The organism is Gloeomargarita sp. SRBZ-1_bins_9, from assembly GCA_039794565.1.
Lineage (GTDB): Bacteria > Cyanobacteriota > Cyanobacteriia > Gloeomargaritales > Gloeomargaritaceae > Gloeomargarita.
Map to the genome: position 1 here is coordinate 1 of JAUQVX010000002.1, position 57347 is coordinate 57347.

Sequence of the window (57347 nt, forward strand, 5' to 3'; positions counted from 1 at the left end):
GCGGGAAGCGGCCAAGTTAAGCGGCATCACCGAGGTGCCTACCAGTCCGTCGCGGGGGGTGGAAACCTTCTTTGATGGGGTGACTTTTGACCCGGCCAACCCCCAGCAGTACCTGGCTCAACTGCAAATCAAGCGCGCGTAAAGGAGGTGCATCCACAATGGTTACGGCTCCCAGTCCTGGTTTTTCACCCCCCCGCTGGCACCAGTGGCGGCAGAAATATGCTCCGCAGGTGCTCCCACCCCTGGTGGGCATTGGGGGATTTTTGCTGCTGTGGCAGGTGCTTTCGATGGCGGGGGTGACCCGGCTGCCGGCCCCCAGCACCCTATTGACGGACGACAGCACGCGCCAATTGCTGCTCAATCCCTTTTTCGACCGGGGGGGCTTGGATAAGGGCCTGTTTTGGCAAACCCTGGCCAGTTTGACGCGGGTGGCCAAGGGTTACGGTGCGGCGGCGGTGGTGGGGGTGAGTTTGGGCATCTGGGTGGGGGTTAACCCCATCGTCAACCGGGCGTTGGACCCCCTGTTTCAGTTCCTGCGCATGATTGCCCCCTTGGCCTGGGTGCCCATTACCCTAATTGCCCTGCCCAATGTACAGACGGCGGCGATTTTCGTGATTTTTATTACGTCTGTGTGGCCCATTTTGCTCAATACGGCGGTGGGGGTGCGGCAGATTCCCCAGGACTACAAGAATGTGGCGATGGTGTTGCAGCTAAACCCCCGCGCCTATTTTTTCAAGATTCTGCTGCCGGCGGCCTTGCCCTATATCTTTACGGGGTTGCGGATTGCCATTGGTTTGGCCTGGCTGGCGATTATTGCGGCGGAGATTGTCATGTCGGGGGTGGTGGGCATCGGCTTTTTCATCTGGGACGCCTACCAGCAGAACTATGTGAGTGAGGTAATCCTGGCGGTGATTTACATCGGCGCGGTGGGCCTGATCCTAGACCGGCTGGTGGCCTGGGTGCAGCGACTGATTGTTCCGCAGCAGTAGGAGGGGTCTATGGCGGTTTTGGTGGCGGTCGAGCAGGTGGAAAAACGGTATCCCTTGGGGGGTGGTCAGTCCTACCTGGCGTTGCAGGGGATTGATTTGGAGATCCAGCAGGGGGAGTTTGTGTCCTTCATCGGCCACTCGGGGTGCGGTAAGTCCACGTTGCTGAATCTGATCGCGGGGCTGGACCAGCCGACCCAGGGGCAGGTGTGGGTAGGGGGTCAGCCGGTGCGCCAACCGGGGCCAGACCGGATGGTGGTGTTTCAGAACTATTCCCTGCTGCCCTGGCTGACGGTGTGGGAGAATGTGGCCCTGGCGGTACAGGAGGTGTTGGGGCATCTGTCGCCGGCGCAACAACGGCAACGGGTGCAACAGTACCTGGAGCTGGTGGGGCTGCTGGCGGCCAAGGACAAGTATCCGGCGCAATTGTCGGGGGGGATGCGGCAACGGGTGGCGATCGCCCGGGCGCTGGTGATCCAACCCCAGGTGCTGTTGTTGGATGAGCCTTTCGGGGCGTTGGATGCCCTGACGCGGGGGCATTTGCAGGAACAGTTGCTGCGTATCTGCGAGGAGCAGCGGGTGACCACCATCATGGTGACCCACGATGTGGATGAGGCGGTGTTACTCTCGGACCGGATCGTCATGCTCACCAACGGCCCTGGCGCCCAGATTGGCCAGATTCTGGCGGTGGACATTCCCCGACCCCGGCGGCGGATGGAGGTGGTGAAACACCCCAGCTACTACAGCCTGCGCAGCGAGGTGATTTATTTTCTCAACCAGCAAAAACGCATCAAACAAATGCGCGCCCGTTCGGCCAAGGCGGTGGCCCGGCACGGGCTGGAAAAGGTGAATTTGGCCCTCGGGTTTGTGCCCCTAACGGCCTGTGCACCCCTGGCGGTGGCCTACGAAAAGGGTCTATTTGCCAAGCACGGTCTGGAGGAGGTGCACCTGGTGCGGGAAAGCAGTTGGCGGGGGATCGTGGACGGGCTGGTGGGGGGCTATTTGGACGCGGCCCAGACGCCGGCGGGACTACCGGTGTGGTTGACCTTGGGGGGCTATCAGGAACGGCTCATCCCGGTGGTTAGCAGCTTAACCATGACCCGCAACGGCAACGGGATTACCTTGGCCCGGCGGTTCTACGAGCGGGGAATTCATACAGCGGCTCAGTTGCGGGCGTACCTCCAGGAGCAAACCACTCCCCCCATCTTTGGCATGGTGCATCCGGCGTCTATGCACAACCTGCTGTTGCGCTACTGGCTGGCGGCGGCGGGGATTGACCCGGACCGGGATGTGCGGTTGCGGACGATTCCCCCGGCCCAGATGGTGGCGGATTTGCGGGCGGGTACCATTGACGGCTACTGCGTGGGGGAACCTTGGAATCTGCGGGCGGCCCTGGAGGGCATCGGCTTTACGGTGGCCACGGACCAGGAATTGTGGCTGGACCACCCGGGGAAGGTGCTGGGGGTGCGGGAGGACTGGGCCATGCGCTATCCCAATACCCACATTGCCCTGGTGAAGGCCCTGCTGGAGGCCTGCTACTACTGTAGCCAACCGCAGCACCACGAGGAAATTCGCCATCTATTGGCCCGCCCGCTCTACCTGGGAACCGATGTGCGCTACATCCAGTTGGGGGAACCGGGCAAGCTCACCTGTGAATTAAACCAACCGGAGTACGCCCACCACCGGTTTTATGGGGAGGGGTTGAACCGGCCCAGCCGTACGGAACACCTGTGGATCATGACCCAGTTGGCCCGCTGGGGCGAGGTGCCCTTTCCCCGCAACTGGCTGGAAATCCTGGAGCGGGTGTGTCGGGTGGATGTGTTTACCATTGCCGCTCGGGAGGTAGGCTTACTGGGCACCGCCCAAACCAGCCGCAGCCCGATTCGCCTGTTCGATGGCAGCGCGTTCACCAGCCAGCAGGACCCCATTGACTACCTGAATCGCTTAGCCATCAAGCGGGATTTTGCCGTAGCCGAAATTGGACTGGAACGGCCCCAGGCGGTATCCCCCGGCTCAGTTATCTAATGCGTTTGGGAGGCAATCATGGCAACCACGACGGCGATGACCGGTGAGACAATGACGGCCCAGGCCCCGCTGTTACACTTTCACCAGGTCAGCAAACAATACGGCCACCTCCTGGTGCTCAACGGCATTGACCTAGAGATTTGCCGGGGGGAATTTATCTGCATCATCGGCCATTCCGGCTGTGGCAAGTCCACCCTACTGAATTTGGCCGCCGGTTTTACCCAGCCCACCAGCGGGGAGGTGTGTCTCCAGGGGCAACCGATTACCAAGCCGGGGCCGGACCGGATGGTGGTGTTTCAGAACTATTCCCTGCTGCCCTGGCTGACGGTGTTTGACAACGTGTTGTTGGCGGTGGAGGCTGTCTATCCCCACAAGCGTCTGCCGCAGAAGCGGGCCATGGTGCGGGAGTATCTCCAGCTAGTGGGGTTGGGGGAGGCCATGGACAAGTACCCGCCCCAGATTTCCGGCGGCATGAAGCAGCGGGTGGCCATTGCTCGGGCGCTGGCGGTGCAACCGGCGGTCTTGCTCCTGGATGAACCCTTTGGGGCGCTGGATGCCATTACCAAAGAAGAGTTACAGGAGGAACTGCTGGCCATCTGGAGCCGCAGCGGCTGCACTGTGTTGATGATCACCCACGACATTGACGAGGCCCTGTTTTTGGCCGACCGCCTGGTGATGATGACCAACGGTCCAGGGGCGACCATCGGGGAGATTTTGGCCATCCCCTTTGACCGGCCCCGCAGTCGCGAGCGCATGCTGGAGGACCCCCACTACTACGAACTGCGCAACCGGGCCTTGGCCTTTTTGTACGAGCGGTTGACGCCCCCGGAACCCTAGTAGGTCTCCACGTGCCAGCGGCCCTGCTTTTTGAGTTCCTTTTGGTACTCGCCCCAGTTCACCCCGTGCTTGGCGGCAGTGGCGGCAAAAGCGGCGTCAATCCCATCCTCCATCCCCCGGAGGCCACACAGGTACACGTGGGTCTTGGGCTGCTGGAGCAACTCCCAGAGTTCTTCGGCGTGTTCCGCCACCCGGTGCTGGATGTACATGCGGCCCCCTTCCGGGTTTTTCTGCTCGCGGCTGATGGCGTAGGTGAGCCGGAACTGGTCCGGGTACTGGGCCTGGAGGGCCTCCAGTTCCTCTTTGTAGAGGATGTTGGCGGTGGTGGGGATGCCGAAGATCAGCCAGGCAAAACCGGTGAACTGGTAGTCTGGGTTAAGTTGGCGCTCTTCGGGTTTGAACATCCGCCACAGGTAGGCTCGAAACGGCGCAATGCCTGTCCCCGTAGCCATCATGATGATATTGGCGTCCGGGTCATCCGGCAGGAGCATTTCCTTGCCCACCGGCCCGGTAATTTTCACCTCTTCGCCCGGCTGTAGGTGGCACAGGTAGGTGGAGCAGACCCCATAGACCTTTTCTTTGGTTTCTGGGTGTTCGTATTCCAACTGGCGCACGCACAGGGAAACGGTCTGGTCGTCCAGGTCGTCCCCATGCCGGGTGGAAGCAATGGAATACAGGCGCAGTTTGTGGGGTTTGCCGTTGGCGTCGGTTCCCGGGGGAATAATGCCGATGCTTTGCCCCTCCAGGTAGCGCAGGTGCCCCCCCCGCAGGTCCAGTTTGATGTGCTGGACGATACCAATGCCCCCGGGGCGCACCAGGGGTTCGTTACTCAAGCACCGGCCGATAAACGGGGCATTGGGGCGATAAATGTTGACCGGAATGTCGGCTTTTTCCTTGACGTGAGTCATGGGTTTGCTGCGTGAGACGGTCTCTTTAGTTGTAGTGCGTTGGGCCGGGGAGTGGCTGGTTTGTTCCGATTTATTTTCTTTATTGGCTAGGGGGGCGGGGAGGGAACCATTGACCGGACGCACCGCCACAATCCGTCCCCCTAGCCGTTGTAGCCGTTGCATTTCTTGATTGAGGCGGTTGTAGGGCACCTGGACATACAGGGCGCCACTGCGGCGAATGGGGTAGTTGAGGTTGGCAGTTGTGGCATTCTGGCGCAGGCCCACCACCTCCAGCACAAACACCCGGTTGTTATAGGACGTACTCGTGGCCAGAGAACTCAACATCACGCAGCTCACCTAGGAAACAGCCATTTTTTTTGTAATGTACCCCAAGACGGTCCCCCCCGGACGCTATGATGGGTTTGGGGTTTTGGGGCTGTAGCTCAGTTGGATAGAGCAAGCGCCTCCTAAGCGCTAGGCCGCCGGTTCAACTCCGGCCAGTCCCGTTGGCAACTCGGCCACTTCTGAACTACACCTGAACCATAAGCGATACTACCTATCCCCCGGCTGGCCGGACAACAAACAAAACCGTCACCGCAGCAAGGGGCTTATTGCCCACGGTGGAATCTAGAAATTTTGCACACTAACCCTTCCCATGGTCAGCCAGTCACCTACTTGGCCGCCAGGGGATATAGCCGCCATAGGCTGGTGATCATTGCCCACAGGGTTTGCCACTCCGGCACCTTGACTTCCGGCCATTGGTTGGGTTGGCAGTACAGGTAAGGAATCAACCGCCGCAGGGTAGGCAGGTCCATGTCCAAGAAAGTGACTTGCAGCACTGGTCCTTCGGGATGCACCTGGACCGGCAGCTCCAGATGGCCCAAGGGACTCCCTTGCCGAAACACCAAATACCCCCTTCCCGGTTGCCGAACCCCCTGACCCACGAGCACCACCAAGGCCCCCGCTTCCGACAGTGCTACCGTCGCCCCCGGCCATCTCCATCCCCTGAGCTTGAGTTCACAGGGCACCTGCCGGGCAAACCAGGGATAGGGCGACCGGTGTACATCTATTGCGGCCAGCAGACAAACCGCCAGCAGCATCCCGTTGTAGACTGCCCAAAAGAGATTGACGGCCAAGCTATCGGGATTCCGCACCACTACCCCCTGCAGCCACACCTGCCGCCCCACCCCCAGTACTGACAACCCCAGCAACACCAGCAAAGGATGCATCAAGGGCCAATGGCAGTGAATGCTTCTGGTATCAACACCTTTGGGGGTCACCTTAAACGGCTTGTTGTAGGGATTGAGCAAGGTACGCACCACCGTCAGGGCCATCGGCCAGCACAGCAGCGTCTCGTACACATCCGACCAAAAAGCCGAGCGCCGGTTTTCCGTCAACCAGGAAAAACACATCACCCCGCTGATGTAATAGGGCAGGTAGAAGAAAATTAATTCGTCCACCGTCGCCCGCAACGGCGCAATGTCCAGCAGGAGATAGACCAAGGGTGCTGTTAGAAACACCAACCGACACAGGGACAAAAACCAGTACAAAAACCCCAGGGCATGGGAAAAGCGCTGTCCCCAACTCAGCCCCGGCATCGTCAACACATTGGCCCCCAAAAACAGGAGTTGCAACGTCCCCTGTCCCCACCGCAATCGCTGATCCACAAATGCGCCGATGGTTTCCGGTGCCAGTCCCGCTGCCAGGGCCTCATTGAGATATTTGACCCGGTAACCCCGTCTTTGCAGCTGCAGGCTCAGGAAATAGTCCTCGGTGATGCTGCCGGTGGGAATGCCGCCAATTTCCTCCAGGGCACTGCGCCGCACCACAAAACAGGTGCCACAACAAACCACCGCATCCCAAAAATCCCGGCTCGGCTGGATGTAGCGGAAAAACAGGGTCTGTTCATTGTTGACAATTCCTTCCAGCCCCAAATTCACCGAAACCGGGTCTTCGTTGAAGAAGTTTTGGGGGGTTTGCACCAGCGCCGTCCGGGGGTCCTGGAAAAAGCCTACTGTGCGCTGCAGGAAATTCTGTGTCGGCACAAAGTCGGCATCGAAAATGGCCACCAGTTCCCCGTGCAATGTCGGCAGGGCGTGATTGATATTACCCGCTTTGGCATGGCGATTGTCCGGGCGGTCCCGGTAACCACACCCCAGCGCCTGGGCCAGTTTTTTCACCTCAGGCCGTCGCCCATCATCCAGCAGATACACCCGCTTGTGGGGATAGTCCATCGCCTGGCAGCCGATGACCGTGCGCCGCAGAATGGTCACGTCTTCGTTATAGGTGGGAATGAGCACATCCACCCAGGGCAGGTAGGTCCCCTCCAACACAGCCCGACTCCAGCGGTCCGCCTCCCGCGAGCGGTTTACCTGGAAGATGTGGTGAAGGTAAAACAACACCGCGTTCAGCAGCGTCAGTGCCTCCGCCCCAAACAAGGCCAAAGACACCGTCGCCGCCACCGGATTTTCCAGATTCAGGGTGGCCACCAGACGCCACAGCAGATAGCGCACCCCCCAAAACGCCGTCACGACACTGACCACCGCACGGCTAACCGGCTGGGGGCGGGGGAACACCTCCTTCAGCAGATACGTAAACGCCAGCCACACCAAAGCCGGTAAGGCCAGGGCCTGTAATGTTGTACTCCAGGGGCGAAATGTCGTCTGTCCCCAGGTCCACAGGTTCAACCCCAGCTCCCCCAGGATGTCCCCTGCCCCCTGCAGCAGACCCACTAATACCAGGGCCACCACCCCCAGCCACAGCAGCCACCAGTCCAGTGCCGCTCCCTTCCCCATCAGGGCCTGAGAAATTCCACCTCTACCCGCTGGCCCACACCACAAAAATCTCCCCGGCGGCTCCATACCTGCGGGGGTGCTTGCAGTTGCACTTGCACCTCCAGTTCATGGCGCACCAACTCCGGCGGCGGCACAGCCACATCCGTTCCTACGGTCACTTGTCCCGTTCCCCCGCGAATGGCCCGCACCCGTCCCGGTAACACCCGCTGCGTCCCATCCAAGAAACGCACCACCGCCCGTTGTCCCAGATGCAGCCGGTGATTGGTCCGCTCCGCCACCAAAGCACTCACCCACACCTGCTCGCAATTGAGCAGTTGCAGCAGCGGCGTACCGGCTCCCACATGGGTCCCCAGCTCCCCCGTGCGCAGGGGCACCGACCAGACCACCGTCTCCCCCGGACTGCGCAACACCGTCGCCTGCACCAACCGCAGTTGCTGTTCCGCTTTGCGAATGTCCTGTGCCAGGGTGACCAACGTCGTCTGGAGCTGTTGTTTTTCCTGCTCCAGGTCCGTAATTTCTTTGGTCAAATCCAGCAGTCGGATGGCCGGAAAGCTAAAGGTCCGCGCCGAATCCAGTTGCAATCCCGCCTGGGCCGCCTGCAGGTTCAGACGCTGCCGTTCTAGCTCGGCTTGGCGTTCCCTAACGGTCTCCTGGGCTAAGCGCGCCTGGGTTCTGGCCTGGTCCACCTGCTGCTGGGGAACTGCTCCTTCTTGAGCCAGGGCCATGGCCCGCTCCAACTCCTTCTGGGCCAAAGCCAATTGGGCCTGGGCCGCCCGCAACTCACTCCGACTGCGATCCAAAGCCGCCCGGAAAAATGCCACATCCAGCGCCGTCTGCTGCCGGGACTTTTGGCGTAGCAGTTCATAGGTCTGTCGTCGCTGGGCCAACTGCCGGTTCACACTCTGGAGCTGCTCTTGGGTTAGGCGCTGCCGTCCCCGCAGATGTTGCAGGTCAATTTCCAACTGAGCATTGCGCTCATTAGTGATCCGGCCCAACACTGCCCCTTGGGAAAGCATCTGCCCCGGCTGCAAAGGTTCCAGGCGCAACGTCCCCTCAATCGGCGCATAGATCGTGATGACCTCCCCATTGATATAAGCCACCCGGCTGAACACCCGCGTCAGACGTCGCCAGCCCCACCACACCGCCACACCCAGCAGCATCAGCCCCACCAGCGCTCGCCCCGCCCGCACCCATAACTGCCGGCCTGGCGCCTTGTCTTGGGGTTGCAGTGGGGGAGGTAACGGACCACTAATCGCTGCCCGATCCAGCCAAGACTTCAACCGTTGGGGATGGGTCACGGTGCCTATGGTAATGCCACAAAGCAATACTAAAGGGTTATAGCTGCTATAAGGTCAAGGGCCTAAGCTTATGTTTTCCTTAAAATGCTCCCCCCTCCGCAACTGGGCCAGATGGACCCTGCTACAGCCCCCCTAGGACATCAGGCGTTCCCGGTTTTGTTGAGCGTACATCTCCCGTAACACCACCGCCGGGTCAATCCAGCGCCCATCATGGCGCAACCCCCAGTGCAGGTGGGGTCCGGTTGTCCGTCCCGTCATCCCGACCCGCCCGATACGCATCCCTGCTGTCACCCACTGCCCCTGCCGGATGTTGAGACCACTGGAGGGGTCTAGCAAATACACCCCTTGGCTATCCCGGGCCGCCCGTCCCCGTAAGTGGCAATAAATGTGCTCCCAACGCCCAGAGCGGATAACGATACCCGTCCCGCAGGCGGGGTCATTAAAAATCTCCACAATGCGGCCATCCCACCAACTGCGCACATAACTGCCTTCGGGGGCGGCCAAATCCAGTCCATAGTGAAATCCCCGCCCACGTGGCCCAAAAGGCGAAGTATAGGCCTGGAAGTTCTCCACCGGAAAAGACCCCAACGCCCAGGACTGGGGTTGCATCTCGGGGCGAAGAATGGCCACCGGTTGCGGGTCCGCAGCAATACCCCAGTTATCGGGGGCGGTGACCTGGTGAGCGGGATGAGCTGCTACCGGCGGGTTTTCCCCCCCCCGCACCACCATGACGCCGCCTAGATAACCAACCTGTTGCACATGAACGCGCCACTGGGTCTGTCCCGGTTGTACCTGCAGGATCACCCGAGTTACCGGCGGCTGCTGAGCTATCTGCACCAAACGGATATTCTGCACCCCCAGTTGGGTCAGTTGGGGTAAAGGCTGGGGTTGATAGCTCGGCGACAGGGCCGTATTGCCCAAATCAATCCACACCTGCTGACCGTCAGCAGTGCGCTGCACCCGCGTTGAACCCGTTTGCCCCTGGGTTTGCAGAAAAATGCCGGCCTCCGTCACCCGTAGACCCCGGATAACGGCCCCCTTCCCAGCCGTGGAAGTCAGCCATTCCGGTTCCACCGACGCCGCAGGCATCCCCCCCGGTAGTTGCACCCGCCAATGGCCACCGCCGACAGCCTCCACCTGCACGTCCGTCGCCTGGACGTTCACACCCGGATGAAATTCCACCACAATCCGCGTGGTTGTCTCGTCAAACTGGGCCACCCGCACCTGGCGCACCTGTCCCCGCTGCCAATGGCGCACCTCTCGTCCAGCTGGCCAGAGGGTCTGCGGCAAATCAATCACCACCCGCGTCGGCTGGGATAACACCTGCACCCGGGGTTGAGCCACCCCATCGGTCGTAAATTCCAACACATGGACGTCCGGGTTAAAGTGCCACTGTTGCAAGCGGGCAGCATGGGCAGGCACGGCCAGCAACGATAAGCCTACCGAACCCGGTAGTATCCAGGCTGATTTCATCATCCTAATCTCCTTAGGGTGTCTGAGAAGCTTGTTGGCGTGTGAGAAGCCTTCTGGGAGCGTGTTTAATCACAATAATTTATTTCGCAGCTTACCACAGTCTATCGGTTCCCCCCATCAGTCATAAAAAATTCTTATAAATTACGGGGCCAGGGGGCAATGATTGAAAAAAAAAAAGGCCGGTTTTGGCAGCGCCACCCCGGCTTTCGCGTCTGTCCTCAATCCTCTCTTTGTTTAGACAGGAACCCTGGGCAGTCGGTTCAACCCACCGGGAAAATTTTTTAACCCAGGGTTTCCGTCAAATTCTCCCCGCCCACCAATTCCGGTTTGAGCTTTTCCGCCATTTCAATAATTGCCCGGATTACCGGCTTGTTGAAGGGATCATCCAGGGCGTCTAAGTCCTCATAGCGACAACGTTTAGCGCACAGGGCCACCTGGTGGGTGATTTCGTAGCGGTTCCGGGCGTCCCGCAGCAACTCCTCAGTCCGAAACAGAATCTCTACCGGGTCAATGCGATGACGGCGCTGTAGCATAGGGTTATCGCTCGGCCAGAAAGTCAACTAAGCGCTATCCTAACACCCGAATTCCCCCTGGGCCTCAGGATAGCACCGAAGGTGGTACCCCGTCTATGGTGTGGGTAGAACGACCAAAGGAGTTCCCGTGGCCAGTCGCCTTAGCCCTTTTGGCCGGTATTGTTGGCGTTCTGCTGTGGAGCGAGGGTGGGTTTACCGCACCGGCCGTCGCCTGGGATATCGTGACCAACGCCTTGATCACCCTCTTGGGCGAGTACCCCGATAAACCCCGAACCCTGATCGGCCAAGTTTTTCAACTCTTGCTGTTGCTGTTTGGCACTCTCGTCTTTGGCGCCATTGTCGGTAAATTTTCCTCTTTTTTTGTAACCCAGGCCCTTTGGCAGGAGAAGGCGATGCAGACCTTTTGCGACCATATCATTATCTGTAACTGGAACGAAAAAGCGCCAGCCGTGGTTCATCAACTTTTAGAGGGTACTCGCCGCAACCCCCGGGATATTCTAGTCATCTCTGCCTCAGATATTCCCCAAAAGGCTGATTTCGCCGATGAACCCCATGTGCATTTTGTCCAGGCTGACCCCACCCACCATGCCACTCTAAGAAAGTACCATGCCCACCAGGCCAGAGCGGTGATTTTACTGGCGGATGAGGATACCCCGGGTCCCGATGAAAAAAATGTGCTGATTGCCCTGGCCATTAAGCATTTGGAGGTGGAGCCTCACCTTCCCCAAAACATCCACGTGGTGGCAGAATTAGTAAAACTCGACCGTTACCGGCATCTTAAAGAGGCAGGGGTTGATGAAGTGGTGTCGGCCCAGACCTACAGCGCCGGAATGATTGCCCAAAGCGCTCTGTTTAGAAATATGTCGGTGGTCTATCAACAACTGCTGACCTATAGCGATGACACCAATGAGTTTTACTTTATTGAACCGGGGAATTATCCTGCTTCCTGGCGGGGATTGACCTTTGTGGAACTCAGCCAGCAAGTGGCCCGCTGTTCCCAACCCGAACAGCCGATCATGCTGGTTGGCATCCGCCGGGGCGATGGCCGGATTGTGCTCAATCCCAAACTCAGTCAATTCCCGGCTTTGGCAGCGGATGATACGCTAATTGTTATGGCCTTCCAAACCATTACGCATCTTGAGTAGTCGCCATGGACCTCGGCTTGGTGGCCCAGGCCCGTCACCATCTTGGCGGTGTCAGTGTGTTTTTGGTGGGGATGATGGGGTGCGGCAAAAGTACCACCGGCAAGGCATTGGCCCGGCAGTTGGGCTATCGGTTTTGTGATACGGACCAGTTGATTGGGCAAGTTACAGGGCGCACCATTCCCCATTTATTTGCCGCTGAGGGGGAGGCGGGGTTTCGCCGGTGGGAATCCCGGGTGCTGGCGGAGGTTTCCAGTTATACCCGTCTGGTGGTGGCGACCGGGGGCGGCTGTGTGACCCAATCCCTGAACTGGAGTTATCTCCAACATGGGGTTGTGGTGTGGCTGGATGTACCGGTGGAGGTGTTGGTGCAACGGCTACAGCAGCGGCAAGACCGGCCCCTGTTAGCCCAAGCCCAAACTCCCGATGAGCTACAGCAGCGGTTGCAGGCATTGCTGGCCCAGCGGCAGGCCTACTACGCCCAGGCGGACGTGCGGGTGTCCATCACAGCGCAAATGCCGGTGGCCAGCGTGACGCAAGCGATTTTGCAGGGAATTGTGCGGAACACCCACCCCCGTGGTCAGTCTGTTAAATATACCCGTAAAATGGAGTGAGCGAGGTTCAGATGTCTTGGCGAGTCCGGCGAACCGTCATGCGTCCCAGAGGGTGGTTTCAGTTGTTGACCCATGCCCTGGCGCTATTGGTGGGTGTGGTGCTTACGGTGGTGGGTTTTCGTGCCTTGCCGTCCCAAGCGGACCCCCTGGACCAGGTGGTGGCCAACTCACCTGTGGCTTTAACCGGTAGCGCCAAACCGACGGCGAGTAATTTTGTGGTGGCGGCGGTGCAGCGGGTGGGCCCGGCGGTGGTGCGCATTGATACGGAACGCACCGTGAGTTTGAACATTGATCCCTTTTTTGATGACCCCTTTTTCCGGCGCTTTTTTGGGGAGTTCAATATCCCCCGGGAACGCACGGAGCGGGGTCAAGGTTCTGGCTTCATCATTGACAAAAACGGCACTATCCTGACCAATGCCCATGTGGTGGAGGGGGCGCAACGGGTGATGGTGACCTTGACCGATGGGCGACGGTTGTCGGCACGGGTGCGAGGGGTTGATGAGGTAACGGACCTGGCCGTACTCAAGCTAGACAATCCGCCGAGCAATTTGCCAGTGGCCCCCCTAGGGGATTCCAACAAGTTGCAGGTGGGGGATTGGGCGATTGCGGTGGGGAACCCCCTGGGTTTGGATAACACGGTGACGTTGGGGATTATCAGCAATTTGCGGCGCACCAGTTCGGAGGTGGGGATTCCCGATAAGCGGTTGAATTTTATCCAGACGGATGCGGCCATCAACCCCGGCAATTCGGGCGGTCCTTTGCTGAATGCCAATGGGGAAGTGATTGGGATTAATACGGCGATCCGGGCTGGGGCGGAAGGGATTGGGTTTGCCATCCCGGTGGATTTGGCCAAGACCATTGCTCCGATTCTGGCGGAAGGCAGGACGGTGCCCCACCCCTACATCGGGGTCACTATGAGTACCCTGACGCCGGAGTTGGCGCGGCAAATCAATAGCGATCCCAACAGCCTGATGCAGGTGCCGGAGGTCAATGGGGTGATCATTCGCCAGGTGTTGCCCCGGAGTCCGGCGGCGGAAGCGGGCCTGCGGCGAGGGGATGTGATCGTGGAGGTGGAAGGGCAAAAGGTGACCAAGGCTGAGGACCTACAACAAATCGTGGAACGCAGCCAGGTGGGTCAGCGCCTGCAAATGCGCATCCGCCGCGGCGACCAAACCCTGACGCTGAATGTCCGCACTGGGGACCGCAAGCAGGTGTTGGGGCAGCAGCGCTAGCGCTCTCAACCCCTATACCGCCGCCACATTTGCTGAAAGGCTTCTCCCAACTGCTGGGCAAAACGTTTACCGTTCCACAGGGGGGAGGTATGGCGGCTCTCCAACAGGCGCTGGCGGATGTCTCGGCGCAGGTCGGCATCGGTCCCCAGGCGCACCCCCCAGGCTATGTATTCCTCCGGCGTGTGGGCAATGCCCTCGCTGATACCGCACTGGGTGAGGAAAGCGTAGCTATGGCGGGCGGCAAATTGTTGGCCCACGCGGGTCACCAGGGGTACCCCGAGCCACAGGGCTTCCAGGGTGGTGGTGGCGCCGTTATAGGGGTAGGTATCCAGCACCACATCCGCCAGGGTTTGCAAATTGGCCCGATGCACATATTCGCTATCCACGGGGGGCAAAAAGCGCAACCGTCCGGGGTCAACCCCGAGGGCCTGGGCTTGGGTCACAAACTGGTGCTTTAAGCCTGCGCTGTCGTAGATGTATTTCACGCACAGGTAACTATTGGGTACTTCCCGCAGCACTTGTAACTGGAGGTCCACGGTGGCGGGATGGCGTTTATAGCCGCTCTGGGCCGTGTAAAAAATCACCGCATCCGGGGCGATCCCCAAATCCTCCCGGCGCCAGGTCGGCACGTCAATTTCAAACCCATCCACGGCGATATAGGTCTCCGGTAAACGCCAGATGGTTTCTTGGTAATAGTCTTGGGCGTCCGCTGGCAACACCCAGGGGTCGGCAAGGAAGTAGTCAATGGTATCTAAGCCGCTGGCGTCCCAGCCCAACCAGGTGACTTGAATCGGCGCCGGCTTTTGGGCCAGGACCACACAGCCGCTACTCAAGGTCAAACTGTCCATATCCACCAAAATGTGGATGCCGTCGCGGGCGATTTGTTCTGCCAACTGCCTGGGGTGGTCGTGATAGACGTAGTGATCACATTGCTGTACAAACCAGGAGTGCCCCAACTCATCGGGCGGCTGGCCAATGTAGTACAGGAAAAACTCGAACTGCTCCCGGTCGTAGTGCCGGAAAAACGAGCGGGCCAACCAGCCTACCGAATGGCGGCGGAGGGTGAACGATAAAAAACCTACCCGCAACCGGGACGGTGCAGCCTTGATGAGGGGCGTCAGCCGCCGAAACCCGCGACCGACTCGGGACGTAATGCGGTTGATCAGGGGGCGGTCTTGGGCTGGCTCATCGCGCAAATAGGGCAGCAAAAAGGGGATGTGAAACAGGTTAGCCCCCAGCAATTGGAACGCCGGTCGGAAGTCCGTCTGGGGGTCGGCTATCTCCTGTAGCAAGCGGACATAGGATGGGGTTTGAGCAAGTACTTCTGACCAGGCGCTGCCGCCGGCATTGAGCAACTCCCGCAACCGGCAGTACAGGGCGTAGGCTTGGGCCACCGGGGAATGGTTTTGGGCAGCGGCCATCTGCCGGTTACATAGATCAAGGGCCTGGTCGTGTTGGTGGATTTCCCCATACAGATTGGCCAAGACCCCCAAAAGCTCGATGTTGTCTGGGTCCACCTCTAGCGCCAAGTTCAGCAGTTTTTCCCGCACCGGTAGCGCATTTGGCCACTGCAGGCGATGACTGGCGGCTAACAGGGTTTGGGCGTAGGTCTGGGCCGGTAAATGGGAGCGACAGGCCAACACCAACTGCTCCACCAGGGGGTTGTATTCCACCTGGGTGAGCACTGTCATTAGGGTTTGGCGTAACCGTTGGGGGGGAAACTCCTGGGTCGTTTGCAGGGTTTGGAGCAGGGTTTCCAGGGCTGCGGTGGTCAATTGCTCCTGGGTGGCGGCGGCTTCAATCCAACGACACAGGCGTTCCGGCGTCGGGGCGACTTCCCAAGCGGCTTGGTACAGCTCAACACTCACCGCCGGTTGGCTGTCCTGATAGGGTGGCGCTTGGGTTTCTAACCATTGGGCTAGGGCTTCTAATGCCGGCGCTGAAAGGTCGGTCAAGGCGCGCAACCACCAGGTCTGGGCGGCCTCCGGGTCATCCTGCAGTAAACAGGCCAACCCCCCATAGCCCCAGGCGGTGATGTCCGTCGCTTCCTGGGCTAACACCCGCTCCGCTGCGGCCAGCAGTCCGGCATAGTCCTGTTGGTCTAGCCAGGGTTGGGGGTCCATCGGTTTTCCAGGGTTGGCGCATAGAGTTGTCCATTCGGTAGGGTAGCGCCCCACAGGTTGGCCGTTGCTAGGCTAGCCGGGTCCAAGTGGGCATCGGTCAAATCGGCTCCACTGAGATTCGCGCCCCACAGCAACGCCCCCGTTAAATTGGCCTCCCGCAGGTTGGCGCCGATGAGTAGAACTTCGCTCAAATTGGCCTGTTGTAAATTAGCCGCTGTCAGATTGGCTCCCCCCAGATTAGCGCCCACCAGGTTGGCCTCCTGCAAATCCGGCTCGCTCAAATCCGTGCCGATCATCACCGCGCCGATGAGTTGACTGCGGCGGAAATAGCCTCCGATGGCGTCAGCACCCGTCAAGTTTGCCCCGATCAAGCGGCTGTCTTCTAAAACGACTTCGGCCAAATTGGCCAGCATCAGTTGGGCGCGACTGAAATCCACCCCGCTGAGATTCACCCGGGCCAGGTTCACCTGCACCAGGTCCCATCCCTGGAAGTTCCGTTCCCCGGCCCAGTAGCGCTGTAGGAGCTGGTCCCGGTTGGGGGTGGCCGCGGTGGGCAAACTGGGCAGATGGGTGGGATGGGCCGCTTCCGCTAGCCATTGCTCGAGGGTCCGGCGACCATCCATGGGGGCATCCGTCTCCGGCAAGCGTCCGGTTAACCACTCCAAGCGCTGGCTAATGGCCTGGTGGGTCGCCTGGAGCTGCTGCATCTGTTGGGTCAAAAGCTCCAAACGTTCCTGGACCAGCCGCCGAAAACTGCCGTAGGGGTTAATCCCCCGGGCCTGCAATTGCACCAGTTGTTTGATGTCCTCCAGGGTCAAGCCGAACTGCTTGCAGTGTTGGATAAAGAGCAGTTGTGCCAGGGACTCCGGCGGATAGAGCCGATAGCCGCTTTTGTTGCGCTCCGGGGGAGCCAGCAAACCTTCCCGCTCATAAAACCGAATGGTTTGGGGGGACACACCGGCTTGACTGCTCAATTCCCCGATTAACCAACCCCGCTCCATCGTGTCGCCCGCTGTCTTCTTCCCCATTGTATCGGTCGGCAGGAGGGACAAAACCGCAGAAATTGCCTACAATACAGCCAACGGCATCCATGGGGAAATCAACTATGGCCGAGTACCAAGGCATGACTCCCACCATTGTGGTCGGGTTGGGGGGTACGGGCAAAGAAGTGCTCATGAAAATCCGGCGGATGATTGTGGAGACCTACGGCAGCCTCGACGCCCTCCCCATCGTGTCCTTCCTGCACATTGATACGGAACAAAACGCCAAGGTTTCCGAACCCCAGGTGGTGCTCAAGCAGGACATTTCCCTGCGTCCGGTCGAGCAAGTTTGGGCCAAGGTGGACAACGCCAAAGCCATCCTCAATCGCATTGCTGACTACGACTACCTCATGGAATGGTTTCCCCCTGAGCTGGCGGGCACGGACGCGATTCTGGCAGGGGCAGGCCAAATCCGGGCGTTGGGGAAATTTGCCTTCACCGTCAACTACCAAACCATCAAGAATGCTTTTGCCCATGCCCGCGCCCGCATCCTGGGCCACGAAAAATTCATGCTGGACCGCTGGGGGGTGCAACTGGACAAGGGCATTAACATCTTCATCGTCTGTTCTTTAAGCGGCGGCACGGGTTCGGGGATGGTGCTGGATATGGCCTATAACGTGCGGGATTGGGTGCCCCCTTCGGACCTGCCCCAAACCTGTGCCTTTTTGGTGCTGCCGGGGGCCTTTTCCGGCCTGGGAGACCGGGTGATTGCCAATGCCTACGCCGCCTTGATGGAGCTGGACCACTACTCCCGTCCCCACACCCGTTTTGAAACCCAATACAGCAACAACATGGCCGACCGCATCAGCAGCCAAAACGCCCAGGACACCCCCTTTAGCTTCTGCTACCTGGTGGGCAACAGCAACGACAAGGTAACCCTGCCGACCCTGGAGGCGGTTTTGGAGATGGTGGCCCAAAACATTTTCCTGGACTTTTCCTCGGGCTTTAGCCAGTACAAGAAACTGGTGCGGGACAACATTCGTAAGCACTGGGCCAGCCCGGACCCCTTGGGCTTTCCCCAAAGCTATATCACCTTCGGTCTGTCTAGCATTCAATTTCCGGTGCAGCGGGTGCTGAATGCCTGTGCCTCCCGGTTAGCAGTAGCCCTGGTGGACTGGTGGGCCAATCCCACGCCCGCTCCTACAGCCATGCGGGATGTGATCAAAACCGAAATCCTGCCCCATCTGGGCCTGGCGGAGTCGGAAAACAACCACCAATTACTTGACAGCCTCAGCGTGGGCGATAACATGAAACCCTACAGCAAAGAAGTGGCCGATTGGGTGGCCAGCCTGCGCAAGCGCCGCAATGACCTTAATATTCCGTTTGAAAATCTCCGGCGGTTTGTTTCGGTTGAGGAGGAAAAATACCGGGTGCATTTTAACGATGCCGATAGCGACCCGCGGCGCTGGAGCGATTATTTCCAAAAGATGTGGGATAACCTGAATCGGCTGATTCCCCAAAAGACCCGGGAACTGCGGGAAACGGTGGCGCAAATGGTGGAGGACCGCTTCCGGGGACCCAAATGGACGCGCCAGTTTTTGGAAGTGTTGCTGGAGGTGTGGCTGGAGTTTCGCACCACCTTTGACCAATCTCGGCAAAAGGAGTGGCTGCCCCGGGAACGCTCCGCTAGTCAAGCGCTGCAAATTTTGCTCAAACAGATTGACAACCACGCCCGGCAGATGCTGTTGGTGAACAAAAAAAAGGTGATTGACGATGATTTCAACGCCATCATGCAGGCGCTGGAGTCCATTTATGTTGCCAAGGTGGAAGTCAAAGCCCGGGCGCTGGCGATTCCCTTGCTGGATGCCCTGCGGGAGGAAACCCAACGCCTGCTCAACGACCTGAATAACTTTGATAGAAACCTGGAGCAGTTGCGGCGGCAGTTGGCGGAACGGGAGCAGGTCTATACGCGGGAGACGGGGACACTCACAGTCAACGGCATTTTGCTCTACGACCCCAAGGACATTGACCAGATTTACAGCAAAACTTTGGCCAACCGGGGCGAGAGTGTGTTTCAGGGCATGAGCCAGGACATTTGGGGTGGCATGGGCTGTCGCCTGTTTGACCTGCACACCTTTGAGCACCTGCGGCTACAGGATTTGTACCAACGTATCATCAACCGGGCGATTGATGAATTCAGCAACAGCGAGCAGCTCAAGGTTTCAGTGGCGGAAAAATTCATTGCCCAATATCCCACCGTCGAGCAGCAGGAGGCGCAACTCAAAAGCACGTTTGAAAAAAGCGAGGCTTTCTTGCGGTTCAGTCAGGAGCAGGCGCGCTTGGGTTGGGATGACCGCCTGGAAAAACGCCAGACCCTGGTGGGGATTCAAGGGGGTAATAAACCCACCGATCCAGCAGTGGCGGCTCTCCTGCCCTTGCTGCGCAAAGCCACCACGCTAACTGATAAGGACATTCGCCCCTATAACGACCCCCACCACATCTATTTCGTGCGGGAGATCGGGGCGTTTCCCCTGCGGTTGATTGAGGGGATGGAGCGGATGCGGACGATTTATCGCACGGTGCTCCAAAATGACCGCAACCCGTTGCACACCCACCACAACCGCCAGCAGTTTGCCGACATCATGCCGGCGTCGAGTGAAGAAATCCAGGTGCGGGAAAACATCATCCTGGGGCGGGTGTTTGAGCTGCTCACCGAGGCGGAAAACAAGCTGACGGGTTACCCGGAAATCAAGCTGCATTACCAGGACAGTGCAACGGGGTTGGCCCGCAGTTTGACCTTGGGGAGCACCTGGGAAGAGGCGGAGCAGTATTTGTTGGCGGACCAAAACCGTAAAGCCAGGGAGTTGCTCAACGACGGCATCCAAAAAATTCTCAAGCAGGCGACGACGAAGGAGGCCAAGCGCGCCCTGTACGAGCAGTTGATGGGCTATTTGCAGACGCTAGAGCGAACCCTACCGGCGGGCCGCGACCATCCGACCTACCAGCGCGCGGAGGAGGCCATCAGCAATTGCGTACGGACTTACCGCTTGTTTGAGCCGGGGACGACCCCCCCACCCAAGGTGGCTCAACCGTCAGCGCCGGCGGCAGTCCCCGCAGGGGTGGTCGATAGCGACATAGAAAAGTTCACCAAGTTGGTGGAGGCTTGTTTCAAGGGGGGGAAAACGCCGTCGGACAAAGAGCTGGCCATTCTCGATAAGTTGCGGCAGAAGTACGGGGTGAGCAAGGAGAAGGCCCAGGAGATCATTGCCCGTTACCAGCCCAAAAAAAATGATCCGGAATTGGCGGCCTATGAGTACGGGTTGATGTTCCGGGCGTTTCTCGATAACGATGGGGAAATTGGCTTGGATGAACGCGCCCAGCTGCTGGAGTTGCAGGAGGAGTTGGGGCTGACGGATGCCCAGGTGGCCATTATCGAGGCCAATATCCGCGACGAGTTGGGCCTGGGTTGATGCGCATTTTGCTGACTGGGGGGGCGGGGTTTATTGGCTCGGCGGTGCAGGAGGTGTATTGGCAGGCGGGACACGAGGTCGCTATCTTGGATGATTTCAGCACGGGCGACCCAGCCTATGTCCATCCCCACAGTCGGGTCTATCAGGCTGATGTGCGGGATGCGGCTGCGGTTGCGCGGATCGTCCGGGAATGGCAGCCCCAGGTGATTAACCACCACGCTGCCCAGATTGATGTGCGGTTTTCGCTGGACCAACCGGTAGCGGATGCCCAAACCAATATCTTGGGTTCGCTGCATCTGCTGGAGGCGGCCCGGCAGGGGGGGGTGCAGCAGTTTATCTTTGCGTCGTCGGGGGGGGCCTGCTATGGGAATTTGCAGCAGATTCCGGCGCCGGAAACCCACCCTTTGCAACCCCTGTCGCCCTATGGCATCGCTAAGGTGACGGTGGAGTATTATTTGCAGGTCTATTACCAAACCTATGGGTTGTCCTATGTGGCTTTGCGCTATGCCAATGTGTATGGCCCCCGCCAGGGACGCAAAGGGGAAGCAGGGGTGATCGCGGCTTTTATCCAGGCGCTGTTGACGGGGCAAACGCCGGTGATTTACGGCTCAGGGGAGCAAACCCGGGATTTTGTCTATGTGCAGGATGTGGCGGAGTTGAATTTGCGGGTGCTGGGTTATCGGGAACCCCTGATACTCAACGTGGGCACGGGCCGGGAAACGTCGGTGTTGGAACTCTATGGCCTGATTCAGCAGTTGGTGGGCACCAAGGTGACGCCCCGGTTTCTGCCGGCGCGGGTAGGGGAGGTGAGCCGCAGTGCCCTGGATGGGGGTCTGGCTTGTCGGTTGCTGGGGTGGACGCCCCAAACGCCTTTGGCTCAGGGGTTGCAGGCCACGCTCGACTGGTATCGCCAGGTGCTACAGTAAAGGGGAGGGGGGCTAAGGAAGGCAGGCGATGAATGTCTGTATCTTGCAGGCGGAGATCATTCGGGAGCCGCAACTGCGTTACACGCCGGATACCCAATTGGCGGTGACGGATATGCTGGTGGAGTTTCCGGGCTTGCGACCGGAGGACCCCTGTGGCCGATTGCGGGTGGTGGCTTGGGGTAATCTGGCGGAACAAACGGCCAAGCAATTTAAAGTGGGGGACCACATTATTATTGAGGGGCGGCTGGGCATGATTAAGGCGGATTTGCCGGGGGGAATGCGCACGACCCGCGCGGAATTGACGGCTTCCCGGATTTTCCCTATTCAGGTGGGGGCGGCGATTACGGCGGAGACACCGGCTGCGCCACTGGCACCGGAGATACCGGCAACGCTGGAACCGGATGATGAATGCGCCATCCCCTTTTGAGCTGGTGCTGGCCACGACTAACCCCGGTAAGGTGCGGGAGATTCGGGCTGGCCTGCCGGGGTGGAATTGCCTGATTCCGCCGGCGGATTTGCTGCTGGAGGAGACGGGGACCACCTTTGCGGAAAATGCCCGGATGAAGGCGGTCCAGGCGGCCCGGGCCTTGCAGTGCTGGGCGCTGGCGGATGATTCGGGGCTAGAGGTGACGAGTCTGGATGGGGCGCCGGGGGTGTTTTCGTCCCGCTATGGCCGCACAGATACCGAACGCATTCAACGGCTGCTGCTGGAGTTGGGGGATGAACCGGAGCGCTCGGCGCGGTTTGTCTGTGTGGTGGCGGTGGCCAATCCCCAAGGGGAAATCGTGGCGGAGGCGACCGGGGTCTGTGAGGGGGAAATTCTGACGGCGCCTCGGGGGACGGGGGGCTTTGGCTATGACCCCATCTTTTATGTGCCGGCGTTGGGGTTGACCTTTGCCCAGATGACGCCGGAGCAAAAGCGGCAGGTGAGTCACCGGGGACGGGCGCTGCGGGCGTTGCTACCCCAATTGCAGGCGTTGCGGTGAAAAGACTTGGGCGCGGGGTAGGCTGGGCGCTGGTACTGGGGTTTCTGGGGCGTAAGCTCTGGCAGTCCTGGCAAGAGGTGCAGCAGTTGTCCTGGCAGCCGGGCTGGTTGGGGTGGTGGCTGGCCGCTGGGTTGGTGACAACGGGGGCGCACCTGTGGGCGGGATGGCTCTGGGGCCAAAGTTTGGGATTTTTGGGCTATCCGGTGCCGAGTCGCTGGGCGGTGCCGTTGTACGTGCAAACGAATCTGGCTAAGTACGTGCCGGGGAATGTGTGGCATTTCTACGGGCGGGTACGGGCGGCCCAAGCGCAACAAATTCCTACGGGCGTGGTGCTGGTGAGTATTGCCCTGGAGGCGCTCCTGTTGGCAGCGGCGGCTTTGCTGGTGGGGGTGTATCGCTGGCCCCGGGGACCCGGACCGGCTTTGGCCCTGGCGGCGGTGTTGCTGGGGATCCATCCCTGGTGGGTGAACCGGTTGCTTCACTTCTTGGGACGCCGAAAGGCCTTCAGCGGACCTTTGCCCCCCCTGCGCCGCTATCCCTTGTTTCTTTTGCTGGGTCATTTGGTGTTTCTGGGACTACGGGGATTGGGGTTCGGGTGTGTGCTGGGGTCCTGGACGCCGGTGCCCTGGTCACAATGGCCGGTGCTGGCCGGGGCCTTCGGACTGGCTTGGTTGCTAGGGTTTATCGTGCCCCTGGCGCCCGGCGGTCTGGGGGTGTTTGAGGCGACCTTAACCGTCAGCCTAGAAGGCATCATTCCCACAGTCACGGTATTGGCTGCCGCTGTTAGCTATCGCTTGGTCAGTGTCCTGGCCGAAATCAGCGCAGCCTTAGTCGGTGGGGTATGGGGGCGGAGGGACTTGAACCCTCACGACCTTTAGGGTCAACGGATTTTCATTCTCCGCCGGCTTTCGCCGGAGGGCCTGCGCCCCTGGAGAATTGGACTCTCCCTTTACCCACGAAGGACCCTTCGCTCGGGTAGCTCCCGTCGAGTCTCTGCACCTTCCGAACGATGCGTGTTCGGCTTGGCTCAGGATTGCCCTATCTGCCACAAGGACAGACGTAGGTTCCCCTGAATTTGAGAGCATTCACTTACGGGATTTCTCCCGTAAGGCCCAATGACTTAAGTCCGTAGCGTCTACCATTCCGCCACGCCCCCAGGCAGCTAATAAGCATAGCACATTTATTCCTGGACGGCGGCCCACAAAATGGCCGGGGGATACAGACGGTGTTCCTGCTCCTGGATGCGGGCATGCAGGGTGGTTACGGTATCCCCTGGCAAGACGGGCACGGCGGCCTGGGCAATAATCGGCCCCTGGTCAACCTCCAAAATCACCCGGTGGACGGTGCAGCCAGTAATTTTGACCCCCGCCTGTAGGGCCTGCTCCACCGCATTGAGACCCGGAAAGGCCGGTAACAAACTGGGGTGGATATTCAGAATCCGTGACCCAAAGGGTTCCAGCAGGACCTGGGTGGCCCGGCGCAGCCAACCGGCCATGATCACCCACTCGCTGCCCCAGGTTTGTAAGGTGCGGACCACGGCGGCATCAAAACTCTCCCGGTCGGGGTAGTCTCGATGGTTGATGAGCTGACAGGGGACGCCGGCGGCTTTGGCCCGCTCCCGCACCGGGGCATCGGGATTGTTGTACACCACACCGGTAACGAGAGCTGGCAGTTTTCCGGCCGCAATCGCCTGGATAATGGCGGTGAAGTTGCTGCCTTTACCCGAAGCCAAGACCCCTAGCCGCAGGGGTTCGCCCCGATAGTCGGGCCAGTCAGGGGGAACGCACAGCATCGATCAGCGCTCCCAACCAGTCGGCCACCAGCAAGCCCAATAGGGCCCCAATCACATAGGGCAGACGGTTCCAAAGGGGGGTGGGAATGCGGTCGAGCCAGGTGTTGACCTGGTCCGCCAGGGTTGGGGGCGAGCTGGGCGCCGGGGGTTTGGGCTTCACCCAGGGGGGGACGTTTTGCTCAAAATGAGCAATGCCCGCCCGCACCCGCTGTTGAGTCTCTCGCACCGCTTGCCAGGATTGCTGCCGACTTTCGGCGAGACGTTGCAGGCGCCGGTCTAGCTCTTCCACATCCACCATGCCCGGACTGTGCTAACGTGAAAAATACCTTCCGCTTCTTCATTCTACGCAAGCTTGTCTCCTAGAGAACGCACACATTCCATGGCTGTTGCAGTGGAAGCCCTGCTGAATTCTGGCATTAGTAAACCGGCGCGCTATCTGGGGCGGGAGTTTGGGGCGGTGCACAAGCCCTGGGACCAGGCGCAGGTGCGTTGGGTGCTGAGCTATCCCGAACTCTACGAGGTAGGGGCGTCCAATCTCGGCCATATCATTCTCTACAACATCATCAATGCCCAGCCGGGACACCTGTGTGACCGGGCCTATTTACCGGCACCAGACCTGGCGGCCAAGCTGCGATCCACCCAAACGCCCCTGTTTGCCGTAGAATCCCGTCGCCCCCTGGGGGATTTCGACATCATCGGCTTTAGTTTGAGCTATGAACTGGGGGCCACCAATATCTTGGAGATGTTGGATTTGGCGGGGATTCCCCTGACGGCGGCTGAGCGCCGGGAAGGACGTTACCCCTTAATTTTTGCAGGGGGACCGACAGCCACCGGTAACCCGGAACCCTACGCTGATTTCTTTGACTTTTTTGCCATCGGGGACGGGGAGGAACTGTTGCCGGAAATCGGGCTGGTGCTCCAGGAGGGGAAGGCGGCGGGCCTGTCGCGGGAGGCGCTACTGCTGGATTTGGCCCAGATTCCGGGGGTGTATGTGCCGGAGTTTTATGCGCCCCAGCCGGATGGAGCGGTGGTGCCCCGGCGCGATGATGTACCGGCCCGGATTCTACGGCGGGTGGCGACTCCGATGCCGGCCTATGGGATTGGCCTGGTACCCTACGTGGAAACGGTCCACGACCGACTGACGGTGGAGATTCGTCGGGGTTGTACGCGGGGATGCCGGTTCTGCCAGCCGGGGATGTTGACGCGCCCGGCCCGGGATGTGGACCCGGAAACGGTGGTGCGCACGATTGAGCAGGGGATGCGGGCGACGGGGTTTAATGAGTTTTCCCTGTTGTCGCTGAGCTGCTCGGATTATCTGTCGCTGCCGGCGGTGGGGTTGGAGATTAAACGGCGTTTGGCGGACCAGCCGGTGAGTTTGTCCCTGCCTAGCCAGCGGGTGGACCGGTTTGATGAACATATTGCGGAGATTGTGGGGGGAACGCGCAAAAGTGGCTTGACCTTTGCCCCGGAGGCGGGCACCCAGCGGCTGCGGGATGTGATTAACAAGGGGCTGACGAACGAGGAGCTGCTGCGGGGGGTGAAAACGGCCTGGGAGCTGGGCTGGGACCGGGTCAAGTTGTATTTCATGATTGGGCTGCCGGGGGAAACGGATGGGGATGTTCTGGGCATCGCCGAGACCCTAAAGTGGTTGCAGCGGGAATGCCGAGGCCTAGGTCGCAGGCCGATTGGGTTTAATGTCACGATTTCTAATTTCACGCCCAAGCCCCACACGCCGTTTCAGTGGCATTCGGTGGCGACGGCGGAGTTTATCCGCAAGCAGGAGCTGCTCCGGGAGGCGTTTAAGGGGGTGCGGGCGCTCAAGGCGAACTTCACGGATGTGCGCATCTCGGCGATGGAGGATTTTCTGGGGCGGGGAGACCGCTCGTTGGGGAAGGTGATCCGCCGGGCTTGGGAACTGGGGGCGGGGATGGATGCCTGGTGGGAATCCCTGGACCGGGCCTATGGGGCTTGGGAACGGGCTATTCACGAGGCGGGCCTGAGCTGGAAGTACCGCACCATTGAGCAGGGGCAGTGGTTTGCCAAGGTGGATAAGGACTATTTGCTGAAGCAGCCCCTGCCCTGGGACCACATTGATACGGGGATTGATAAGAAGTGGCTGGTGGAGGATTTGGAACGGGCGCTGGCGGCGGCAACGGTGCCGGATTGCTCCTTTGATGGCTGTTCCCACTGCGGGGTGTGTGGGGTGGACATGGGCCATAACGTCGTGGTGCCCCCGCCCCCTGTGCCGACGGAGAAAATCGCCCTGCAGATTCCCACCAAGCGGGTGCAGCGCCTGCGGGTGCGTTTTGGCAAGTTGGGGGAAATGGCCCTGCTGGGTCACCTGGATGTGCTGCGCCTGTTTGACCGGGCGGTCCGGCGGGCGCATCTACCCATTGCCTTTACGGAGGGGTTCCATCCCAGCCCCCGCATTGTGCCGGCGACGGCCTTGGCGTTGGGGGTGACCAGCACGGGGGAAATCATGGATTTTGAGCTGCACCAGGTGTGCGACCCCCAGGTGTTTGTACAGGCGTTGCGGGCCCAGTTGCCCCCGGAAATTCCCCTGTACGAGGTGGCGGAGGTGCCAGTCCATGCCCCGGCGGCGACCCAATTGCTGGCGGCGGCGGAGTACCGGTTGACTTTGGCGCTGGATGACCCGGAGGCCGAGGCGGATTGGCAGGGGTGGGTACAGGCCATCCTGGATGCCGAGGCGATGTGGTGGGAGGGGCAGCGGAAAAACGGTCAGCCCAAGCGGTTGAATCTGCGGGCGATGCTTAACCGGCTGGAGGTGTTGACAGCCAGCGCCCAGCAGGCGGAGGTGTTCTATCGGGGGGCTTTGTCCCCGGATGGTCAATCCCTGCAACCGGAGCAGGTGCTGTTTATGTTCCAGAAGGTGGGGTCGTCGGCGATGACCTTGGCCCGCGTTCACCGGGAGCGGGTGATTTTGCGTAGCGGTTAATGCTGGGGTTGGGGGATACGATTGCGGCGATTGCCACGGCTGTAACGCCGGAGCAGGGGAGTATTGCCATTGTGCGTCTGTCGGGGCAAGCGAGCGTCCCCATTGCCCGCCGACTGTTCCAGGTGCCGGGGAAGCAGGTCTGGGAGAGTCACCGGATTCTTTACGGCTATGTGCGCACGCCAGAGGGACAGGTAGTGGACGAGGCCCTGCTGTTGCTTATGCTGGCCCCCCGTTCCTACACCCGCGAGGATGTGGTGGAGTTTCACTGCCACGGGGGCATCGTGACGGTGCAGCGGGTGTTGCAGTTGTGTTTGCAGCAGGGGGCGCGCTTGGCCCGACCCGGGGAATTTACGCTGCGGGCGGTGCTCAACGGTCGGATTGACCTGACCCAGGCGGAGGCCATCGCTGATTTGGTTGGGGCTAAGTCGTCCCTGGCGGCGGAAATGGCCCTGGGGAGTTTGCAGGGGAAATTAGGGCAAGACATTCGCCGCCTGCGCCAAGAATGCATAGACATCCTGGCGGAACTGGAGGCCCGCCTAGATTTCGATGAGGATTTGCCGCCGTTGGATGTGCCGGCCCTGCAAGCGCGAGTGGCGGCGGTGTTGCAGGACATCGAACGGCTGTTGGCGACGGCGGAAGCGGGGCAGTGGTTGCGCCGGGGGATCAAGGTGGCGATTGTGGGGCGGCCCAACGTGGGTAAATCCAGCCTGCTGAATGCCTGGAGCCAGACCGACCGGGCCATTGTCACGGATTTGCCGGGGACGACGCGGGATGTGGTGGACGCCTACCTGGTGGTGCAGGGGATACCCGTGGAAATCCTGGACACGGCGGGGATTCGCCACACCCAGGACCCGGTGGAACAAATCGGCATTCACCGCTCCCGCCAGGCGATGCACCAGGCGGATGTCGTTTTATTGGTGATCAGCGCCGTCGAGGGCTGGACTGAGGCAGACCAGGCGCTTTATAAAGAGGTGCAGGGTCGGCGGGTGATCGTGGTGGTGAACAAGATGGATGTGGTTTCGACGCCGCCCCCCCTGCCGGCCGATGCCCAACCGGTGGTGTATCTTTCGGCCCTGCAGCGCCAGGGATTGGAGCAATTGGAAACGGTTTTGCTGGAGTACGTTTTCCAGGGCAAGGTACAGCAGACCAATCTCACCTACACCATTAACCAGCGCCAGCAGGCAGCCCTGATCCAGGCCCAACAGGCGCTGCAACAGATGCAGGCTACCATGGCCCAGTCCCTACCACTGGATTTTTGGACGATTGATTTGCGCTCGGCCATCCAGGCCCTGGGGAGCATCACGGGGGAAGAACTCACCGAAAGCATGCTGGACCAAATCTTTAGTAAGTTTTGTATTGGCAAGTAGGCCGGAGGTGGGGGGATGCTGGCCAACAGCGACTATCGCCAAATTGACCGGGAGCAGTTGGTGGATATGCTGCGCCACTACTGCCAGGTGAAGGACCAATACCAGCACGCACTCCTGCTGTATCGGGTGGGGGATTTTTACGAGTCGTTTTTCCAGGACGCCATTACGGTAGCCCGGGAGTTGGAACTGTATCTGACCAGCAAGTACGGGGGCAAGGAAATCGGCAAGGTGCCTATGGCCGGTATCCCCCACCACGCCCTGGAGCGCTATGCCAGCCAGTTGCTCAAAAAGGGGTACGCGGTGGCCATTTGCGACCAGACGGAGGATGCGGCCATTGCCGAGCGGGAGCGTCGCATGGTGCGCCGGGAGGTGACGCGGGTCTTTACGCCGGGAACGCTGCTGGAGGAGGCGCTCCTGCCGGCCAGGGAAAACAATTTTTTGGCGGCCCTGGTGTTGCAAGGGGACCAGTGGGGGCTGGCCCATGGGGATGTGTCCACTGGGGAGTTTCGGGTCACCCAAGGCCAGGGGCTGGAGACGCTCACCCAGGAGTTGCTGCGCCTGCAACCGGCAGAAGTTGTGATGCCCACGGAAGTCCCGGAGGCGGTCGGCCTGTGGCGCCCCGGAGAATCAGAGGGCAAAATTCCGGCGGGACTGCCCACCCACTTGACCTACACCCTGCAACCGGCCCGCTATTTTCACCTGGCCCAGGCGCGGCAACAGGTCCTGGATACCTACGGGCTAAAATCCCTGGAGGGGCTAGGGTGCGAGCATTGGCCCTTGGCAGTGCGGGCGACAGGGGGGTTGCTGGCCTATTTGGCGCAACACCAGGGCCATTACCACACGGGGCTGCAGTTGCCTACCACCTATTCCCTGAGCGAGTTCATGCAATTGGACCAACAAACCCGCCGGAATTTGGAATTAACCCAGACGGTGCGGGAAGGGTCGTTTCCGGGGTCCCTGCTATGGGCCATTGACCGCACGGTGACGGGGATGGGGGCGCGTCTGCTGCGGCGCTGGCTGCTGCAACCCCTGCTAGAGGTCTCGGCCATCAACGCGCGTCTGGATGCGGTGGAGGAGCTGGTCCACAAGGGGTTGTTGCGCCAACAGGTGCGGGAGCATCTTAAACAGGTGTATGACTTGGAGCGGTTGCTGGGGCGGGTGCAGGCGGGAACGGCCAACGCCCGGGATTTGCTGGCCCTGGCGGATTCCCTGTTGGCGGCCGGTCGCCTGGCCCAGGTGCTCGCCGACGGTCAGTCCCAGTATCTGCGGGAGTTGCAGGTGGTGCCGCCGGAGTTGGAGGCCCTGGGAGAGCGCATCCGCACCGCCCTGGTGGACTCGCCCCCGGTGACCCTGACGGAAGGGGGCCTGATCCGCGAAGGGGTGGACCCGGAACTGGACCAACTGCGGCAAACTCTGGCGGATGACCAAAACTGGATCGCCCAACTGGAGGTGACGGAAAAACAACGCACCGGCATCCCGACCCTGAAAGTGGGCTACAGTAAAACCTTTGGTTATTACATCAGCATCACGCGGGCCAAAAGTGAACAGGCACCCCCGGACTACATCCGCAAGCAAACGCTCACCAACGAGGAGCGCTACATCACCCCGGAACTCAAGGAACGAGAGATTCGCATTCTCAACCTGCAAGGAGAAATCCAGCAGCGGGAGTACGAGTTGTTTGTGCAATTGCGGCAGGCGGCGTCCCTCCATCAGCATCTGATTCGTCCCCTGGCCCAAAAAATGGCCCAACTGGATGTGCTGGCGGGGCTGGCGGAGGTGGCGGTGATGCACAACTACCAGCGACCGGTGGTGGTCACGGGTCGGGAGTTGGTCATTCGGCAGGGACGCCATCCGGTCGTCGAGCAGTTGTTGCCCGCCGGTTGTTTTGTCCCCAACGACACGGAACTGGGCACCGGCACGGATTTGATGATTCTCACGGGTCCCAACGCCAGCGGCAAAAGTTGTTATCTGCGGCAGGTGGGCCTGATTCAGCTCCTGGCGCAAATCGGCAGTTTTGTCCCGGCAGCGGCAGCGAAAGTCAGCATCTGCGACCGGATTTTTACCCGGGTGGGGGCGGTGGATGACCTGGCCACCGGACAGTCCACCTTTATGGTGGAGATGTGCGAAACGGCCAACATCTTGCACCACGCCACGGACCGCTCCCTGGTGTTATTGGACGAAATCGGGCGGGGGACAGCCACCTTTGATGGCCTGGCCATTGCCTGGTCGGTGGCGGAATACTTGGCTGCCTATGTGCGTTGCCGGGCGATTTTTGCCACCCACTACCACGAACTCAATCAGTTGGCCAACACGTTGAAAAACGTGGCGAATTACCAGGTGGTGGTGCAGGAGCTGGCCGACCAGATTGTGTTTTTGCACCAGGTGCGACCGGGGGGAGCAGACCGTTCCTACGGCATCGAAGCGGCTCGGCTGGCGGGGTTGCCCCCTTTAGTGATCAACCGTGCCCGGGAGATCATGCACCGCCTGGAGAAACACTCCCAGATCACCTTGGGGGATGAGCCGGTGCAGGGGGAATTGCCCTTGTTTGCCCCTAACGTCGCCGACTGATTTCTGTGCCCTGGTAGTAGTACTGGAGGATTTGCTGGTAGGTGTAGCCCCGCTGGGCCAGGCTGTAGGCGCCCCACTGGCTCATGCCCAGACCATGTCCAAAGCCCCGCCCCTGAAACGTAAAACCGCCCGGTGTAGAGTTGAGTAAATCAGCGCTGGCAAGATCGCTGGGGGTGGGTGTCACCGTAAACAAGGTGCTGCGCAGGTCCAGTAACTGGCGGAGTTCTGCACCTGTGAAAACGCGACTGCCTTGGGTACCCGTCACCCGCACCTGGAGTACGCGACCGCGCGGCGTGGTGCGCTCGGTGGTGAAACCCGTCACCTGGCCAACGCCGGGAATCAACCGGCTCAGCTCTGCCGGGGTAAAGGTCTTCTGCCAGCTGTATACAGGGGATTCCTGGTCAAAGTCAGGCACCCCCCGCAGGTAAGGCCGGGGCGACGACCAGATGTCTTCTACGTTTTCCGTGTGACCCCCCGACGCTGCGTGATAGACCGCTTCAATGATTTGCCCCCGATAAGTAAGCACTTGACCGGCCGTTGCCAACACCGCTTCCCGGGTGCGGTCGGATTCGCGGCTGTAGCCCTTGTAGGCTTGCCAGGTGACCGTGCGGCCCACGTCAAAATCCGGGTCAGCGGGACGGCGCATGCGGTACAGGACAAAACTGCGCGCAGCTACTGCCTGGGCCTTGAGGGCTTCCAGGGGCCAGTCAGGGTACATTTCCGACCCCACCACGCTGTAGAGGTACTCCTCTAGGGGCACGTGGTTAACCGCCAGCAGACCATCGGCGCGGGCCACCAAGCGCAGGCGACCCCGATACCAGTCATCGCTGATATAGACAAAACCACCATCAGTAGGGCGCACCCACAACACCCGTCCCTGGTAGGTATGCAGCCGGACCTGTCCCCCCTGGAGTTGGGCACTGAAACCCAGCATGGGTGGCAAAGGTCCCAGCGGCCGTCCTGCCCCATCCGTGACCACCGCCGCACCGGAAACCCCCACCCGGATGGCCCGAGCATTTTGCTGGATGGCCACCCGGACCTCGGTAGCCCAGGCGACCGTCACCGTGCCCAGGGTAATCACACCGGCGATGACCGTTGCCCGCCACCAGTGCCAGCCCATACTGACCTCCCAACAAACTGCCCAAAAGTATAACAAGACACGCCAGTGGGTACAATCAAGGGGGTTGGTGTCTAGGCAGGGGATGGTTTTCCATCGTCGCTTACCCGCCGAATGGGAGCCTCACCAGGGTACCTGGCTTTCTTGGCCCCACAATCGGGAGACCTGGCCGGATTTGCTAGCCCAGGCGGAACAGGCTTTGGCTCAAGCTGTTGGATACCTGCGCCAGGGGGAAGTGGTCCACATCAACGTCCTGGACGACACCCACCAGGCCCACGTGCAGACCTTAGTCGGCGATGGCCCTAACGTGCACTTTCACCAGGTGCCGACGAACGACGCCTGGTGCCGGGACCACGGCGCCATCTTCGTCCTAGAAACCACAGAGACGGGCCAACGGTTGGTGGCCACCGGTTGGCAGTACAACGCCTGGGGCGAGAAATACCCCCCCTGGGACCGGGACCGGCAAGTCGCCCGGCGTATGGCGGAAATTCTGGGGGTGCCCTACCTGCAGCTAGACCCTGTCCTGGAGGGGGGAGCGATTGAATCTAACGGTGACGGCGTACTGCTAGCTGCCAAGTCCTGCTTGCTCCATCCTCGGCGCAACCCCGGCTTTACCACCGCCACCTGGGAACGGTATTTCCGGGAATACTTCGGGGCTGAGCGAGTGTTTTGGCTGGATGCGGAAATTGCCGGCGATGACACCGACGGCCATGTGGATGTGACCACCCGGTTCGTGGCGTCAGATGTCCTAGTAGCCGCCCGCGAAACCAACCCCCAGGACCCTAACCACCCAGCCCTAGAGGCCAACTGGCACCAATTGCAGACTCTAGCCCAGGCCCAGGGATGGCAACTGCTGGCCTTGCCCATGCCCCAACCCGTGATCCATCGCGGCCAACGTCTCCCCGCCAGCTATGCCAACTTCTACATCGGCAATACCGTCGTTCTGGTGCCCACCTTCAACGACCCCCACGACCGCGTTGCCCTGGACCTACTGCGGGACTGCTTCCCCAACCGAGACGTGGTGGGCATAGACAGCCGCGCCCTTATTGAAGGGCTGGGGGGACTCCACTGTCTGACCCAACCGGTGCCCGCCCTTTAGGTCACCCGGCCATCAGGCATGGTTGTTTGGTAAAGCATCGCCCCGGTGAAATTCGCCCCCCCAATATCTGCCCTCCACAAATTCGCCTGGCTCAGGTCCGCCTCCCGCATATCCGCTTTCGTGAGATAGGCTTCCTGGAAAACGGCCTGGACCAGATGGGCCTGGCACAGGTTGCTTAAGGTCAAGTCGGCGCGCGTGCCTTTGACCTCGTCCATCTGGCAGCGCAGGAAGATGGCTTTGCTGGCTTTGGCTTCTGTGAGATTGGCCTGGCGGAAATCGGCATCGGTGCAATCCGTCTCTAGCAACCCAGCCCGCACCAGTTGCGCCCGATTCAGACGCGCCCGGTGTAAAATGGCCTGGCTCAAATCCGCCTCGTGGAGATGGGCTTCCTCCAAAATGGCGTGACTGAGGTTAGCGTTGGCCAGGAGACTGTTTTGCAACTTTGCCCCCTTGAGATTGGCCCGGCGCAAATCCGCCCAGCCCAAATCGGCTCCCCGCAAATCCGCCCCTTGCAAATCGGCCCCCTGCAAATCCGCCCGCCGCAGATTCACCCGTTCACTTCCCCCTTTGGTGGCCCTCCCCAGGTTGGCTCCCCGCAGGCAGGCTCCCCGCAAATTGGCACTGGACAGATTCGCCCCCCGCAAATCCGCCTCCACCAAACTGGCGTCCAAGAAATTGGCAAAGATGGCGTGGGCGCGGGATAAGTTTGCTCGGTACAGGACACTGCCGTGGAATTGAGCTGCGTTGAGGTCACAGGCCGACAAATTAGCCTGGGCCAGATAGGCACCGCTCAAATCAGCCTGGCTGAGTTTGGCCTCTTGTAAATCCACCCGGCTGAGGTAGGCAAACACCAACTCGGCGCTATGCAAATCACAACGGCTGAGATTGACATTGATCAAATCAGCCTGGTTCAGGCGAATCCCCCGCAGGTCCAGACCGGCAAAATTGCTCTCCCCCCGGCTGTAACGCTGTAGCAGTTCGGCCGCCTCCATGACTCACGACTCCCCCCGGTCGAGACGGTCCATAACTTGGGTCAATCGCTCGGCAATCGCCTGCACCTGGTAGACAAATTCCCGCAGGTAACGGTAGCGCAGAGTTGGCGGTAAACCCTGAGCAGCTGTCTCCAAATCCCCCTCCAACTGGCGAAAGACCCGTTCGATATACTCCACCACCTGCCCAACGGCAGCGCTTACCCGCTGGCGCAATTCGCTGGCGGTGGACAACTCCCGCTGCAACACATCGCTCACCCGCCCGGGGGTAACATCCGGGGGCGTCACCACCGGCATCACCTGGGATTCGGAGCCGATGACCACCACCGGTTCCGGAGCCGGTTCGACTAGGGGCGGCGCATCTCCAGGGACCGGTTCCCCGTCGTCGGCCACGGTGGGCTGCTTGTGCAACCGTTGATAGACCGGTTGGAGCACTTCCCGCAGCGTTCCGGCCACTTGCTGGTATTCCTCCGGTTCGTCCATTTGCTGGGCCGTGGCCTCCAGGCGCTGACAGAGTTCCTGATAGTCGGGGAACGCCAGCAACAAATCCCGTAGGAGCCGTTCCAACTCCAACCCCTTGACCATCAACCAGGGCGCCGTCAACAACATGTCCCCCTGCCGCAACATCCGAGCGATCAGGATTTTCAGGCGCAAAGGATTGGTGCGGTTAACCAGTTCTAGGCGCAGGTCAAACCATTCCTGGGGCGGTAGGATGGTGGCCTGATCCGGTGGGGTTTGGGTGCGAAACCACTCGGTGGGGTCCTCATCGGGATACAGCACCGCCATGGCCCGCAGGATGGTTTCCGCCACCGGCATATACTCCACCGGCTTATTCAAACTCCGCACCAGGTTTTCCAGGGTCGGGCGCAACTCCCGCATGGTAGGCCGCACCTCCAGGGTTTTGGCCACCAGGTCCCGCAGGTCAATAGCCGCCAACTTATCGGCCTGGGTCTCCCAGGTACCCGTGCAGGCAAAAATCAACAGTTTTTTGATCCGCAGGTAATGCGGACTCTGTTCCAGTTGGGCAGCCACGCTGGCGATAGCAGTTGCCTCGACCAGGGTCATTCACTCCCCCCCATCTACGGCTGCCGCTGCTGGAGTTGTTGGCGTCCCTGATGCACCCGCTGGAGATTTTCCCCCAGCACCTGTTCCAGCAGGGTCAACACCTGGTGGGCATAAGTCTGGGCGCCCTGGATGAGCTGTTGCCGTTCCGCCTCCGCCTGCTGCCGTTGCCGGGCCAGTTCCTCCTGGGTTTGCTGGCGCAACTGCTGCAACTCGGCAATGGTGCTCTGGCGCAAGGCCGCACATTCCTGCTGCACCTGATGCCGTAACCGCTGGGCCTCCTGCTGCGCCTGCTGCAAAATCACGTGCTGATCCAGCAACCGGGCCGCCTGTTGTTCCGCCTGGAGCACGATGTGTTGCGCCTGGGTCTGGGCATGCCGTAAGATTTGGTCCCGCTGCTGCAACACCTGTTCCGCCTCCAGCACCAGCGCCGGCAGGTTATGGCGAATGTGGTCCAACTGGGCAAAAATCATCTGCTCGTTCACCAACACCCGGCCACTGAGGGGCACCCGCGGGCTATCGGCCACCAGGATTTCCTCCAGGCGGTCCAACTCCTGGCGTAGGTGCAAAATGGCCAGTTGGGTTACGTCGTTGACAGGTGAGGTCGGAAGCATTGTTCAATCTCCGCAACCAGGGATGGGGGAACCAGATGGTCAATACTGCCGCCAAAGCGGGCAATCTCCTTGACCACGCTACTACTTAAAAAACTGTACTCGGTGGTGGTGGTCAGAAAAACCGTTTCGATCTCCGGCGCCAGGGAGCGATTGGTGTGGGCCATCTGCAACTCGTACTCAAAATCCGACAGCACCCGCAGCCCCCGCAGGATCACCCGCGCCTGGCGCTGCCGCGCATAGGTCACCGTCAACCCATCAAAACTATCCACCTCCACATTGGGCAAGTGGGCCGTCGCCTGTCGAATCTGCCGCACCCGCTGGGCCACCGAAAACAGGGGCTTTTTACTGGGGTTGGCCAGGACCGCCACAATCACCCGGCCAAACAACTGACTCCCCCGCTCGATAATGTCCAAGTGGCCGAGGGTAATAGGGTCAAAACTACCAGGATAAACCGCAATCGGCAAGCCTTTTTCATCCATAGCCTGACAGCTAGCTTAGCATCCCGGCCCAGCCCCGGCCAAGAGTCCTACTCCCGGTGCAATTGGATACGCGGGTCCGCCCACTGCAACAGCACGTCCGCCAGCAAATTCCCCAAAACCAACATCACCGACCCCAGCAGCAAACTGGCCATCACCAGGTACACATCCTGGGCCGTCACCGCCTGTAAAATCAACCGCCCCAGCCCCGGCCAATTGAAAAAATACTCAGAAATAAACGCCCCACTCAGCAGAGAAGCAAACTCAAACCCCAGCAGCGTGATCAAGGGATTAATGGCATTGCGCAGGGCATGGACATAGATCACCCGGTTCTCCAGCAGCCCTTTAGCCCTAGCAGTACGGATGTAATCCTGGCGCAACACCTCTAGCAAATTCCCCCGCATCAGCCGCTGCAACCCGGCAAAGCTAATGATGGTTAGCGTCAGCGCCGGCAAAAACAAATGCCAAAGCACATCCAACACCTTACCCAGCAGCGTCAAATCCTCAAAGTCCAGGCGCGTCATATCCCCCACCGGAAACCAGCCCGTGCGCTGGGCCAAAAACAGCAACAGCAAACCCGCCACAAAACTGGGAAACCCCTGGGCGATGTAGCTGAGGCCCTGTAGGCAATAATCCAGCCAGCGGTTTTGGTGGACCGCCGCCACGATCCCCAGGGGTATCGCCAACCCCCAGGTCATCAGGAGCGATGTCACCGCCAGGAGCAACGTCGCCGGCACCCGTTCCCACAGCAGCAGGGCCACCGGTCGCCGATAAACAAAACTCTCCCCAAAATTCCCCCGCAGCACTTGCGACAGCCAACGGACATACTGTTCCACCGGCGATTTATCCAACCCAAATTGCTGGCGCAGCGCCTCCACCGTCTCCGCCGAAATCGTAGGATTTTGCTGCAGAGTGTTCAGGTAATCCCCCGGCGCCAGTTGCAGGATAGCAAAGGACAAAGCCGACGCCAACAACAGGGTCAACACCGCTTGCAACAGGCGTTTTAACCAGTAGTTCCTCACCAGGCGGGCCACCCATCTATTCATAGGTCACCAGGGTTTCGATGGCCGTTTGGGGCAAGCGTTGGCGTCCCCCCAAGTAGGCCAATTCAATGATGAACCCAAACCCCACCAGTTCCCCTTGGGCCTGTTGCACCAGTTCCCCCACCGCCCGGGCCGTGCCCCCCGTCGCCAGCAAGTCATCCACCACCAACACCCGTTGGCCTGGGCGAATCCCATCTTGGTGAATCTCCAACTGGTCCGTGCCGTACTCCAAGGCATATTCCCGGCGATGCACTGGCCCTGGTAACTTCCCCGGCTTGCGCACCGGCACAAACCCACACCCCAGGGCGTAGGCAATCGGCACCCCAAAAATAAACCCCCGGGATTCCGGCCCGACGATCACCTCCACCCCCCGTCCGCGAAACCGCCGCGCCAGTTCATCGATTGCATAGCGCAGCCCCTGTGGGTGGGCCAGCAGCGTCGTGATGTCCCGAAAGATGATCCCCGGTTGGGGAAAATCCGGCACGTCGCGAATCAGCGCTTTTAGGTCCATAGCCGTCCAAACAGGGCCACCGGCTTTTTATTATGCCTGATGGGGACGCGGGGGATGTTGCGCCAGCGCCATTTGCAGATAACGCCCCGTGTGGGAATGGGGATGTTGGGCCACCTGCTCCGGCGTTCCGGTTGCGACAATCTCACCGCCCTGATGTCCTCCTTCTGGCCCCAAATCGATCACCCAATCGCAACAGCGGATCACATCCAAATTGTGCTCAATCACCAGCACCGTATTCCCCTTATCCACCAGGCGTTGGATCACCTCCAGCAACCGATGTACGTCATAAAACGACAAACCGGTGGTGGGTTCGTCAATCAAATACAGAGTCCTACCGGTGGCCCGCCGCGACAGCTCCGTCGCCAGTTTGATGCGCTGGGCCTCCCCCCCCGACAACGTAGGCGCCGGTTGCCCCAGCCGGATATAACCCAGCCCCACATCCACCAGGGTTTGCAGGCGACTGACCGCCTGGGGAATAGCGGCAAAAAACTCGCAGGCCTCCGCCACCGTCATATCCAACACATCGGCGATGGATTTGCCCTTGTATTTCACCTCCAACGTCTCCCGGCTGTAGCGCTGGCCCTGGCACACCTCGCAGGTCACATACACGTTGGGCAGAAAGTGCATCTCAATGACATTCACCCCTTGGCCCCCACAGGCCTCGCAGCGCCCCCCCTTGACATTAAAGGAAAAATGGCCCGCTTTGTAACCCCGCGCCTTGGCCGCCGGTGTCTCGGCAAAAACGGCCCGAATGGCATCAAAGGCCCCTGTGTAGGTCGCCGGATTGGAGCGGGGCGTCCGCCCGATAGGAGACTGGTCAATCACGATCACCTTATCCAAGGCCTCCAATCCTTCAATCGCTCCCAATTCCGCCGGAAAGGGCACCTTGTGACCGAAATGGTGCGCCAAGGCCGGATAGAGCAACTCGTTGACCAACGTGGACTTCCCCGACCCAGACACCCCCGTCACACACACAAACATCCCCAAGGGAATCTCCACGTCAAGGTGTTTTAGGTTGTGGCGGTGGGCATCCCGCAGGCGCAGGACTTGGCCATTGCCCGGACGACGGCACGCCGGCGTAACGATTTCCTTGCGGCCCGACAGGTAAGCCCCCGTGATGGACTCCGGGTGCTCCAGGATGTCTGCCAATTGTCCCTGGGCAACGATGCGGCCGCCGTGCACCCCCGCCCCCGGCCCAATATCCACAATGTGATCAGCGCTGCGGATGGTCTCCTCATCGTGCTCCACCACGATCAACGTATTGCCCAAATCCCGCAGGCGCTTGAGCGTGGCCAGCAGCCGGCTGTTATCCCGCTGGTGCAGTCCGATACTCGGCTCATCCAACACATACAGCACCCCCGTGAGTCCCGAACCGATTTGGGTAGCCAGCCGAATACGCTGGGCCTCACCGCCGGAAAGGGTCATCGCCGAGCGGTCCAGGGTGAGATAATCCAGCCCCACATCCACCAGAAACTGCAGCCGCGCCCGGATTTCCTTGAGCACCAGGTGGGCGATTTGGGCTTGGCGGGGCGTAAGTTCCAGGCGCTCCAGCAACTGCAAACACTCCTGCACCGAAACGCCCGTGAAATCCGTAATGCGGTAGCCCCCCACCCGTACCGCCAGCGCCTCCGGTTTCAAACGCGTACCGTGGCAAGCTGGACAAGGGGAATCGAACCGGTACTGGTCCAGCTTTTGCTGGATCAACTCCGACGTCGTTTCCCGATATTGCCGCTCCAGCAGGTTCAGCACCCCCTCATATGTCTTCCAATAGCCCTGGCGGCCATTTCCCAACCAAATCGGCTCCGGCGCCCCATACAAAATGATCTCCTGCTGCTGGGGCGTCAGTTGACACCAAGGAGTGGCCAAGTCAAAGCCGTAGGCAGCCCCCAAGCTATCCAGCAGCCCCAGGTAGTAGTCATGGGGTTTATCCGACCAAGGGGCAATCGCCTGGTACAGGGGCAGTTTGGGATTGGGAATCACCAACTCCGGGCTAAAACGCCGCAAAAACCCCAACCCATGACATGCCGGGCAAGCACCGTAGGGCGAATTAAAAGAAAACAACCGGGGGGACAACTCCGCCATCACCGCCCCATGTTCCGGACAGGCAAATTTCTCCGAAAACACCCAATCCCGCCAGGCGTCCCCCTCCTGAATACTGGCAATGACCACCCCCTCTCCCTGCTGCAAGCACGTCCTCAGGGAATCCACCAAACGGCTATACACATCCGGTTTCACCACCAGCCGGTCCACCACGATTTCCAGGCGATGGCTGTGGTTTTTCTCCAGGGGTGGCACCTCCTCCAGGGCATACACCTGGCCGTTGACCCGCACCCGGGCAAACCCCTGCTGGGCGATTTGGGCCAACAGTTTTTGATGGGTGCCCTTTTTCCCCCGCACCACCGGCGCCAGCAGTTGCAACCGCGTCCCTGGAGGTAAGCTCAAAATCTGGTCAGCGATTTGGTCCACCGTTTGGGGGCTGATATTGCGGTCGCAGATGGGGCAATGGGGCACCCCCGCCCGGCCAAACAACAAGCGGAAGTAATCGTAAATTTCCGTGACCGTGCCCACCGTCGAGCGCGGGTTATGGGACGTGGATTTTTGGTCAATGGAAATCGCCGGACTCAAGCCCTCGATGGCATCCACCTCCGGCTTATCCAACTGCCCCAAAAACTGGCGGGCATAGGCGCTCAAAGACTCCACATACCGCCGCTGCCCCTCAGCAAAGATCGTGTCAAAGGCTAGGGATGACTTCCCCGACCCCGACACCCCCGTAAACACAATCAACCGGTTGCGGGGCAAATCCAAATCAATATTTTTCAGGTTGTGCTGGCGGGCGCCCCGGATGCGAATCACCTCGCCGCTGCCGGCTGTCATAGAAAAACTTAGCGACCCCTAGGCCCCCAACAGCTTAAACAGCAACCCATTGAGCACCGCCAACAAGATAGGGCCAATGAAGGCGCTCACCCAGCTTTGCAACCGGAATCCCTTCACCACAGCCGCCGCGATGGCAAAGATCAAAGCGTTGACCACCAACGTAAACAGCCCCAACGTCAGGATATTCAAAGGCAACGTCAGCACCAGCAACAACGGGCGCACCAGGGCATTGAGCAACCCCAGCACCAGCGCCGTCCACAAGGCCGTGCCAAACCCTTCTATCCGCACCCCCAGCGGCAGTCGGGAAATAATCCACAAACTCAGCGCATTCACCACCCACGTCACCAGCAACTTCGTCAACATGACCGCTCCTTATCCTTCTTGCCGACGTGCTCCAGCAACAACTCCCGCAAATAGGCCCTGGCCTGCTCCCGACTTTCATTATACAGAGCCAAAAACCGCGCCTTCTTTTCCGGCGTATCCAGCAGGTCCCGATTGGCCCGGGCTACGGCCTCCCCTGCCCATTGGATCGCCCCCTCCCCCGAGTAGTACTGGCTGCGCACCGACGCAATACAGGTTTCCAGGCTGGGCTTCTGGTGGAACACGCGGGTATGGTTGGCCATGCGCAGGGCGTCCCGCTCCGGGTCAATCCGCCAGTTACCCTGTTCATCCTGCTGCCAGAGATTGGCCTTAGCGTTAGCCGCCTCCTGGTCCTCCGCCGCAAACTGCCGCATCCCCGCCGAGCGCCGGATATTGCCCGCCACCACCGTCGCCGCCGCCTCATCAATCAGCAGACAACACTCCAGGGGCGTCAACTGACGACCCACCGCCTTATTGAGAATGCGCGCCACCCGGGGAAACAACGGTGGCAACAAGGCCGGGTTGGCAATCCCCCCAAACCCCTTGAGCGGTTCCCCCTGGGGCCGCACATGGCTCACCTCCACCGTAACCTGCCAAACGCCGCCTTCTACCGGCTCACTGGCCAGCTCCAGCAGAGCCTGGTAGGCCTGCACCCAGCCCTGGCGCGAATCCCCCACCCGGATCGTCACCTGCGTCCCCTGGCGTTCCACCTGCGTCTGTTGCAGGCGTTGCTCCGGCGGCACCTCCCCCGGTTGGCCCACCACCTGCACCTCCAGGCGGGTGGTAATCGGCGGCAACTGCTGCACATACCAAGGTTCCAGCACCGCCCCCGTACCGGCCCCCTGCATCGCCAAATCCATCATCAGCCCAAAGCTATGCCAGTCCACGATCCGCTGCGACGTACAGTTATAGGCCCCGGAAAAATTCTCCGGCTGGTGAATCCAATCCGTGCCCCCCACCCACAGCCAGCGACCGGAAGTCAGGGCCTTGAGTTGTTGTTGCATCTCCAGCACCAGCGCCTTTTCCTCCGGCGTAAAACGCCCTAAAACCGCCAAATCCTCGACTGTACGCTGACACACCTGGGTCCAGGACTCCCGCTGCCCATTGACCCGGCGGCTGTAGGTGCGGAAAAAGACCGGATAGGCGCAAGGGGCCTGCAACGGTAGGTTGGCCTCGGTCATGCTCGGTTTGCCACAACACCATCAGCACTATAGCGTATCCCGGTGGCCGTGCGCAGGATGCCCCTAACCCTCTAGGATAGTAAGTATTCGTAACCAATTGATCGAATTTTGCAACTTCCATGACCGGCGAATCCTATCTCAATCATCCCAACTTTGGTCTGCTTTACCGGATTTGCCGCTTGGGAGATGGCAGCGAACTCTACATGACCCTCTATGCCCATCGTCTGTTTTTTCAGGTGCGCTCCCAGGGAGACGCCTTGGAAATTGAACCCGTCAGCCGGCACCAGGCCAAAATGCTCATCGAGATGCACCTGCGGGACCTGCGGCGACTCGGTAAACTTCAGGAGTACCAAAAGCTCCAGCAGTGGGAAAAACGCCTGTGACCCCCGAAGAACAACTGGCGCAAAATTGGGAACGCCTGCGCCTGCAAATTCCCCCCCAGGTGCGGGTGGTAGCGGTAACCAAACAGGTACCGGTGGAACTAATCCGCCAGGCCTATTACCTGGGGTTACGGGATTTTGGCGAAAACCGCATTCAGGAGGCCATCCCTAAAATCCAAGCCCTCCAGGATTTACCCGGCATCACCTGGCACTTTATTGGGCATCTACAACGCAACAAAGCCCGCCTGGCCTTGGAATATTTCCCCTGGATTCACAGCGTGGACGACCTGGCTTTAGCCCAACGGCTCGACCGGCTAAACGCCCAGTTGCACCAGCCCGCCCAATTACTCCTGCAGGTGAAACTCCGCCCCGACCCCCACAAATACGGCTGGCAGGTCCCCGATTTGCTCCAAGCCATCCCCGCCTTGCAGCAACTCCAGCACGTGGCCCTTAAAGGGCTTATGACCATTGCCCCTTTAGGTTTATCCCCCACCGAACTGCAGGCCCTATTTCGGGAACTGGTGGCCCTAGGGCAGCAGCTTTGCGACCGCCTGCCGATTCAGGAGTATTCGATGGGTATGTCTGATGACTACCCCTATGCCATTGCCGCCGGGGCCACCATGGTGCGTTTAGGACGCTGTCTGTTCGGTGAACGACCGACCGCCCCTGCCGGCTACCCCCTTAAAAACTTGTAAAAATCCTTCGCCCCGTCCCCTGTCCATCCCTATAATGACCCAAAGTCCGTCGGTCTGCATCCACCCTGTAGCCGATTAGAGCGATCAATATGTTGAATTTTGTGACAAAAAAGGTTAGGGTTCAGGTATCATCCATTGTATCGAAGTACATTGGTAGGCCGATACCTGTACCATCACTGGCTGGGTTGACAGGTCAACGTTCGACAACGGACGGGCGCTGCCAATGGCGGGTGACCAACTCGCTTCCTCAACACATGCGATGTTCCTCCTTCCTCACTGTTGACCCCTACCTTTAGGCCTGTGGCAGGAGTGGATCTTCCATGCAAATGCTGAAGCGCTTGCGCGAATGGGTCAGTTTGGGGGAGCCGGTGGAGTATGATTATGACCCCGGTCAGCATCCGACCTCCCCACCCCCCATGACGCCACCGACGACCGAGCGCCGCGACGCTCCCCGTCGGCGGGAACGTCCCTCGATGACGACTGCTTCTGAACCTTCTACCCCGAAAACGCCCATGAACAACGTGATTGGTTTACCCACAGCCCACAACCAGCCCTTTGAGGTGGTGGTGATGGAACCTCGCTCTTTTGAGGAGATGCCCCAGGCGATTCAGGCCCTGCGGGAGCGCAAATCGGTGGTGCTCAATGTCACCCTGATGGAACCGGAGTTGGCCCAACGGGCGGTGGATTTTGTTGCCGGCGGCACCTACGCCATTGATGGGCACCAGGAACGTTTAGGGGAAAGCATTTTCCTGTTTACCCCCAACGGCGTACAGGTCACCACCCGTACTTCGGTACCCAACCCAACCCCCATGGAAGCCCCCAATCCCCTACGGAATACGCCCCCCATCTGGACACCAGAGGCGATGCCGGCCTACTTAGCCCAGTAGCCCCATGACCTATCGGTTGGGGGTCATCGGCGGGGGTGTCCTGGCAGAAGCCCTCGTCAAAGGACTGTTAGCCGAAAATATCTATCCTCCTGCGACGATCCTGGTCAGCCATCCCCGGGCGGAGCGACGGCAGTATTGGCAAGAGACCTATGGGGTGGTGGTCAGTGGTGACAACCGGGCAGCGGCGGCAGCTACAGAGGTTGTGTTAGTGGCCGTGAAACCCCAACAGTTTTCCCAGGTGGTGCCGGCCCTGAGTTCTGTCCATCCCCAGGCGGTGTTGGTATCGGTCTTGGCCGGTCTGTCCCTGACGACCTTGGAGCAGACGGTTCCCGGAGCAGTCTGGGTGCGGGCCATGCCGAATACACCAGTGCGGGTACGGGCCGGGATTACCGCCCTCGCCTGGGGCAGTCGGGTGAATGAAGTCCAAAAACAGCGGGTCGAGCAACTGTTTCGGGCCGTCGGTCAGGTGGTGGTTGTACCGGAAACCTATTTGAATGCTGTGACGGCGCTGGCGGGGTCAGGACCGGCCTATGTGGCTGTGCTACTGGAAGGCTTGATTGATGGGGGAGTGTTGGCGGGCCTACCCCGGGCTTTGGCCACCCAGTTGGCGGTGCAAACCCTGGCGGGAACGGCGGCCATGCTCCAGCAACCGGGGATAACGCCGGCGGATGTGAAGGCCCAGGTCATGAGTCCCGGGGGGACAACGGCAGCCGGCCTCTTGCCTTTGGAAACCCAAGGGGTGCGCGGCATCCTGATGCAAACCGTACAGGCGGCCTATCTACGGGCGCAGACGCTGGAACAAGCTGGTTAGGGTAGCTTTTCCAGGAGAGCATCCCGCTGGTGGCGGATCTGGCTAGCTTGGGGTTGCAGGGCCAAAGCCTTTTCAAAACAGGTCAGAGCCTCCGGATAGCGCTGGCCATGGCTGAGGGCAACCCCTAGGTGATACCAGGCTTCCCAACGGTCGGGTTGTCTTTGGCTGGCCTGCTGGTAGTACGCCAGGGCCTGATCCCACTGGCCTAACCGCTGCCAAACCTGGCCCAGGAGTAAACAATCGTCGGCCTGGAGGGTGGGTTGGTCAGGCTGGAATTGGGCCAGTTGTTGTTCCAGGTCCCTAGGTAGGGCGCTGTCGCTTTGGGTCAACCACTGGCGCAGGCGTTCCAAGACCGGTTGGGGGGGGGGAACGACGGTCATGGCTTCCGTGGCTTCGGCCAGGGTATGCAGCCGTTTTTGCCATTCCTGCTCCAGGGCTTGGCGGGTTTGGGTGGCCAGGGCAGCCAGGGTGATTTGGTAGTGGGTGAGTTGCTGGGCCAGCACTTCCGCCACGATGGTCTCCGCCTGGGTGCGCATGGGTTTTTGGGCCTGGTCAGCCGCCATTTGCACCAGTTGCTGAAGAATACTGCGGCGCAACCACCATAAACCCAGCCCCGTCGCTATCGGCAGCAACACCAGCACCAACAGCAACAGGTTAAGCAGTAGGGTCGTGTGGCGAAAGGCTCGGTCCACCTCCATTTGCACCACTTCTTGCCAGGGCCGGAAGGTACCGGGTTCAGGACGATGGCCGCCCCCACCCCCGCCTTGGGCCAGCACCGGTCTGACTGTCAGCAGGACGGTCAATCCCAGCCCCCACCATCGTTGCATAGGCTATCGCTGCTTTTTTTTCATCTTAGCGTCGGGTGCAGGGGGTCAAAAGACACAGTAAAATGCGAAGGGATGGTGCTTGCGATGGTTATGTCCCTTTGCCCCGTTCCCCTCGACCAGCAACCCCTCCAGGAATATCAGGCTCTACGGGACTCTTGGTTCTACCAATGGCCGGCCTTGAGTTGGGGCGCCTACGGGCGACGGTTACTGTTGGCGGCGGGTTTGGGGGCACTGGTGGCCATTCCGGTGGCAGCGGCCAGTTTTGACCCTGGACGGCAGCCTTGGTTATTCGGTTGTGCGGCGGTGGCGGGGGCGGCGGTCTTGCCCAGCTTATTGTTGCTGCAGTTGTACCTGGGGTGGCAGTATGTCCGCCAACGATTGGCCAGTCGCACGATCGTGTATGAAGAGTCGGGCTGGTATGACGGTCGGACCTGGGAAAAGCCACCGTTGGTGTTGGCCCAGGAGCGGTTGGTCAGTCGGTATCAGGTGGAACCCCTGTTGCGGCGATTGCAGTGGAGTTTAGCGGGCATGGGCCTGCTGTACGCCGCCGTCGGGGGATTGGGGTGCCTGTGTCGTTAAGCCGGGTGAAACGGACCCAAGCCGAACCCTTGACCGTCCACTTACTGCGGGAGGGGATTCCCGAATCGGTGCATTACGTCCATGCCACCTTGACCGATGAACGGGGCCGCCTTCTGGCCGTGGCCGGGGATGCCGAAACCACTACCTTCGCTCGCAGTAGTTTTAAGCCCTTTCAGGCCCTGGCGGTGGTCAGCAGCGGCACCCTAGAGCATTTTCGCCTGGGCGACCGGGATTTGGCGGTCATTTGCAGCTCCCACCAGGGGCAGATTGCGGCGGTACGCCAGGTGTTTCGCATCCTCTGGCAGGCGGATATTGACCCTGCAGAACTCCAGTGCCCTGTTCCCCCGGGCAAGCGCAGCCGGTTGGAACACGGTTGTTCGGGTAAGCATGCGGGGATGCTGGCGGTTTGTGCCCGCTATGGTTGGCCGCGCCACACCTATCTCCAGCGACAACACCCGGTGCAGGAGTTAATCCTCGGTCAGGTGGGGGAGTTGCTCGGCGTCCCGGGGGTGGAATTTATCGCTGTCCATGACGACTGCGGCGCACCGACTTATCTGTTACAACTGCACCAACTGGCGGCCCTGTACAGTCACCTGGCGGCGGGGCAACACCTGGGGCTGGCCCAAATTACCCGGGCGATGACCCAACAGGCCGATCTGGTGGCCGGGTCAGGGCATTTTGATACCGAGCTGATGCAGTTGACCCAAGGAACGGTGGTCAGCAAAGCCGGCGCCGAGGGGGTACAATGCCTGGCGAACTTAGAAACGGGCATGGGTCTGGCGATTCGGGTACTGGATGGGGCCAGACGGGCCAAATACGCCACCGCTATTCACCTGCTTCACCAATTGGGGTGGATTTCCCCGACGACTCGGGAACGCCTGGCCGAACAATTCGTCCAGTTGAGTCCGTACGTGCGCTTGGAGGTGCAGGGGGAACTGTCCCTCCTGTGAAGGACTTGCCATCTAGGGAGCGCTCGCGTTATGATTAATACCTGCACCGCGGGGTAGAGCAGCCTGGTAGCTCGTTGGGCTCATAACCCAAAGGTCACTGGTTCAAATCCAGTCCCCGCAATCGAGTTACCCTGGGTTGATTGAAGCGAAGGGGTGGGTGGGTGGCCCGCTTCGACTACCATAGGGAGCAGGCGATTCTTTTGGCATGGGGTGCCAGGGTGTTTAAGAAATTATTAATTGCCACGGATTTGCGGGATGGGTTGCATCGGTTATTGCGGTTTGTACCGGCGTTGGGGGCGGGGGGAATCGAGGCGGTCACCTTTGTGCATGCGGTGCCCTACCGGGATACGGGTGTGCGCATCAAGGAGGACTTGGAGGCCCTAGCGGCGGCGCGGGCGAAATTGGTACTCCCGGCGGACACGGGGGGGGTGCAGGTGCAGAGCCTGGTGCGTTCGGGTAAACCGGCGGATGTGGTGAGCCAGGCAGCCCAAGAAGTCGGCGCCGAACTCATCCTGTTGGGGACGCAACAGCGCAATGTCCTGGCCGAAAAGATCCTGGGGAGCGATGCTTTGGCCCTGATGCGCCGGTGCGACCTGCCTTTGATGATCATGCGCCCGCAACTGGTGCAGGTTTTGACCGCTGAAGAGCTGGAACTGCGGTGCCGTCACCTGTTCTACCATCTCCTGTTGCCCTATCGCGGGTGTCCGGAATCCAAACATTTACTGGCCCAAGTCCTGGACCGCCTGCAGAAAGTTGCCCATCCCCGGGTGGAAACCTGTCATCTGGTATGGGTTGTGGAGGATCCGATTCGGCGGGACTATGACCCGGACCCCCAGGAAATTGCCCGCGCTGAACGGGAACTGGATCAAGTGGCCACCCAGTTGACTCCCTATGTTCCCCACGTTCACACCCATGTGCGCACTGGTAACCCGGTAGAGGCCATCCTGGAACTGGCCCAACTCTTAGACATCAGCGCCGTGACCTTGACCGAAGCCAACATGACCAATCTGTGGAATTTGTCCCTGCCGTTGGGGGGCGAGATGCTGCGGCGTTTTCCCTATCCCCTGATCCTCTTTTCGTCCCCCGAGAAATAGGGGCCATTCGTCCCCGGGATAGCTACAGCATAAGCAACAAAAAATGTCCAGGAGATGGCTTGCTCCCGAACATGTATCGTTGGGGGTATTGATTGGACGATGTTGCTGGGATGCCCTATGCCCTTAGCGGTTAAGGATGGCCGTCTTGGTTAGAACAAGGTATTGATGGCTGCACCGCTGCGCTCCAACCTGTTGTTGGTGGTTCTGCAGTCATCGTTGCCGGGGTTGCCGTCAATGTAAATGTCGGGGTCGTAATTAATGGTGACCAAGTAGGTGGGGGGAAATTCTCCTTCGGCAGGGGAGGAGCTATTCCAATCCCGCTCAAAAATGACCTGGACTTGTTCGCCGGGGGCTAGGTTTAGGAAAGGTTGTTGGGCAACCAGGCGAGCCGGGGACCCCGGTACCTGTTCGTAGAGGGCCACGATTTGCTGGTTGGGGGCTGATTGATAGGGGGCGGACCCTTGATTGCGCACAACGCCGATAATTTGGACTTGCCCCCGAAAGCGACTGGTACGGTTGAGCAGCTTAAAGTTAATGGCCTGTACGGCCGGGTCAGGGCAGGTCAGGGAGGGCTGAGGTAAACGGGGTCGTGGCAGCACCGGATTCCGAGGAATGGTCACCTGGGCAACTCCCGGCCGAATTCCTAGGGTCAAGAGGCTGGTGGCCAACAAAACAGTAGATACAAAGTGGTGGCGGCGCATAGGATTGACCTCGCTGTTGAAGAGACACCCAAGAAGTGCTTCCTGGTTATTCCCATCTTCGCCCGCCTTTATCCCCGTGGCAGTGAGCGTCGGCGTTCCTGGGGGATGACCTGGATCACCAAGCCGTCCCAACGTGATTTAATAGAAGCTCAGCTCATGGCTTAGCCCCTTCTATGCCCGTTGCCGTCTCGGAGCAATTGCACCGCCTGAAGCATCATAATCGCTGCGCCCTCATCCCCTTTGTCACCGCCGGCGACCCCGATTTGTCCACTACGGCCCAGGCGTTGCGTGTCCTCGATCAGGCGGGGGCCGATGTGATTGAACTGGGGGTTCCCTACAGCGACCCCCTGGCGGACGGGCCGGTGATTCAAGCCGCTGCCACCCGCGCCCTGGGAAAAGGGGTCACCCTAGACCAGGTTTTGGCCCTGGTGCAGGACGTCTCCAGCCAGATTCAGGCGCCCATTATTCTCTTCAGCTACTACAATCCCATCCTCAATCGCGGCATTGAACCCTTCTTGCAAGCCATTGCCCAGGCGGGGGTGCGGGGGTTGGTGGTGCCGGATTTGCCCCTGGAGGAAGCGGATGTGCTGTTACAGCCGGCGCCCTATTACGGCATTGAACTAACCCTGCTGGCGGCGCCCACCAGCCCTCCCGAGCGGCTGGCCGCCATTGCCCGGCGCTCCCAGGGATTTATCTACTTGGTGAGCATCACGGGTGTCACCGGCATGCGCCAGAAGCTGTCGGAGAAGTTGCCCCAGCTTTTGGCTCAGCTCCATCAGCTCACGGATAAGCCGATTGGCGTGGGGTTTGGGGTATCTCGACCGGAGCAGGCCCAACAAATCCGCGACTGGGGCGCCGATGCCGTGATCGTTGGCAGTGCTTTCGTCAAACGGTTGTATGAGGAGGGATTGACTTCGGTGCAGACGTTTTGCCAGCAGTTGCGTCAGGCCTTAGATAGCAAAAATTCATAAACACCGACCGTGCGGTCCAGCATTTTTTCCACGCTGAATTCCCGTAGTAAACGCTGATAACCGGCCTCCCCCAACTGCCGCCGCAAACTCCCATCCAGCAACAATTGACTCACCGCCTGGGCTAGGGCCTGGGGGTCGCCAGGAGGCACCAGTAACCCCGTTTGTCCGTGCACCACAATTTCGGGAATGGCGCCGACCCGGGTGGCGACAATTGGGCGGCGGGCGGCCATGGCTTCCAACAGCACCAGACCAAATCCTTCGTGTAGGGACGTATGCAAAAAAATGTCAAATCCCGCCATCCACTGGGCCGCATCCGGTTGATAGCCCAGAAATTGCACGTAGGGCGTAATGCGCAACCGGTCCGCCAGGGCCATCAGGGATGGGCGCAGGGGGCCATCCCCCAGAATGACCAGCCGCGCCTGGGGTACCTGCCGGTGAATGAGGGGAAAAGCCCGCAGCGCCGTCGCATGGGATTTTTGGGGCACCAAGCGTCCCACCATGCCGATCACCAACGCCTCCGGCTCCCAGGGCCAACAGGGACGTTCCACCAGAGGTGATGGGGTATAGCCATAGGGAATCACCGTGATTTTGTGGGCCGGCACCCGCTGGTACTTCATGTTGAAGGCCTTGAGATGCTCAGAAATGACAATCACATGGTCCATCCAGCAGGTATTCCAGGCAATTAGGGGGCGCATGGGCCAGTACCGCCGGTAGGGGTTGTCGTTGTGGCGGGTGCAGACAATCTTCACCTTGCCTGCCCAGCGGGCCGCCAGAGCACCGTATAAATCGGCGTAGAGCAGGTGGGTATGCACAATGTCGTAACCACCCCGGCGAATGATCCGGCAAATTCGGGGCAGGATTTGGGGTTCAAATTCCGTATAGATGCGTTGGTCAATCACCGGAATACCCTGGGCGATGAGGGCTTGGGTTAAGGCGCTGGGGGCTTCATGGGGTTTGGTGAGGGCCAAGAAAGTAACACTATAGCCCCGCCGTTGCAGCCCCGACAGTAACTGCAACAGGTGCCGTTCCGCCCCGGCAATCGGTCCCGCCCGTTGGATGTGTAGAATTTTGACCATATAATGCCCGGGGGAGGGATAGTTCCTAGCGTATTATGCACCGGATTCCTGCCCAACCGGGTCACTGGTCGGCCAGCACCACTTTAGTTGACCAAACGCCTGCCCCGATTATCTTCCTCACGGCTGCCGATACGGACATCCAAACCCTGGCGCAGGCGGTGGCCCAACTGCCCGCGGATTTCCCGGCCCTGCGGGTGGCTAACTGGTTGCACCTGAGCACCCCCTACAGCGTGGACGCTTACTTTGACCAAGTTTTAAGCCGGGCGCAGGTGGTGGTGGTGCGGCTGCTGGGCGGCTTGGATTACTGGGCCTACGGGGTGGAACGACTCCAGGAACTCACCGCCCAGGTGTGGGTGTTGCCGGGGGATGACCAGGAGGATTGGCGTATCTTCGAGCGGTCGAATGTGCCGGTGCCCGCTGTGCAATATCTCCATCGCTATTTCCGCTGCGGGGGGGTCAGCAACTATCGCCATGCCCTGGAGTTTGTCGCCAGCTACAGCCTGGGTTGGCCGGGTCAACCACCGCCACCGCAACCCCTGCCGGAATGGGGCGCCTATGCCTGGGAAGTCAGACCCTCACTACCGGGGGTGGGGATTGTGTTCTATCGCGCCCATCTGTTGGCGGGCAACACGGGGGTGATTGACGCCTTGTGCCGGGCCCTGTGGGCTAGAGACCTCCAACCCTGGCCCTACTTTGTCCATACTCTGAGCCACCCGGAAACCCGCCAGGCCCTGCAACAGTTTTACCAAGAACATCCCATTGACGTTTTGTGCCTGACAACTGGGTTTTCCGTGGCCCAGTGGCGGGACGAAATCCCCGATTTGGCGTTGTGGGAAGCCTTGAACGTCCCCGTTTTGCAGGTGATTTTCAGCACCGACGAACGGGAGACCTGGCGGCAAGGGGTGCGGGGTTTGTCGCCCCGGGATTTGGGGATGCAGGTGGCCTTGCCGGAGGTGGACGGACGGATCATCACCCGGGCCATTTCCTTCAAAACCCCTCTGCAGGTGCATCCCCAGTTGCAGGTCCCCATTTATCACTACCAACCGGAGGAGGAACGGGTGAACTTCCTGGCGGACTTGGTCCAGGCCTGGGTGCGCTTGCGCCGGACACCCCCTGCCGAGAAACGCCTGGCCATCGTTCTGGCCAATTATCCCACCGAAGACGGTCGCATCGGCAACGGCGTGGGTTTGGATACACCGGCCAGTTGTCTGCAAATTTGGCGGGCGCTGCAAACGGTGGGTTATCGAGTGGGAACACCCCCAACTAGCGGCGATGAATTGATGCACACCCTCATCCAAGGACGCACCAACGACCCCGAATCCGCCATTCGTCCTTACCGGGAAAGGGTGCCTTTAGACCGCTACCGGCAATGGTTAACCACCCTACCCCAGTACCAGGCCATCATCGCCCGTTGGGGGGAGCCGGAGCAGGTGGCCGAGCAGGGGGGCATTCCCGTGTTGGGGCAGCGCTGGGAAAATCTGTTCATCGGCATTCAACCCAGTCGCGGTTATGACCAGGACCCCCGCTTGAACTACCACTGCCCCAACTTAGAACCCACCCACCACTACCTGGCCTTTTACTACTGGTTGCGCTACGAATTTCAGGCCCACGCCGTGATCCATCTAGGCAAACACGGCACCTTGGAATGGCTCCCCGGCAAAAGCGTCGCCCTTTCTCCAGACTGCTATCCAGAAATCGTCTTGGGAACCCTACCCAACTTCTATCCCTTCATCGTGAATGACCCCGGGGAGGGGACCCAGGCCAAGCGCCGCGCCCATGCCGTCATCCTGGACCATTTGACCCCCCCCTTGATCCGGGCCGAATTGTACGGACCCCTGCTACAGCTCGAGCAACTAGTGGATGCCTACTACCAGGCCGAGGCCCTCAACCCGGAACAGCTCCCTTTTTTGACCCAACGGATTCAACAACTGGTGCAAGCCGAGCATCTTGACCAGGACTTGCCCCTTAAAAGCAGCGACATAGGTGAACTGATTACCCAGTTAGATGCCTATTTATGCGAGCTAAAAGAGGCCCAAATCCGGGGGGGATTGCATGTATTTGGGGTATGTCCCGAAGGGGAAAAATTACGGGATTTGGTCATTGCTATCAGTCGCTATCCCGGACCCGGACGATTGGGTTTAACCCAAGCCATCGCCCAGGATTGGGGTTACGCCTTTGATCCCCTAGAACTCACATCCCCAACATCACCATCAGCGGCCACAGCACCAGACCCAGCAGCGCCAATTCCGCCAGTAGAATCACCCCTCCAAAACACAACAGTGCCCGTAGCCCCGGCAACTGGTGTTCCCGACCTACACACCGCACCAGATTCACCACCACCCACAAATTAATGCCCAGGGAAAAGAGCAATCCCAACCGCGGCGACCAAGCCAGGGCACTCTTGGCAGCACCGGTGAGCAGTAATGGCCAGAGACTTTGCGCCACCGCCCCGAAGGTATCCGCCACCGAACCCACACCCCCTAGCCCCTGGGCCACCGTGTGCAGCGCCGCCGACAGCCAAAACCACCCCAGCCCCAGCCCCAGGCCAAAGGCGAAAAACCACCCCAACCAGCCCATCACCGTACTGCCCGTCCAAGCAGCGGCATTGAGGGATAACACCAGGCAGACCAGCACTAGACCGGCCACCGCCACCGGCAGCGAGGGACGCCCCTGGGCAGGTCGAAACCAGCTATTGTACAGCCCTTCCAACAGCTCCATCCCCCTACTCCATCAACGCCAGGGGTACCTTGTGCCACTCGGTCAACCGCCGCCACTGCTGATCCGGAAACCAGCGCTCCAGGCCGAGACGGAAAAATTGCTGCAACGACTCCCGCCAATCCGGGGCCAAATAGTTGCGGATTACCGGGTCTGTCTGGAGGCCAGTCAATTTTTTCACCTGCTCCACTGCATCGTAGTAGTTGCCCAGGGAGTCAATCAATTTGGCCTTTAAGGCAGCGGTGCCGATCAAGATACGTCCGTCAGCCACCCGACGTAATTCTTCGCGGCTGATTTTCCCCTTCCGTCCCTCCAAAATGGCCTCGACGAATTGTTGATAGGACTGATTGACAAAATCTTTCAGCAGATCAATTTCAGTAGGAGTGGTAGGTCGCAAGGGGGAGGCCATATCTTTGAACTGACCGCTTTTGATAGTCACAGTTTGCACGCCAATTTTTTTGAGTAAATCCGTGAGATTTTGCACCTGGAGGATCACCCCAATCGAGCCGGTGATGGTGGAGGGATTGGCCACGATGTGGTCAGCCGCCGCCGCCACGTAATAGCCCCCCGAGGCCGCCACCTCCCCCATGCTGGCCACCACCTTTATATTTCCCTGGCGCCGCACCCGCATCAGTTCCCGGTAAATGGCCTGGGACGCGGCTGCCGAACCCCCTGGGCTGTTGATGCTCACCAAAATCGCCTTCACCTTGTCCCGTTGGGCCCGCCGGATAGCCCGCAAAACCGCCTGGGCCCCCAGGGGCGTTCCACCCCCCAAAGGACTACTCTCCCCCCCAAACGTAATCACCCCGTTGATGGGAATCAAGGCCACATCTGCTGGGCGGGAAGCCACCTCCACCCGCGGTCGCTCCGGCACCTGTGGGGGGATGTTGCCCAACCAGTTGCTTAGGGCCGCCATCACGCAGACCACAATTAGTACCAGGGCGATCAGCCGGTCTTGCCGCCCCATGGGAATCGGTCAACAACGCTGCCCTGATTGTACCCCAACCCCCTACAACCAACCCTTTTGGATCAGCAATTCGGCGATCTGGATAGCATTCAGGGCCGCCCCCTTGCGAATTTGGTCACCGCACAGCCACAACTCCAACCCACAGGGGTGGGATAGGTCCTGGCGAATCCGCCCCACCAACACCGCATCCTTCCCGGAGGCTTCTAGGGGCATAGGGAAGTGGGCCTTTGGCCAGTCCTCAACAACGGTCACTCCCGGACTCCGTTGCAAAATTGCCCGCGCTTGCTCCACCGGAAACGGCTGGGCAAATTCCAGGTTCACCGCCTCCGCATGGGCCCGCAACACCGGCACTCGCACACAACTTGCCGTCAGCCGCAAATGAGGAATCCCCATAATCTTGCGGCTCTCGTGGATCATTTTCATTTCCTCTTGGCAGTAACCCTGGTCATTCCAGGGGCTGTTGTGGGGAAAGAGGTTAAACGCCAAGGGGTAGGGAAACACCTCTGCCGTCAAGGGCTGTTGGTCCAGGAATTGCCGAGTTTGCTGCAGGAGTTCCTGCATGGCCCGCGCACCGGCTCCACTGGCGGATTGATAGGTGGCCACCACCACCCGCTGTAGGGGCTGCACCCGATGCAAGGGATAGATGGCTACGCACAACAAAATAGTGGTGCAGTTGGGGTTGGCAATGAGACCCCGATGCTGGGCCAGGGCCTGGGGATTCACCTCCGGCACCACTAGGGGCACATCCTCCCGGAGGCGGAAGGCACTGGAGTTGTCAATCACCACCGCCCCCTGTTGGACGGCCACCGGTGCCCACTCCCGGGATACCGCCGCCCCCGCCGAGGCCAAAACCATATCCAAACCCGCCAGTTCCTGGGCACTGACCGGGCGCACCGGCAACATCTCCCCTTGAAATGGCAGCGCCTGACCCGCCGAACGGGGCGACGCCAACAGCCGCAACTCCCTGACCGGAAACTGCCGTTCGGCCAACAATTGCCGCATTTCTGTACCCACCGCGCCGGTTGCCCCCAGGATGCCTACTCGGTAACCCATCCCCTAGTCTTGCTCTCCACAGGATAACGCTAAGATACTATATGCCCCATGGAGGCGGTGCAATGAAAATTACCCAGGAATCCTTGCCCAATAGTCAGATTGGTTTACGGGTGGAAATCCCTGCTGAGGAAGTCAGCCGGCGCCACGAAGCCGTCTTTCGCCACCTGTTGAAAACGGTGCGCTTACCCGGATTCCGCCAGGGCAAAGTCCCTGCCCACCTGTTGCGCCAGTACCTGGGGGAAAGCTCCATCTCCGCTGCCGTCGTCGAAGACCTACTCCAACGGGCGATGCCCCAGGCCCTAGAAAAAATTGCCGTGCCCACCATCGGCGAACCAGAGCTGCGGGACTCAGTGGAAACCCTGGTGCAAAACTACCGGCCCGACCGACCCTTTGTGTTTCAACTGGCGGTGGACGTTTGGCCGGAGGTCACCTTAGGGGATTACCAGCATTTGCACATCCGCGCCGAGCAGTTTACCTTCGACCCGGAGTCGGTGGAAAAAATCCTGCAGTATCACCGGCGGCAACGGGCCACCCTGGTCCCGGTGGAACGACCGGCCCAAACCGGGGATGTGGCCATTATTGATATGCAGACCTACCAGGCTACGGACCAGGGACGGGGGGCAGCCGTAGATGAACTAACGGCGCAAGATTTAGAAGTGCGTCTGGACCTGGAAGACAACCGTTTTTTCCCGGAAATCATCGAGGGCCTAATGGGGATGCAGGTGGGGGAAACCAAGGAAATCACCCTGACCACGCCGGCTGATTTCTGGGAAACCTCCCTGGCCGGGCAAACCTTTATCGTGGTGGTGACCCTCAAGGAACTGAAGGAACCGGAATTACCCGAACTGGACGACCTGTTTGCCCAGGCGATTAGCGATTGCCAGACCCTAGCCGAACTGCGGGATTTCCTGACCCAACGGGAACAGCAACGGGCGGAACAAAAGACTCAACAGAGTATTGAAGAGCAGTTGCGGGAAGCCCTGGTGGCGATCACTACCGCCGAATTGCCCCATACCCTGGTGCAACGGCAGTTAAACGACCTCATCCAGGACTTTGCCCAGGCCCTGGTGGAGGGGGGCATGACGCCGGAACAGGTACAGGAGGCCCTGACACCCAACCAGTTGCAGCAGTTGGCCCAACAATTGCTACCCCTGGCCCAGAAAAAAACCAAGCAGTTCCTGGCCCTGAAAACCATTGCCGAACGGGAAAACTTGACGCCCGCGCCGGAGGTAGTGCAAGAACGGATGGCCCAACTGCGTCAACAGGGGGAACTGGCGCAAGGATTGGACGACGCGCAACTCCAGCAGGTGGTGGAAACATCGCTG

General features: G+C 60.1%; 49 protein-coding genes, 3 tRNA genes and 1 pseudogene (1 of these 53 running past the window's edge). 27 read left to right on the plus strand and 26 right to left on the minus strand.

The genetic code is table 11. The features are described 5' to 3' along the window. Window positions 1–158: 158 nt before the first annotated feature. From ntrB to Q6L55_02375, 3 genes are read left to right on the plus strand one after another with little or no spacing between them, the layout of a single operon-like run. Entirely contained in the window at window positions 159–989 is an 831-nt protein-coding gene (gene ntrB, locus Q6L55_02365; protein ID MEN9257565.1) for a nitrate ABC transporter permease, read from the plus strand. 9 nt (window positions 990–998) lie between these two features. Then, window positions 999–3011: a nitrate ABC transporter ATP-binding protein gene (locus Q6L55_02370; GenBank protein ID MEN9257566.1), complete on the plus strand. Its 2013-nt coding sequence runs from the start codon at window positions 999–1001 to the stop codon at window positions 3009–3011. A gap of 18 nt (window positions 3012–3029) precedes the next feature. Further along, on the plus strand, window positions 3030–3848 hold the full coding sequence (locus tag Q6L55_02375) for a nitrate ABC transporter ATP-binding protein (protein ID MEN9257567.1): 819 nt from the start codon (window positions 3030–3032) through the stop codon (window positions 3846–3848). Here the strand turns inward: Q6L55_02375 and Q6L55_02380 are convergent. Next, the gene (locus tag Q6L55_02380) at window positions 3845–5080 is read right to left on the minus strand and encodes a phycobilisome linker polypeptide (GenBank protein ID MEN9257568.1); all 1236 of its coding nucleotides are present in this window, start codon (window positions 5078–5080) and stop codon (window positions 3845–3847) included. The two genes, Q6L55_02375 and Q6L55_02380, sit on opposite strands and share 4 nt — an antisense overlap. A gap of 87 nt (window positions 5081–5167) precedes the next feature. Between Q6L55_02380 and Q6L55_02385 the strand changes: the two genes are divergently transcribed. Further along, window positions 5168–5241: transfer RNA gene (locus tag Q6L55_02385), tRNA-Arg, on the plus strand. 165 nt (window positions 5242–5406) lie between these two features. Here Q6L55_02385 and Q6L55_02390 read toward each other — a convergent pair. The 4 genes from Q6L55_02390 to Q6L55_02405 all read right to left on the minus strand — a co-directional run bounded on the left by Q6L55_02390 (window position 5407) and on the right by Q6L55_02405 (window position 10834). Continuing rightward, complete coding sequence (locus Q6L55_02390) at window positions 5407–7530, minus strand: glycosyltransferase (GenBank protein ID MEN9257569.1); 2124 nt, start codon at window positions 7528–7530, stop codon at window positions 5407–5409. Continuing rightward, on the minus strand, window positions 7530–8828 hold the full coding sequence (locus tag Q6L55_02395) for an HlyD family efflux transporter periplasmic adaptor subunit (protein MEN9257570.1): 1299 nt from the start codon (window positions 8826–8828) through the stop codon (window positions 7530–7532). Before Q6L55_02395 ends, Q6L55_02390 begins: the two co-directional genes overlap by 1 nt. A 132-nt stretch (window positions 8829–8960) precedes the next feature. Then, window positions 8961–10304, minus strand: coding sequence for an AMIN domain-containing protein (locus Q6L55_02400; GenBank protein MEN9257571.1), 1344 nt, complete (start codon window positions 10302–10304; stop codon window positions 8961–8963). Between the two features lie 278 nt (window positions 10305–10582). Then, window positions 10583–10834 carry a DNA-directed RNA polymerase subunit omega gene (locus Q6L55_02405; protein MEN9257572.1) on the minus strand — a complete coding sequence of 84 codons (252 nt, stop codon included), beginning with the start codon at window positions 10832–10834 and terminating at the stop codon, window positions 10583–10585. A 149-nt stretch (window positions 10835–10983) separates the two neighbouring features. On the opposite strand from Q6L55_02405, the gene Q6L55_02410 reads away from it, so the two are divergent. Genes Q6L55_02410 through Q6L55_02420 form a run of 3 tightly spaced genes read left to right on the plus strand, consistent with a single transcriptional unit; the run spans window position 10984 to window position 13822 of the window. Next, window positions 10984–11979, plus strand: coding sequence for an NAD-binding protein (locus Q6L55_02410; protein MEN9257573.1), 996 nt, complete (start codon window positions 10984–10986; stop codon window positions 11977–11979). Window positions 11980–11984: 5 nt separating this feature from the next. Beyond that, window positions 11985–12590 (plus strand): shikimate kinase, encoded by a 606-nt coding sequence (locus tag Q6L55_02415; protein MEN9257574.1) that lies wholly within the window; start codon window positions 11985–11987, stop codon window positions 12588–12590. Window positions 12591–12601: 11 nt separating this feature from the next. Continuing rightward, window positions 12602–13822 (plus strand): HhoA/HhoB/HtrA family serine endopeptidase, encoded by a 1221-nt coding sequence (locus Q6L55_02420; protein MEN9257575.1) that lies wholly within the window; start codon window positions 12602–12604, stop codon window positions 13820–13822. 5 nt (window positions 13823–13827) lie between these two features. Here the strand turns inward: Q6L55_02420 and Q6L55_02425 are convergent, their stop codons facing one another. Then, the gene (locus tag Q6L55_02425; GenBank protein MEN9257576.1) at window positions 13828–15945 is read right to left on the minus strand and encodes a hypothetical protein; all 2118 of its coding nucleotides are present in this window, start codon (window positions 15943–15945) and stop codon (window positions 13828–13830) included. Further along, window positions 15924–16946, minus strand: a complete 1023-nt coding sequence (locus Q6L55_02430) for a pentapeptide repeat-containing protein (protein MEN9257577.1) — start codon at window positions 16944–16946, stop codon at window positions 15924–15926. Before Q6L55_02430 ends, Q6L55_02425 begins: the two co-directional genes overlap by 22 nt. Window positions 16947–17050: 104 nt before the next feature. Here Q6L55_02430 and Q6L55_02435 point away from each other — a divergent pair, with 104 nt between their 5' ends. The 5 genes from Q6L55_02435 to Q6L55_02455 are packed head-to-tail and all read left to right on the plus strand — an operon-like array spanning window position 17051 to window position 23185. Next, a complete protein-coding gene (locus Q6L55_02435; protein ID MEN9257578.1) occupies window positions 17051–20395 on the plus strand; it encodes a tubulin-like doman-containing protein in 3345 nt (1114 codons plus the stop codon). Continuing rightward, the gene (locus Q6L55_02440; GenBank protein MEN9257579.1) at window positions 20395–21321 is read left to right on the plus strand and encodes an NAD-dependent epimerase/dehydratase family protein; all 927 of its coding nucleotides are present in this window, start codon (window positions 20395–20397) and stop codon (window positions 21319–21321) included. Before Q6L55_02435 ends, Q6L55_02440 begins: the two co-directional genes overlap by 1 nt. A gap of 28 nt (window positions 21322–21349) precedes the next feature. Continuing rightward, window positions 21350–21748, plus strand: coding sequence for a single-stranded DNA-binding protein (locus Q6L55_02445; GenBank protein ID MEN9257580.1), 399 nt, complete (start codon window positions 21350–21352; stop codon window positions 21746–21748). Next, window positions 21723–22307, plus strand: coding sequence for an RdgB/HAM1 family non-canonical purine NTP pyrophosphatase (rdgB, locus tag Q6L55_02450; GenBank protein ID MEN9257581.1), 585 nt, complete (start codon window positions 21723–21725; stop codon window positions 22305–22307). Before Q6L55_02445 ends, rdgB begins: the two co-directional genes overlap by 26 nt. Next, window positions 22304–23185 (plus strand): hypothetical protein, encoded by an 882-nt coding sequence (locus Q6L55_02455; GenBank protein MEN9257582.1) that lies wholly within the window; start codon window positions 22304–22306, stop codon window positions 23183–23185. Before rdgB ends, Q6L55_02455 begins: the two co-directional genes overlap by 4 nt. Here Q6L55_02455 and Q6L55_02460 read toward each other — a convergent pair. The 3 genes from Q6L55_02460 to Q6L55_02470 all read right to left on the minus strand — a co-directional run bounded on the left by Q6L55_02460 (window position 23150) and on the right by Q6L55_02470 (window position 24397). Further along, window positions 23150–23236, minus strand: a tRNA-Phe gene (locus Q6L55_02460). The genes Q6L55_02455 and Q6L55_02460 overlap by 36 nt on opposite strands. A gap of 251 nt (window positions 23237–23487) precedes the next feature. After that, window positions 23488–24099 carry a phosphoribosylglycinamide formyltransferase gene (gene purN, locus Q6L55_02465; GenBank protein ID MEN9257583.1) on the minus strand — a complete coding sequence of 204 codons (612 nt, stop codon included), beginning with the start codon at window positions 24097–24099 and terminating at the stop codon, window positions 23488–23490. Then, window positions 24080–24397, minus strand: coding sequence for a hypothetical protein (locus tag Q6L55_02470; protein ID MEN9257584.1), 318 nt, complete (start codon window positions 24395–24397; stop codon window positions 24080–24082). The genes purN and Q6L55_02470 overlap by 20 nt, the downstream gene beginning before the upstream one ends. Before the next feature lie 81 nt (window positions 24398–24478). Here Q6L55_02470 and Q6L55_02475 point away from each other — a divergent pair, with 81 nt between their 5' ends. From Q6L55_02475 to mutS, 3 genes are read left to right on the plus strand one after another with little or no spacing between them, the layout of a single operon-like run. Then, window positions 24479–27055, plus strand: coding sequence for a TIGR03960 family B12-binding radical SAM protein (locus tag Q6L55_02475; GenBank protein MEN9257585.1), 2577 nt, complete (start codon window positions 24479–24481; stop codon window positions 27053–27055). Continuing rightward, the gene (gene mnmE, locus Q6L55_02480; protein ID MEN9257586.1) at window positions 27055–28422 is read left to right on the plus strand and encodes a tRNA uridine-5-carboxymethylaminomethyl(34) synthesis GTPase MnmE; all 1368 of its coding nucleotides are present in this window, start codon (window positions 27055–27057) and stop codon (window positions 28420–28422) included. Before Q6L55_02475 ends, mnmE begins: the two co-directional genes overlap by 1 nt. Before the next feature lie 15 nt (window positions 28423–28437). Next, entirely contained in the window at window positions 28438–30990 is a 2553-nt protein-coding gene (mutS, locus tag Q6L55_02485) for a DNA mismatch repair protein MutS (GenBank protein ID MEN9257587.1), read from the plus strand. Here mutS and Q6L55_02490 read toward each other — a convergent pair. Continuing rightward, the gene (locus Q6L55_02490; GenBank protein ID MEN9257588.1) at window positions 30974–32110 is read right to left on the minus strand and encodes a SpoIID/LytB domain-containing protein; all 1137 of its coding nucleotides are present in this window, start codon (window positions 32108–32110) and stop codon (window positions 30974–30976) included. The two genes, mutS and Q6L55_02490, sit on opposite strands and share 17 nt — an antisense overlap. A gap of 82 nt (window positions 32111–32192) precedes the next feature. Between Q6L55_02490 and Q6L55_02495 the strand changes: the two genes are divergently transcribed. Continuing rightward, window positions 32193–33206, plus strand: coding sequence for an agmatine deiminase family protein (locus tag Q6L55_02495; GenBank protein MEN9257589.1), 1014 nt, complete (start codon window positions 32193–32195; stop codon window positions 33204–33206). On the opposite strand, the gene Q6L55_02500 is transcribed toward Q6L55_02495, so the two are convergent. From Q6L55_02500 to Q6L55_02540, 9 genes are read right to left on the minus strand one after another with little or no spacing between them, the layout of a single operon-like run. After that, window positions 33203–34198: a pentapeptide repeat-containing protein gene (locus Q6L55_02500; GenBank protein ID MEN9257590.1), complete on the minus strand. Its 996-nt coding sequence runs from the start codon at window positions 34196–34198 to the stop codon at window positions 33203–33205. The genes Q6L55_02495 and Q6L55_02500 overlap by 4 nt on opposite strands. A 3-nt stretch (window positions 34199–34201) precedes the next feature. Next, complete coding sequence (locus tag Q6L55_02505; protein MEN9257591.1) at window positions 34202–35260, minus strand: hypothetical protein; 1059 nt, start codon at window positions 35258–35260, stop codon at window positions 34202–34204. A 14-nt stretch (window positions 35261–35274) separates the two neighbouring features. Continuing rightward, entirely contained in the window at window positions 35275–35871 is a 597-nt protein-coding gene (locus tag Q6L55_02510) for a hypothetical protein (protein ID MEN9257592.1), read from the minus strand. Next, window positions 35841–36350 (minus strand): pantetheine-phosphate adenylyltransferase, encoded by a 510-nt coding sequence (coaD, locus tag Q6L55_02515; protein ID MEN9257593.1) that lies wholly within the window; start codon window positions 36348–36350, stop codon window positions 35841–35843. The genes Q6L55_02510 and coaD overlap by 31 nt, the downstream gene beginning before the upstream one ends. A gap of 47 nt (window positions 36351–36397) precedes the next feature. After that, complete coding sequence (locus Q6L55_02520; protein ID MEN9257594.1) at window positions 36398–37393, minus strand: ABC transporter permease; 996 nt, start codon at window positions 37391–37393, stop codon at window positions 36398–36400. Continuing rightward, window positions 37386–37901 carry an adenine phosphoribosyltransferase gene (locus tag Q6L55_02525; protein ID MEN9257595.1) on the minus strand — a complete coding sequence of 172 codons (516 nt, stop codon included), beginning with the start codon at window positions 37899–37901 and terminating at the stop codon, window positions 37386–37388. The genes Q6L55_02520 and Q6L55_02525 overlap by 8 nt, the downstream gene beginning before the upstream one ends. A 30-nt stretch (window positions 37902–37931) precedes the next feature. Then, entirely contained in the window at window positions 37932–40775 is a 2844-nt protein-coding gene (uvrA, locus tag Q6L55_02530; protein ID MEN9257596.1) for an excinuclease ABC subunit UvrA, read from the minus strand. An 18-nt stretch (window positions 40776–40793) separates the two neighbouring features. After that, window positions 40794–41138, minus strand: a complete 345-nt coding sequence (locus Q6L55_02535; GenBank protein MEN9257597.1) for a phage holin family protein — start codon at window positions 41136–41138, stop codon at window positions 40794–40796. Then, window positions 41132–42316 carry a hypothetical protein gene (locus Q6L55_02540; GenBank protein MEN9257598.1) on the minus strand — a complete coding sequence of 395 codons (1185 nt, stop codon included), beginning with the start codon at window positions 42314–42316 and terminating at the stop codon, window positions 41132–41134. Before Q6L55_02540 ends, Q6L55_02535 begins: the two co-directional genes overlap by 7 nt. Window positions 42317–42435: 119 nt before the next feature. Here Q6L55_02540 and Q6L55_02545 point away from each other — a divergent pair, with 119 nt between their 5' ends. From Q6L55_02545 to proC, 4 genes are all read left to right on the plus strand, one after another. After that, window positions 42436–42699 (plus strand): PipX family protein, encoded by a 264-nt coding sequence (locus tag Q6L55_02545; protein ID MEN9257599.1) that lies wholly within the window; start codon window positions 42436–42438, stop codon window positions 42697–42699. Beyond that, window positions 42681–43391, plus strand: a complete 711-nt coding sequence (locus tag Q6L55_02550; GenBank protein MEN9257600.1) for a YggS family pyridoxal phosphate-dependent enzyme — start codon at window positions 42681–42683, stop codon at window positions 43389–43391. Before Q6L55_02545 ends, Q6L55_02550 begins: the two co-directional genes overlap by 19 nt. A gap of 326 nt (window positions 43392–43717) precedes the next feature. After that, the gene (locus Q6L55_02555; GenBank protein MEN9257601.1) at window positions 43718–44278 is read left to right on the plus strand and encodes a cell division protein SepF; all 561 of its coding nucleotides are present in this window, start codon (window positions 43718–43720) and stop codon (window positions 44276–44278) included. A 4-nt stretch (window positions 44279–44282) separates the two neighbouring features. Next, window positions 44283–45089 (plus strand): pyrroline-5-carboxylate reductase, encoded by an 807-nt coding sequence (gene proC / locus Q6L55_02560; protein MEN9257602.1) that lies wholly within the window; start codon window positions 44283–44285, stop codon window positions 45087–45089. On the opposite strand, the gene Q6L55_02565 is transcribed toward proC, so the two are convergent. After that, on the minus strand, window positions 45086–45916 hold the full coding sequence (locus Q6L55_02565; GenBank protein MEN9257603.1) for a tetratricopeptide repeat protein: 831 nt from the start codon (window positions 45914–45916) through the stop codon (window positions 45086–45088). The genes proC and Q6L55_02565 overlap by 4 nt on opposite strands. 90 nt (window positions 45917–46006) lie before the next feature. Between Q6L55_02565 and Q6L55_02570 the strand changes: the two genes are divergently transcribed. The 4 genes from Q6L55_02570 (at window position 46007) to Q6L55_02585 (ending at window position 48539) form a co-directional block, all read left to right on the plus strand. Then, window positions 46007–46495 carry a CGLD27 family protein gene (locus Q6L55_02570; protein MEN9257604.1) on the plus strand — a complete coding sequence of 163 codons (489 nt, stop codon included), beginning with the start codon at window positions 46007–46009 and terminating at the stop codon, window positions 46493–46495. Window positions 46496–46500: 5 nt separating this feature from the next. Beyond that, on the plus strand, window positions 46501–47445 hold the full coding sequence (locus Q6L55_02575) for an asparaginase (GenBank protein ID MEN9257605.1): 945 nt from the start codon (window positions 46501–46503) through the stop codon (window positions 47443–47445). A gap of 47 nt (window positions 47446–47492) precedes the next feature. Continuing rightward, a tRNA-Met gene (locus Q6L55_02580) sits at window positions 47493–47566 on the plus strand. 40 nt (window positions 47567–47606) lie between these two features. Beyond that, window positions 47607–48539 carry a universal stress protein gene (locus Q6L55_02585; protein MEN9257606.1) on the plus strand — a complete coding sequence of 311 codons (933 nt, stop codon included), beginning with the start codon at window positions 47607–47609 and terminating at the stop codon, window positions 48537–48539. A 149-nt stretch (window positions 48540–48688) separates the two neighbouring features. On the opposite strand, the gene Q6L55_02590 is transcribed toward Q6L55_02585, so the two are convergent. Further along, complete coding sequence (locus tag Q6L55_02590; GenBank protein ID MEN9257607.1) at window positions 48689–49159, minus strand: hypothetical protein; 471 nt, start codon at window positions 49157–49159, stop codon at window positions 48689–48691. Window positions 49160–49413: 254 nt separating this feature from the next. On the opposite strand from Q6L55_02590, the gene trpA reads away from it, so the two are divergent. Next, window positions 49414–50211 carry a tryptophan synthase subunit alpha gene (trpA, locus tag Q6L55_02595; GenBank protein ID MEN9257608.1) on the plus strand — a complete coding sequence of 266 codons (798 nt, stop codon included), beginning with the start codon at window positions 49414–49416 and terminating at the stop codon, window positions 50209–50211. Here trpA and Q6L55_02600 read toward each other — a convergent pair. Then, a complete protein-coding gene (locus tag Q6L55_02600; protein MEN9257609.1) occupies window positions 50184–51287 on the minus strand; it encodes a glycosyltransferase family 4 protein in 1104 nt (367 codons plus the stop codon). The genes trpA and Q6L55_02600 overlap by 28 nt on opposite strands. 35 nt (window positions 51288–51322) lie before the next feature. Between Q6L55_02600 and cobN the strand changes: the two are divergent. Continuing rightward, window positions 51323–53425 (plus strand): annotated as a pseudogene (gene cobN, locus Q6L55_02605) (cobaltochelatase subunit CobN). A gap of 52 nt (window positions 53426–53477) precedes the next feature. On the opposite strand, the gene Q6L55_02610 reads toward cobN, so the two are convergent. The 3 genes from Q6L55_02610 to Q6L55_02620 are packed head-to-tail and all read right to left on the minus strand — an operon-like array spanning window position 53478 to window position 56022. Then, entirely contained in the window at window positions 53478–54005 is a 528-nt protein-coding gene (locus tag Q6L55_02610; protein MEN9257610.1) for a YIP1 family protein, read from the minus strand. 4 nt (window positions 54006–54009) lie between these two features. Then, entirely contained in the window at window positions 54010–54969 is a 960-nt protein-coding gene (gene sppA, locus Q6L55_02615; GenBank protein MEN9257611.1) for a signal peptide peptidase SppA, read from the minus strand. Window positions 54970–55011: 42 nt separating this feature from the next. After that, entirely contained in the window at window positions 55012–56022 is a 1011-nt protein-coding gene (locus tag Q6L55_02620) for an aspartate-semialdehyde dehydrogenase (GenBank protein MEN9257612.1), read from the minus strand. A 62-nt stretch (window positions 56023–56084) separates the two neighbouring features. On the opposite strand from Q6L55_02620, the gene tig reads away from it, so the two are divergent. Beyond that, a protein-coding gene (tig, locus tag Q6L55_02625) for a trigger factor (GenBank protein ID MEN9257613.1) crosses the window boundary here: on the plus strand, window positions 56085–57347 show its 5' portion. Its footprint extends 114 nt past the window's final position; 1263 of the gene's 1377 nt are visible here — the first part of the coding sequence; the start codon lies at window positions 56085–56087; its stop codon lies beyond the right edge, outside the window.

Bases quoted from the DNA above. Each gene is read 5' to 3' on its own strand.
- ntrB (MEN9257565.1), top strand. From the start codon at position 159: ATGGTTACGGCTCCCAGTCCTGGTTTTTCACCCCCCCGCTGGCACCAG.
- Q6L55_02370 (MEN9257566.1), top strand. From the start codon at position 999: ATGGCGGTTTTGGTGGCGGTCGAGCAGGTGGAAAAACGGTATCCCTTG.
- Q6L55_02375 (MEN9257567.1), top strand. From the start codon at position 3,030: ATGGCAACCACGACGGCGATGACCGGTGAGACAATGACGGCCCAGGCC.
- Q6L55_02380 (MEN9257568.1), bottom strand. From the start codon at position 5,080: ATGTTGAGTTCTCTGGCCACGAGTACGTCCTATAACAACCGGGTGTTT.
- Q6L55_02390 (MEN9257569.1), bottom strand. From the start codon at position 7,530: ATGGGGAAGGGAGCGGCACTGGACTGGTGGCTGCTGTGGCTGGGGGTG.
- Q6L55_02400 (MEN9257571.1), bottom strand. From the start codon at position 10,304: ATGATGAAATCAGCCTGGATACTACCGGGTTCGGTAGGCTTATCGTTG.
- Q6L55_02405 (MEN9257572.1), bottom strand. From the start codon at position 10,834: ATGCTACAGCGCCGTCATCGCATTGACCCGGTAGAGATTCTGTTTCGG.
- Q6L55_02415 (MEN9257574.1), top strand. From the start codon at position 11,985: ATGGACCTCGGCTTGGTGGCCCAGGCCCGTCACCATCTTGGCGGTGTC.
- Q6L55_02420 (MEN9257575.1), top strand. From the start codon at position 12,602: ATGTCTTGGCGAGTCCGGCGAACCGTCATGCGTCCCAGAGGGTGGTTT.
- Q6L55_02425 (MEN9257576.1), bottom strand. From the start codon at position 15,945: ATGGACCCCCAACCCTGGCTAGACCAACAGGACTATGCCGGACTGCTG.
- Q6L55_02430 (MEN9257577.1), bottom strand. From the start codon at position 16,946: ATGGAGCGGGGTTGGTTAATCGGGGAATTGAGCAGTCAAGCCGGTGTG.
- Q6L55_02435 (MEN9257578.1), top strand. From the start codon at position 17,051: ATGGCCGAGTACCAAGGCATGACTCCCACCATTGTGGTCGGGTTGGGG.
- Q6L55_02440 (MEN9257579.1), top strand. From the start codon at position 20,395: ATGCGCATTTTGCTGACTGGGGGGGCGGGGTTTATTGGCTCGGCGGTG.
- Q6L55_02445 (MEN9257580.1), top strand. From the start codon at position 21,350: ATGAATGTCTGTATCTTGCAGGCGGAGATCATTCGGGAGCCGCAACTG.
- rdgB (MEN9257581.1), top strand. From the start codon at position 21,723: ATGATGAATGCGCCATCCCCTTTTGAGCTGGTGCTGGCCACGACTAAC.
- purN (MEN9257583.1), bottom strand. From the start codon at position 24,099: ATGCTGTGCGTTCCCCCTGACTGGCCCGACTATCGGGGCGAACCCCTG.
- Q6L55_02470 (MEN9257584.1), bottom strand. From the start codon at position 24,397: ATGGTGGATGTGGAAGAGCTAGACCGGCGCCTGCAACGTCTCGCCGAA.
- Q6L55_02475 (MEN9257585.1), top strand. From the start codon at position 24,479: ATGGCTGTTGCAGTGGAAGCCCTGCTGAATTCTGGCATTAGTAAACCG.
- mnmE (MEN9257586.1), top strand. From the start codon at position 27,055: ATGCTGGGGTTGGGGGATACGATTGCGGCGATTGCCACGGCTGTAACG.
- mutS (MEN9257587.1), top strand. From the start codon at position 28,438: ATGCTGGCCAACAGCGACTATCGCCAAATTGACCGGGAGCAGTTGGTG.
- Q6L55_02490 (MEN9257588.1), bottom strand. From the start codon at position 32,110: ATGGGCTGGCACTGGTGGCGGGCAACGGTCATCGCCGGTGTGATTACC.
- Q6L55_02495 (MEN9257589.1), top strand. From the start codon at position 32,193: ATGGTTTTCCATCGTCGCTTACCCGCCGAATGGGAGCCTCACCAGGGT.
- Q6L55_02500 (MEN9257590.1), bottom strand. From the start codon at position 34,198: ATGGAGGCGGCCGAACTGCTACAGCGTTACAGCCGGGGGGAGAGCAAT.
- Q6L55_02505 (MEN9257591.1), bottom strand. From the start codon at position 35,260: ATGACCCTGGTCGAGGCAACTGCTATCGCCAGCGTGGCTGCCCAACTG.
- Q6L55_02510 (MEN9257592.1), bottom strand. From the start codon at position 35,871: ATGCTTCCGACCTCACCTGTCAACGACGTAACCCAACTGGCCATTTTG.
- coaD (MEN9257593.1), bottom strand. From the start codon at position 36,350: ATGGATGAAAAAGGCTTGCCGATTGCGGTTTATCCTGGTAGTTTTGAC.
- Q6L55_02520 (MEN9257594.1), bottom strand. From the start codon at position 37,393: ATGAATAGATGGGTGGCCCGCCTGGTGAGGAACTACTGGTTAAAACGC.
- Q6L55_02525 (MEN9257595.1), bottom strand. From the start codon at position 37,901: ATGGACCTAAAAGCGCTGATTCGCGACGTGCCGGATTTTCCCCAACCG.
- uvrA (MEN9257596.1), bottom strand. From the start codon at position 40,775: ATGACAGCCGGCAGCGGCGAGGTGATTCGCATCCGGGGCGCCCGCCAG.
- Q6L55_02535 (MEN9257597.1), bottom strand. From the start codon at position 41,138: ATGTTGACGAAGTTGCTGGTGACGTGGGTGGTGAATGCGCTGAGTTTG.
- Q6L55_02540 (MEN9257598.1), bottom strand. From the start codon at position 42,316: ATGACCGAGGCCAACCTACCGTTGCAGGCCCCTTGCGCCTATCCGGTC.
- Q6L55_02545 (MEN9257599.1), top strand. From the start codon at position 42,436: ATGACCGGCGAATCCTATCTCAATCATCCCAACTTTGGTCTGCTTTAC.
- Q6L55_02555 (MEN9257601.1), top strand. From the start codon at position 43,718: ATGCTGAAGCGCTTGCGCGAATGGGTCAGTTTGGGGGAGCCGGTGGAG.
- proC (MEN9257602.1), top strand. From the start codon at position 44,283: ATGACCTATCGGTTGGGGGTCATCGGCGGGGGTGTCCTGGCAGAAGCC.
- Q6L55_02565 (MEN9257603.1), bottom strand. From the start codon at position 45,916: ATGCAACGATGGTGGGGGCTGGGATTGACCGTCCTGCTGACAGTCAGA.
- Q6L55_02570 (MEN9257604.1), top strand. From the start codon at position 46,007: ATGTCCCTTTGCCCCGTTCCCCTCGACCAGCAACCCCTCCAGGAATAT.
- trpA (MEN9257608.1), top strand. From the start codon at position 49,414: ATGCCCGTTGCCGTCTCGGAGCAATTGCACCGCCTGAAGCATCATAAT.
- Q6L55_02600 (MEN9257609.1), bottom strand. From the start codon at position 51,287: ATGGTCAAAATTCTACACATCCAACGGGCGGGACCGATTGCCGGGGCG.
- Q6L55_02610 (MEN9257610.1), bottom strand. From the start codon at position 54,005: ATGGAGCTGTTGGAAGGGCTGTACAATAGCTGGTTTCGACCTGCCCAG.
- sppA (MEN9257611.1), bottom strand. From the start codon at position 54,969: ATGGGGCGGCAAGACCGGCTGATCGCCCTGGTACTAATTGTGGTCTGC.
- Q6L55_02620 (MEN9257612.1), bottom strand. From the start codon at position 56,022: ATGGGTTACCGAGTAGGCATCCTGGGGGCAACCGGCGCGGTGGGTACA.